Raw genomic sequence first — 55,568 nt, 5'->3', positions numbered from 1 at the left:
GGAAGTTCAGATCCGGCTGCTCTTTCAGGAAGTTGTGCAGGTAGTACTGCTGGCGGCGCGAGTCCCACTGCCAGCCCGAACCGCCGAAGATCGACAGCCAGTTGTTGGGCGGGGTGCCATCGGGCTTGGCATCGGCCCAGACGTACCAGTCGGACTTGGGGTTGTCGCGCGAGGCGCGGCTTTCGGCGAACCAGGGGTGCTGGTCCGAGGTATGGCTGAGCACCAGGTCGATCATCACCTTCAGCCCCAACTCGCGCGCCCGTGCGGTCAGGGCGTCGAAATCGGCCAGGGTGCCGAACATCGCATCGACGTCGCAGTAGTCGCTGACGTCGTAGCCGAAGTCCTTCATCGGCGAGGTGAAGAAGGGAGAGATCCAGATCGCATCCGCCCCCAGCGAGGCGATATGGCCGAGCCGGGCGGTGATGCCCGCGAGGTCACCGATACCGTCGCCGTTGCTGTCCTGGAAGGAGCGCGGGTAGATCTGGTAGATGATCCCGCCGCGCCACCAGTCTGCCTGTGGTTCCATCGAGGCGGCTGCGACCGGGGAAGTCATTGCACTCATGGGGAAGTCCTATTTGACGGACCCGGCCAGCAGACCGCGGACCAGGTATTTCTGCATGAAGAAGAAGACGAAGAGCGGCACCGCGATCGACACGAAGGCCGCTGTTGCCAGGATCTCCCAGTCGCCACCTCGGGTGCCCATGAGCTCGACGATCTGGGCGGTCATCACGGTGGTCTGCCCCGAGGCGTCGATCAGGAAGACCTTGGCCACGAGCAGGTCGTTCCAGGTCCAGAGGAACTGGAAGATCGCGAAGGAGGCCAGCGCCGGGAAGGACAGCGGCAGGATGATCCGGGTGAAGATCTGGAACTCTGTGGCGCCATCGACGCGGGCGTTCTCGATGATGTCGCGCGGCAGCCCGGCGATGTAGTTGCGCAAGAGATAGACGGCCATTGGCAGGCCAAAGCCCGTGTGGGCCAGCCAGACCCCCATGTAGCCCTTGCCGATACCGATGTTGAGGTGGAGCTTCAGCAGCGGGATCAGCGCCAGCTGCAGGGGCACCACCAGCAGCGCCACGATCATGGCGATCAGCAGGGCGCGGCCCTTGAAGTCCATCCAGGCCAGCGCATAGGCGGCGAAGGCGGCCACCAGGATCGGGATCACCGTGGCCGGGATGGTCACGGTCAGCGTGTTGAAGAAGGCCTTCTGCATGCCATCGGTGGTGGAGCCCGAGAAGAGCACCCGCTGGTAGTTCTCGAAGGTCAGCCGGGGCGGCACCAGGCCGGTGATGAAGACACGCTGACCGCGCGAGCCCTCCATCTCGACGGGGCTTTCCACGCGGTAGCTGCCATCGGCCTCGATGGTCAGGCGTTCGCCGTCGCGCAGCTCGGCGGTCTCGCCGGGCTCGTAGGCCGAGACATCGCGCGAAGAGGTGCCCCAGGCGGTAAGCTCGGTCGGGGCCTCTTCGCCGGTGTCGGCGAAGATATTGCCCTCGATCACGTAGAGGTCACCCTCCAGCGCCTGGGTCTCGGGCGCGGCGGTGCGCAGGGTCAGGGTCTGTTCCGTGGCGAAGAGCGCGCGCCACCAGCCGCTCGAGGCGATCTGGTCGGCGGTCCGGAAGGACGAGACGAAAAGGCCCAGGGTCGGCAGCAGCCACAGCAGCACCAGGAAGGCGACCGAGATATGGGTGGCCCAGACCAGGGCGGGTTTGTTACCGGCGATATTGTTCATGCCCGCGTTCCTCAGCTCATTTCCCGGCGCGCATTGCGCACGTTCCAGACAAGGATCGGCAGCACCAGCACCATGATCACGATGGCCGAGGCCGAGCCCACACCCCAGTCACGGGCGATGAAGAGCTTGTCGTACATGTAGTTTGCCAGCACCTGCGTGCCCCATTGGCCATTCGTCATGGCAAAGACGATGTCGAAGATCTTCAGCACGATCACCGTGATCGTCGTCCAGACCACCATGATGGTCGAACGGATCTGCGGCACCTTGATCTTGAAGAAGATCTGCATCGGGTTGGCGCCGTCGATGATGGCGGCCTCGACGGTCTCTTCCGGGATGCCGCGCAGCGCGGCCGAGAGGATCACCATGGCGAAACCGCTCTGGATCCAGATCAGCACGACCATCAGGAAGAAGTTGTTCCAGAAAGGCAGGGTCAGCCAGGTCTCGGGCGTGCCGCCGAACCAGACCACCAGCGCGTTCAGGATGCCGATCTGGTCCTGCCCCTCGGGGCGGGCGTCATAGACCAGCTTCCAGATCACCGCCGCGCCGACGAAGGAGATCGCCATGGGCATGAAGATGATCGACTTGGCGATGCTGCCCCAGGCGATGCGGTCGGTCAGCTGTGCCGCCAGCAGGCCGAAGATCGTGGCCATGCCGGGCACGACGAGCAGCCAGAGCAGGTTGTTGCCCATGGCCTCCCAGAACTTCGGCTCCTGGAACATCTGGGTGTAGTTGCTGAGGCCGGTCCACTGGTAGCCGCCACCGGGAATACGGTCGGTCAGCGACAGGCGCAGGGTCTCGACCACCGGGTACATCAGGTAGAGACCAAGTGCGAAGAGCGCGGGGAAGAGGAAGAGCCACGGGCGGATCAGGTTGGCGATATTGGTATTACGCCCCGCCTTCGGTCCACGCGGCGGAAACAACATGTCCAGCAGCAGGTTCGATCCGAAAAAGTAGCCAACACATACGCTGATGCCGATCACGATGGTCAGCAAGCCCTGCAATGCCGGTGCCATGTGGCCCCCCGTCCTTGAAATTCAATTTCAAAGCGCGGCCCGGAAAAGCCGGGCCGCGCACTTCCTTACAGGCAGTGTGCCGAGGAGCTTACTTCAGAGCGTCCCAGGAGTCCTGAATTTCGGAAGCGACCTCTTCAGCCGACGCACCGCCGGTGAAATCGACCATGCCGGTCCAGAACGAACCCGCGCCCACGCCGCCGGGCATCACGTCGGAGCCGTCGAAGCGGAAGGTGGTGGCGTTCAGAAGGATGTCGTTCATCTTCTTCAGGGTCGGATCACCGAAGACCGAGGTATCCACGCCCTTGTGCGGGGTGAGGAAGCCGGACATGGCCATCCAGGTCTCGTGTGCCTCGGCGGATTCGAGGTACTCGATCAGGTCATGTGCGCCCTGGCTCTCGTTGGTGATGGCCCAGAGGGTGCCTGCACCCAGAACCGGTGCGCCCAGGTCCTTCTCGGCATAGGCCGGGAAGTAGAAGAAGTCGACGTCTTCACCGACGACCGCATCTTCAGGGAAGAAGGTCGGGATGAAGGAGGCCTGGCGGTGCATGTAGCACTGCGGCGGCGCATCGAAGAGACCCTTCGGGCTGTCGCGGAAATCGGTCGCTGCCACGGCGGAGGCACCACCGGCGACATAGGCGTCGTTCTTGGCGAACCAGCCGAATTCGTTGATCGCGTTGATCACCTTGGGATCGTCGAAAGCGAGTTCGTTGGTGGTCCAGGCATCGTAGTCCTCGGGGGACACGGTGCGCAGCATCAGGTCCTCGACCCAGTCGGTTGCCGGCCAGCCGGTGGCGCCGCCGGAACCCAGGCCGATGCACCAGGGGGTCTCGCCGTCCGCGGCGATCTGCTCGGTCAGGGCCTTCAGCTCTTCCATGGTCTCGGGCACTTCATAGCCCGCGTCCTCGAAGTTCTCGGGCAGGTACCAGACCAGCGACTTCACATCGACCTTGTAGAAGAAGCCGTAGAGGTCGCTTTCGCCGTCCGGACCCGCGAAGGTGCCCAGGTCGACCCAGCTCTGACCGGCCGCGTAATTCTCGGCCACCCATTCCTCGGTGCCCTCAGCCAGCGGGGACAGGAAGCCGTTCTTGGCCATGTCCTGGGCCAGGCCCGGCTGCGGGAAGATCGCCACGTTGGGGGCAGAGCCCGCCTCGGCGTCGATCACGATCTGCTGCTCGAAGCTGTCGGAGCCCACGTAGGACACTTCGTGTCCGGTGGCCTTCGCGAAGCCGTCAAGCACGACCTCGACCTGTTCCTGGTCCGGGCCAAGCCACGGACCGAAGACGGTAACCTTTTCTGCGTGGGCTGCACCAGCCGTCAGGGCCAGAGCCGCCACACCAGTATAAAGTGAAATTTTCATAGCTAATTCCCTCCCGAATGCGCCATGCGCCGTACTCCTCGCGCCGAATCCGTTTCAAAGCGCTTTGAGGCATGCCTTTTAAAAGCCATCCACAGGACCGATGTCAACAAGCGGTGACAAAAAGCTTAAAATATTGGGAAAAGGTCAGCACTTGCGCCCAATATTCTTGGGCATTGACCTGACGGGTCTTTGATTGCACACAGAATACCGGGAGAAAATTTAAAGCGCTTTGGGAGGCCCATGAACCTGAAGTCCCTGGCAGAGGCCCTCGGGCTGTCGCAGACAACGGTCAGCCGTGCCCTGAACGGCTACCCGGAAGTCAGCGAGGCCACGCGCAAGCGCGTGGAAGAGGCGGCGGTGCGTTTCGGCTACCGCCCCAACAGTCGTGCCAAGGGCCTGGCCACCGGCCGGGCCATGCTGATCGGCCAGGTGATCCCCACCTCCACCCAGCACGAGATGGTCAACCCGGTCTTCGGGGATTTCGTCGCCGGCGCCAGCCAGAACCTGGCCCAGCACGGCTACGACATGCTGCTGACCCGCGTGCCCGGCGACGACGAGGGCAAGGTCTACCGAGAGTTCCGCGCCCGTGGCGCCGTCGACGGGGTGATCATCCAGGCCCCCGACGTGAAGGACGACCGCATCGCCCTGCTGAACCGGATCGGCCTGCCCTTCATCGTCCACGGCCGCTCGACCGGGGTGACCGAGCCCTATTCCTGGGTCGATGTGAACAACACCCAGGCCTTCCGCCGTGCCACCGAATTCCTGCTGCAACTGGGCCATCGCCGCATCGCCCTGATCAACGGTCTGGAGCGCATGGACTTCGCCTTCCGCCGTCGCAAGGGCTATATCCAGGCGCTTGAAAACGCGGGACTTTCCGCTGATCCGCAGCTCATGTGCACCGATGAGATGACAGAGCAGTTCGGTTACATGAAAACCCGCCGGATGCTGGCCTTCGAGGACCCGCCTACGGCCTTCCTCTGCGCCTCGATGATCTCGGCCGTGGGCATCCGCCGCGCTCTGCAGGAGGCGCAGCTGGTCATGGGCCGCGATGTCTCGGTGATCATCCACGACGACGACCTGTCCTACCTGCGCAACGGCGAGGAGATCCCGATCTTCACCGCCACGCGCTCTTCCGTCCGCCACGCCGGAGAAGTTCTGGCCGATGCGCTGATGCAGCTCATCTCGGACCCCGACCACCCGCCGATCAACCAGCTTCTGGAAGCGCAGCTCGTGGTCGGTTCCTCCACCGGCCCGGCGCCCCTCAAGGCAGCCCGCCTGCCCTCCTGAAACACTCTGCAGACGCTGCAACTCAGACCACGGGCCGGCAGGCCCAGAGCAAGAAGAGAGATGATATGACCTTCTCCCGCAAGGATTTTCCCGAGGGCTTCCAGTTCGGAACCGCCACTTCCTCCTACCAGATCGAAGGCCATGCATTTGGCGGCGCCGGCTCGACCCACTGGGACACCTTTGCCGCCACGCCCGGCAATGTGGTGCGCGCCGAGAACGGTGACCGGGGCTGCGACCACTACCACCGCTACGAGGAAGACCTGGACCTTGTGAAGGCCGCCGGTTTCGACTGCTACCGCTTTTCGACCTCCTGGGCGCGCGTGCTGCCCGAGGGCCGCGGCCAGGTGAACCAGGAGGGCCTCGACTTCTACGACCGGCTCACCGACGCCATGCTGGAACGCGGGATCAAGCCCTGCGCGACGCTCTATCACTGGGAGCTGCCCAGCCCGCTGGCCGACCTCGGCGGCTGGCGCAACCGTGACATCGCCAAGTGGTTTGCCGATTTCGCCGAGGTGATCATGGGCAAGATCGGTGACCGCATGTATTCGGTCGCGCCGATCAACGAGCCCTGGTGCGTCGGCTGGCTGAGCCACTTCCTGGGCCACCACGCCCCCGGCATGAAGGACATCCGCGCCGCCGTGCGCGCCATGCACCACGTCAACCTGGCCCATGGCTCTGCCATCCAGGCGATGCGCGGGCTCGGCATGAGCAACCTCGGGGCCGTGGTGAACATGGAATGGGCAGATCCGGCCACCGATACCGAGGAGGCGCGCGCCGCCGCCGATCTCTACGACGGCTACTACAACCGCTTCTTCCTGTCCGGCATGTTCAAGAAGGAATACCCCGCCAACGTGATGGAGGGCTTCGCCCCCCATATGCCCGAGGGCTGGCAGGACGACTTCGACGTCATCGGCTCGAAGCTCGACTGGGTGGGCGTCAACTACTACACCCGCAAGCTGATCGGCCCCAACAACGGCCCCTGGCCGCATCATGAAGAGGTCGAAGGCCCCCTGCCCAAGACCTTCATGGACTGGGAGATCTACCCCGAGGGCCTCTACAAGTTCCTCAAGCGCACCGCCGAGGAATACACCGGCGACCTGCCGCTCTACGTCACCGAGAACGGCATGGCCAACGCCGACGTGAAGCAGCCCGACGGCACCGTCAGCGACCCCGAGCGCCTGGATTACGTGCAAAAGCACCTGGCCATGGTGCGCAAGGCCATCGCCGAAGGCGTGCCGCTGAAGGGCTATTTCCTGTGGTCTCTGCTGGACAACTACGAATGGGCCCTGGGCTACGAGAAGCGCTTCGGCCTCGTCCATGTCGACTTCGACACCATGGAGCGGACGCCCAAGAGCTCTTACTACGAGCTGCAGAAGGCCCTGGCCTGACGCAAGAAAGCTGGCCGCCCGCCCGAGGGCGGCCAGCCGCCAAGACCGGCCCCGCGCAGCCTCGCTTCGGCACCGGCGCCACGCAGCGTGACCCGGCCAGGCCGCAGACCGGAGCTTGACGGGAGGGTAAGCTGGCCCTACTTGCCACGTCACCGCAGTCAAATCCGGATAGCATCACATCAGATCCCGTTCGCCCATGCCCCGCATGATGCTGACGTTTGCTTCCGTAAGTCAGTCCCCACCCATGCGGTGACGCGAGGCAGTTGAATGTTGAATGAAGACCAAGTCGCATCGGCGACATGGCGGATCACTCCTGATCCGATGTGCATCCTCGACCGGGATGGCCGTTTCGCCTCGCTGAACCCCGCCTGGCAAAAGGTCCTGGGCTGGACGCGCGACCAGATGGTCGGCCATGCCTTCCAGGAATTCCTGCACCCCGACGACCTGGTCCGATCCGAGGAGGCCTTCGCCGAGGTGCTGCAGGGACGCCCCGTGCTGCGCTTCGAGAACCGCTATCGGACCACGGAGGGTGACTATCGCTGGCTGTCCTGGGTGGCCGTGCCCGAGAACGACAGCTTCGTCTGCACCGTCCGCGACGTGACCGAAGAGAAGATCCGCGAAAGACTGCTCGAAGAGCAGCGCAAGGAAGCCCTGCTGCACAAGCAGATCCTGGCGATCCTCGGACATGACCTGCGCAATCCCCTGGCCTCGGTGACCGCGGGGGTGCGGATGCTGTCCCGGCAGGAGCAGACCACTGCCGGCGCCCATCTTCTGCGCAACATGGCGGCCAGCTCCATGCGGATGGCCGAGCTGATCGAGAACCTGATGGACCTGACCCGCATCCAGCTGGGTCAGGGCATCGTCGTCACCCGTGGCGAGGTGAGCGACCTGAAGCAGTCACTCGAACATGTCATCCACGAGATCGAAGCCGCCCGCGACAACGTCACCGTGGAGCTGAACTGCCAGCTGTCGGCCCCGGTCAACATCGACGGTCCGCGCATGATGCAGGTGGTCTCGAACCTGCTTGGCAATGCCGTGACCCATGGCTCTGCGGGCACGCCGATCCAGCTGATTGTCGATCAGACCGAGACTCTGCTGACCATTGCGGTCTGCAACAGCGGGCACCCCATTCCGCAGGAATCCTGGGAGACCCTCTTCCAGCCGTTCTTCCGCAAGCCCGCGATCGAGGGGCGCACAAGTCCCCAGGGCCTGGGGCTGGGGCTCTATATCTGCCAGCAGATCGTCTCGGCCCATGGCGGCGAGATCAAGGTGACCTCCGACGAGGAAGAGACCTGCTTCACCGTCGAGATCCCCGGCATCTGAATCGGCATCCGGGCTCTGACCGCGCGGGTCAGCCCCCCTCCATCGCCAGCACCAGCTTGCCGCGACAATCCTCCAGCAGCTGCGCATGGGGGGCCTCGGGGGCACGGTCCAGCACCAGCATGTCGGCCTCACGCATATGCCCGCCGACCGCCGCCGCGCGGCGCCCGAACTTGCTGCGGTCCGCGACGAGGATCGAGCGGCGGGAGTTGATCCGCATCTGCTCTCGCATCTGCACCTCGGAGGCGTGGAAATCCAGCAGGGAGCCATCGCTGTCGATACCCCCCACCCCGTAGATCCCGTAGTCGGCGCGATAGGTCGAGAAGAGCTCGACCGCCTCGGGGCCCAGCAGGTCCCGGTCGGGCAGACGCAGCTCTCCGCCCGGCAGGATGATGCGGTTCGACGGGTTTTCGGACAGGGCGAAGGCGGCGTTGAGGTTGTTGGTGATCACCGTCAGCGCCTGCTTGCCCGCCAGCGCGCCGGCGACGATGGCGGGCGTCGTGCCGATCGAGATGAAGATCGTCGCCTCGTCGGGGATCTCGGCTGCGACGGCACGGGCGATGGCGCTCTTGGCGTCGAAGTTCAGCACCGCGCGGGCCTGGTAGGGCAGGTTCGCATGGCCCTCGATATACTCGGCCCCGCCGTGCAGGCGGCGCAGCTTGGCCTCTTCGCAGAGCGTGTTGATATCGCGGCGGATCGTATGGGCCGAGACCCCGAAGGCCAGGGCCAGTTCCTCTACCATCACCCGGCCATCGCGCCGCGCCTGCTGCAGTATCTGTTCCCGGCGGTCCATCTTGCTCACGTCGTCATGGGATTTTGCTCTTCTGAGCAGACGAAGATCACGGTTTCACTACGGTTTGCCAAAAGTCCTGCGAAGCTTGCCCCCTCCTTGCCTCGCCGCACAGCGGGGCGGGTGCGGACACGAAAGCGCCGCCGGGGCGAGGACCTCGGCGGCGCTATTTCTCAGGACCGGGGGAGGTACCCGGTCTAGAGAGAGGGTAGCCAGAGCACCAATGCGGGGATGCTGATCAGCAGGGCCACGTGGATGACGTCGGCCACCACGAAGGGCGCGGTGCCCAGGAAGATCTTCGACAGCGGCACGTCCCGCGCCACCCCCGAGAGCACATAGACATTCATCCCCACGGGTGGCGTGATCAGCGCGATCTCGGTCATCCGCACCACCAGCACCCCGAAGAGCACGGCGTCGTAGCCCAGCCCGGTGATCAGCGGGAAGAACAGCGGCACGGTCAGCGTCATCATCGCCGAGGCATCCAGGATCATGCCCAGGAAGAAGTAGATCAGCAGCACCACCAGCAACACCGCGATCGGCGCCAGCTGGCTGCTGGTCACCCAGCCCGCGATCTGCAGCGGAATCGTGGTGACGGTGATGAAGGAATTGAAGACCAGGGCCCCGAAGAGGATGCCGAAGATCATGCCGGTGGTCTTGAAGGTCTCGTAGATCGCATCGACCAGCGTGGCATAGCTGAGGCGGCCACGGGCCCCGGCGATGAGCAGTGCTCCGAAGGCGCCCATGGCGCCGGCCTCGGTCGGGGTGAAGAGGCCCCAGATGATGCCCCCCATGACGAAGCCGAAGAGTACGATCACGTCGGCGGTCTTCTTCAGCCCCTCCCAGCGTTCCGCCAGGCTGTAGCGCGGACCGGCGGGCCCGGCCTCGGGGTTGATGCGGCAGCGAATCCAGATCACCGCCATGTAGAACAGCGCCAGCATGACGCCGGGGATGATACCGGCGGCGAACATGTCGCCGATCGAGGTCTCGGTCAGGATGCCGTAGATGATGAACATCCCCGAGGGCGGGATCAGGCTGCCGATGGTGCCGCCCGCGGCCACGGCGCCGGTGGCCAGCGGCAGCGAGTAGCCGTGCTTGCGCATCTCGGGCAGCGCAACGAGACCCATGGTCGCCGTGGTGGCCAGCGAGCTGGCGTTGACGGCGGCAAAGCCCGCCGAGGCGCCGACGGTGGCCATGGCCAGCCCGCCGCGCTTGTGCCCGATGGCGCGGGCGGCGAAATCGTAGAGATCCTTGCCGATCCCCGAGGCAAAGAGCACATGCGCCATGAAGAGGAACAGCGGCACCGTCCCGATGGCGTAATTGGTGGCGATGTCGAAGCTGATCACGCCGACCTTGATCACCGCCGCGTGGAAGCTCAGCAGGAAGGCAAAGCCGACCGCGCCGGTCACGCCCATGGCGAAACCGATGGGCATCCCCGCAACGAGGAAGACGAAGAGGAATGCGAGGCCGACGAGGCCCGCTACGATCGGGGTCATTCTTGGGTCTCCTCAACCGGCGTCTTGCCGGTGATGGCCTGGGCTGCACGCAGTACCAGGACGGCAATCAGCAGGCCCACGGCGAACACCAGCAGCCAGCGGAAGGGGGCCACCGGGATGTCCAGCATGGGGGTCTTCTCTCCCTGCGCGGCGTGGTGCAGGGCGTTGCGGATACCGGCCCAGATCACGAAGACCCAGAAGACGCTGCCCGCCAGCAGCATCAGCCCGTCGATCACCCCCGCGCCACGCTTGGGCAGCAGCTGGGTGACCAGCTCGACCCGCGTATGGGCGCCGCTCCAGGCCGCATAGGCCAGCGAAAGCGTGATGGTGGGGATCAGCAGCAGCTCGGACAGCACATAGGTGCCGGGGAAGGCGATCCCGATGGCGCGGAAGACCACCGTCACCACGATCAGCCCCATGAGCGCCATCAGCGCGAAGATGCCGAAGAGCGTGGTGCCCCGCACCACCCATCCAAGGCCCGTATCCAGTAATTTCAGCATGTTCGTCCTTCCACAAACCCGGAGGAGCCAAAGCCCCTCCGGGAAGAGCACATCACTCTTCGTAGGCCGCGCGGATCTTGCCCAGCACCTCGGAGCCGGGCTTGCCCATGGCATCGAGTTCTGCCGCGACCTCCTCCATCGCCGGGGCGAAGGCCGTGGCATATTCGGCCACGACCTCGGGGGCGACGGAGTTGAAGACCACGCCTTCCTCTTCACCATAGGCGCGGCCCGCGGCCTCGGCCTCGATGGAGAGCTCGAGGGTCCGGGCGCTCAGCCATTCGGTATTGGCATCGAAGACGGCCTTGATGTCATCCGGCAGGCTTTCCCACTTGGCCATGTTCACGGCGCGCGAGGGATAGGCACCGCGGCTGTGCGGCAGCTCCGAGTAGTAGCTGACCACCTCGGCGAAGGAGAGCGACTTCAGCGCCTCGTAGGGGGCGATCACACCGTCCAGGACACCCTTCTCGAGCGAGGGGTAGGTCTCGGTCATCGGCATGGTCACGCCCTCGGCGCCGTAGGTGGCGAGGGGGCCGATGAAGTCCACGGCCGAGCGGATGCGCAGGCCCTTCAGATCGTCGAGGGTCTCGACCGGGCCGTTGCGCAGCAGCATGTGCATCGGCGTGCCGACGTTGTAGCCGACCACGTGGACACCCAGCTCTTCACCGAAGACGGGGTAGTCATCGACCAGGTCCATGTAGACCGACAGCACCTTCTCGGGGTCGGTGTAGCCATAGAACATGCCCGGCACGAGACGGTTCATGTCGTAGCCCGAACGGGCGTAGATCGGCGCGATGTAAGAGATATCGGCGATCCCGGCGGCCAGTTCATCGACGCCTTCACGGCTGGTGATCAGGGCACGGCCCCAATAGGGGGTGATCGAGACCCGACCATCGGTCTGCTCTTCGATCCGCTCGATCCACTCGGCGTCCGCCTTCCCGTAGGGATGGCTGGTCGTGTAGGGCGAGGCATAGGTCATGTTGAAGTCCGCGGCCATCAGCGAGCCGGCCGGAACGAGGGCCACCAGGGCGGCCAGGGTCTTGGTCATGTGTTTCATCGTATCCTCCCTTGAAACACGAGCCCTTGGTCTTCGGGCTCAGGTGCCGGACCTTTGCGTCCGGTCTTCGCCGTTCTCACCTCCTCCGGTGAGCGCGGCAATCTCTGCGGGGGCAAGCCCCAGGTCGGCCAGGATGGCCTGTGTATCGGTGCCCGGCAGCACGGCCGGGCTGGGGGCGGGTTCGCCGCCAAGGCGCACCGGCGGGCCCAGCTGGGTCAGCCCGCCGCCCGGAGCGTCGACCTCGACCACCATGCCGCGCGCGCGCAGATGCGGCTCGGCCAGGGCTTCGGTGACGTCGTTCACCGGCGCGAACTGGGTGCCCGCCTCCTCGAAGAGGGCAAGCCAGTGGGCGCGGGGCTCCTGGGCAAAGGCCTCGGCCAGGGTGGCGCGAATCTCAGGCCGGCGCGCGGGGTCGAGCTGGGCCGGAATGAACTCCGGATGGCCCATGACCTCGCAGAACTTCACCCAGTAGCGCGGCTCCATGTCCGTGGTGCAGAGCCAGGCGCCATCGGCGCAGCGCCAGAGGCCCAGGTCGGCCCGGCGGGTGCCGCGCGGCGGTGCCTCTGCCGGGGTTTCGTAGCGCGAGACGATATTGGCCACCAGCGTCATGGCGCAATCGGTCATCGCCACGTCCACGTGCCGCCCCTGCCCCGTCGTGCGCGCCGCCATCACGGCGGCCAGCGTGGCGAAGGCGGCATGGGCGCCGGTGGTGACATCGGCGGAGGGCACACCGGGCAGGCCCGGTGCCTCGGGGTCCTCTCCGGTGCGCGACAGCACGCCCGAGAGCGCCAGCGCCACCGGGTCATGGCCCGGCTTGTCGCGCAAGGGGCCGGTCTGGCCGCAAAGCGTCAGACTGGTGTAGACCAAAGCCGGGTTCACCTGCGCCATGTCCTCGTAGCCCAGCCCCAGCCCCGCCAGCACGCCGGGGCGGTAATCCTCGATCACCACGTCGCAGCTGGCCGCCAGCTTCAGCAGCGCGGCACGTCCGGCTTCCGAGCCGATGTCCAGCTGCACCGAGCGTTTGCCCCGCGCCAGCATGTCCCGTGCCCGCTGCCGCGCGCGGCCCGTCTCGTCCAGCTTGTCCCATCCGAAGACCTTGGCCTGCTTGGCCAGCTCACGCGGGTTCTCGACCCGGATGACCTCGGCCCCCTGGTCGGCCAGCAGCCACGAGCAATAGGGCCCCGGCAGCAGCCGCGAGAAATCCAGCACGCGCAGACCTTCGAGGACGGGGGTCATGCCGCCCCTCCTTTCGCCGGATGCACGGCAAAGAGCGGACCCGTCGGCAGGGTGCCGCCATCGGGGAAGATGCCGCGCGCCTTCATCTGCGGGCTTTCGGGCACCTCCGAAAGCTTGGTGATCGCCGAGAGGCCCCAGCCATGTTCCAGCGACCAGCCCGCCAGGGTGGCGCGGTCATGGCGGGCAAAGAACTTGGCCACGATGCCCTGCCAGCGGTCGATCACCTCCTGGTCGGTATCGGCCACCAGGATCGCGCCCCAGTCGACCTCGGCCAGCTCTCCGGCGGCGCCCTGCTCGACCATCACCCGCACCAGGGCACGCATCATGCCGGGGTTGTCGATCATCGACCAGGTGACGAAACCGTCGCTGCAGGGCCAGACCTGCCGCACGCCGGAGCTGCCGCGCACCAGCCGGTTGCCGACCCGTCGCCCGATGCGGCCGGTCCATTCGTACATCACCGCCTCGCGGTAGTTCGACAGCGTTGCCGATTGCAGCGCCGAAAGCGGGGTGCGCTGGCCCTTGCCGGTCAGGCGCCGCGCGCGCAGCCCCATCAGGGCGGCGGTGGCCACCTGGATGCCGGTCAGCGCATAGGCCTGTTCGCCCGGCAGACGCAGGGGCGGAGCCTCCGCGGTGCCGATCACATGCATCAGCCCCGATTGCGCCATCAGCGTCAGATCCGTGGCGGGACGCTGCGGCGTCTCCTCGGGGTAGCCCGTCGCCACCACGTGGACCAGGGTCTCGGGCAGGGTCACGCCCTTCAGATCCGGCCAGTCCTCGCTGCGGCGATCCTCGAGCAGCACATCGGCATCGGCCAGGAGCTCGGCCAGGGGCGCCTTCGAGGGCGTCATGCCATGGTGCCAGGCCGCCTTGCGCGGCGCGGTCATCTCGCAGGCCCCGGCCAGTACGACCTCGGCCCCCATGCGGGCCAGCATCACGCCGCCGAAATCCACCAGCCGGTCGGCCAGAACGACGACTTTCAATCCTTCGAGAAGCTTCATGCCAGCACCCCCTCTTCCTGCAGTGCCGCCAGGTCCTCGGCCGCCATGCCAAGCGTGTCGACGAAGATCTCGCGGTTGTGTTCACCAAGGCAGGGCGCGGGGCCCACGTGCCAGGGGGTCAGGGGCAGCTGGTAGGGCGGCGCGGGCATATGCGCGCGGCCAAGCACCGGGTGATCCACGATGACGAAATGCGAGGCCGCCTCCAGGTCGGCGCTTTCCGACACGCCCTTGCCATCCAGCACCATGGCCGCCGCGACACCGGCGTCACAAAGCGCCTGCGCCAGGTCCTCGCCGTCGCGCAGACGGGTGGCCGCGGCGATGGCCTCATCGCTGATCTCGTCCAGACCCAGTTCGCTGGCCAGTGCCTCGGCAGAGCCGCGGGCCTCGCAGGCGATGGCGATCCAGGCGTCCTCTCCGGCCACCGGGAAGACCCCATGCGGGGCGATCAGCGGGTCGTGATTGGCGGGTTTGTCGGCGGGCATCTCGGCAAAGAGGTCGCCTGCCACATGCACCATCGCCTCGATCTGGCTGACATCGACGTGACAGCCCTTCCCGGTACGGTCGCGGTGCTCCAGCGCCGAGAGGATCGCCACGGTCAGCATCATCGGCGCGACCACGTCGCCATAGGCGAGCGGCGGCATATGCGGCTCGCTGCCCGGCCAGCCGGTCATGTCCGCGTGGCCCGACATGGCGGCGGCGGCATTGCCGTAGCCGCGGAAGCCCGCCATCGGGCCGGTCTTGCCGGCCACCGAGACGGAGGCCAGGATGATATCCGGCTTCACCTCCTGCAGCACCTCCCAGGAGAGACCGATGCGATCCATGAAACCGGGGCCGAAATTCTCGACCACGACATCCGCCCAGGCCACCAGCTTCTTGGCCACCTCGATCCCGCGCGGGTCCGAGAGGTTGATGGTGACGCTCTTCTTCGAGGTATTGGTCTGGGCAAAGAAGGCCGAGGCATCGTGGTTCTTGCGTTCGCCCCGCGCGAAGGGGGGCGACATGCGGCCGAGGTCCAGCCGCTTGGCGCTTTCGATCTTCACCACCAGCGCGCCATTGTCGGCGAGATCCTTGGTGGCGCGGGGGCCTGCGCCCACCCAGCTGAAATCGGCGATCTTCAGACCGTCCAGAGCTCCGCTCATGCCGTTACCTCCATTTCGTCCAGTGCTGCCGTGACCTGCGCCACCGCGGCCTCGCGGTCCCAGGCGCGCGGGTCGACCATGTCCGACCAGATCTCGATCACCTTCACGCCCGCCTGTTCGAGCGCCCGCTTGGCAAAGAGAGAGCCATAGCCCGAGAAGCGGTCGTGCTCGGGGATCAGCATCAGCGCCACGTCGATGCGGTACTTCCTTGCCTGGGCCACCAGCCATTCATTGACCCAGGGCGGCTGGTGCAGCTGTTCGTTCATCGCCGAGACCCGTGCCGCCAGCGCCCGCACCGGGTCGCCGTGATCGGCGCGGATGTAGCCGTCGGAGGCGAAGGGCAGATACATCGACCAGGCGAAGGTCGCGCCATGGGTTTCCTCGAAGGCGCGATAGAAGGACGTATCGAACCACAGCCCCGCCCCGATCCACATCATGCGGATCTTCTCGTTCGGGCATTCGGCATGACCGGCCTCGATGCGCTCGGCCACCTCATCGCGGAAACCCTTCACGTGCGAAAGCGCCCAGTCCGAGCCGCGATGCCACTGCGGGATCATCACGTTGGGCATCTGTTCGGCGATACCCATGGGGACCTTAGGTGCCGAGGCGATCAGGTCCGAGACCTCGCCCAGCATCTTCTCCATCCGGTCGATCTTGTCCATGTAGACGGCAAAACCCTCGCGGTCGAAGCTGCGCCCGGTGAGGTCCTCGACCGCGGTGATCAGCTCTTCGATCTCGGCCTGCAACAGGTCGAGCCGGTCGGTGCCATAAAGCTCTTCCCAGTTCTCGCGGGCCATCTCCCACCAGTTGGGCGCCGGATCGGCGACGCCGGGGGCCGAAAGCAGATGCAGCGGTGCGCCGGTCAGCTCGGACCAGCGGCGGAAGATCCGCCCGTGTTCATCCGAGCTCTGCCGGGCGCAGAGCAGCGCGGGGGCGGGCAGACCGCCCCAGGGCTGGCGCGAGGGATCGCCCTCGAGCTGCGCCACCAGCGGCAGCGAGCTGTACTTCGGCAGGTGGCCGTGGAAGCCCTCGTCCTCCATCCAGTCGAAGAAATAGGGGGCCTGCTGCTTGGCGGCGATGACCGCGGACCACCATTGGTTGGTCACCATGGGCATATCCATGAAATGGAAGATCTCATGGGGGGTATCGGCGTTGACGAAGGCGAAGGAGGCACCGGAGGTGATCTGCTGACGCAGCCCCTTCAGCCAGTCCTTCTGATAGGCGGCGGCTTCGGCGGCGCGGGTCATGAGAGCACCTCGGCGATCTTGTTGCGGGCGGCTTCGAGCCAGGCGGCATCGGGGCGGAAGGGACGGAAGCCAAGCATCACCAGCGGCGTGCCGCGCGCCTTGCAGAGCGCAGAGAGCGCCGGCAGATCCCAGCCGAAACCATCATCATTGCGATCCACAGCGGCCAGCACCAGGTCGCAGCCCTCCAGCCCGTCGGCCAGGGCGGTGTCGAACTTCGAGGCCGGGTTGGCGCGCAGGTGAAGCGGGTGGGTGGCGACGCTGTCGATCAGCGCCCCGACCCCCTCGGGACCGGCGTGATTGCCGGGCCAGATGTCGCCATAGGGGGTCAGGTCGGCAGCGACGTGACCCAGCTCCTGGGCCAGCTGGTGCAGCACCGGCAGATCACAGGCCGTGCCGACGAGACCGATACGGCGGCCGGTTGCGGGCTCCGGCGCGGGCAGGCTGTCCAGCAGGTTGGCGTGGTGTCCGGCCTCCAGCCAGCGGCCCGCGTTGCGCAGGGCGAAGGCCTGCGGATGGGAGGCGAGACGCGCAAGCGCGGCCAGGCGGCGGGCCTCCTGCTGCTGTGCGCGGGCCAGGGCGTCGGTGTCGATCCCCTGCCCCGTCACCTGCTGCAAGGCGCTCTCCAGCCGGTCCAGCTCGGTCCGGTTGAAGCGCTCCGCGGCGGCGCCCTCGCTGTGCAGGAGCGACCACAGGTGCAGGCGCGGCCCGGTGGCGGGCAACATCCCGAGGCGGCGCATCTCGGTGGCATATTGGTAGGCGGTCAGCGCGGCCACGTCATCGCGGGCAAAGACCACCATCGCCATGTGATCGAAGGCGCCATCGGCCAGCCGATGCAGGAACCGGGCGGCAAAATCATCAAGGAAAGGCTCTGCGATCTCGGTCACCTCGGGCCGCTGCGGCCCGGTGGTCGCATCGGCCAGCGGCGGTGCCTTGACCTCGACCGGGGTGGCGCCGGCCGCATGGATCAGCGCTTCGGGCAAGCCGTCGCCAAAGATCCCGACCAGCGGCGCGCCGCTCGCATCGTTCCTCCCGTCTGCACGCCTCTCGAAGGCCTGCAGAAGTTCTTCCAGTGCTCTCACGAGTCTCCTCCCTCGCGTCTTATTAGTTCACTTTGGAAACTGTTTCACCCTTTTGTCAATGCCGGAAATTGACATACCCCCTTCCGACCTTTAGCCATTTGGCATTGCGAAAGGGCGGGCATGAGCAACGATCCCACTGACAAGATTGAAAGAAATGGCGTGACGCTGGGGTATCTGGGGCGCGACATCTCTTTTGTGACCCGCGTTCTGCGCGCCTGGCTCCTGGAAGACACCGCCGCTTTCCTGAAGGCGCACGACCTGGCGGCCGGCCAGGTCGCCCTGCTGAACCTCATCGCGCTGAACCCCGGCATTTCTCAGAAGCAGCTGGCAGATGCGGTGGTGCTGAAGAAATCCGCCCTGACCAAGGCCATCAACGAGATGGTGGCCGCCTCGCTCATCGAGCGGCGCAAGGAAGAGGGCGACCAGCGGTTCAACGCGCTCTATCTCAGCGAGACCGGCACGGCGCGCTTCACCGCCATGCGCAAGGACATGGAGGCCTCGCAAGAGCGTCTCATGGCCGCGCTGACACCCGAGGAACGAGAGCTCTTCTTCTCTTTCCTCTGGCGGCTGATCGACTCCTACCAGTCCTGAACGCGCATCCGTGCCGACCTGAGCGCTTGACTTTCCCCGCCCAACTAGTTTCCAATAGAAACTAATTGAAGAGCCAAGGGGGAGGAGACCTATGGCGCAGCCGCTCGCGGGCGTGAGGATCGCGGATTTCAGCCATGTGATCGCCGGGCCCCTGGCCACCCAGTTCCTGTGCCTCCTGGGCGCAGAGGTCATCAAGATAGAACCACCCGCTGGCGATGCCATGCGCCACTACACCCGCGAGCCGGGACGTCAGGGCATGGCCGAGCCGTTCCTGTCCTCCAACGCGGGCAAGAAATCGGTGGTGCTGGATCTCAAGGACCCCGAGGGGCTGCAGGCCGCGCGGGATATCGTCGGCACCTGTGACATCATGCTGGAAAACTTCCGGCCCGGTGTCGCCGACCGGCTTGGTCTGGGGGCCGATGCGATGACCAAGGCCCATCCCGGCCTGATCTATTGCTCTGTTTCGGGCTTCGGCCAGGAAGGGCCCATGCGCGACTATCCGGCCATCGACCAGGTGATCCAGAGCATGTCCGGCCTGATGTACCTGTCCGGCCACGAGGGCGAGCCTGCGCAGCGCATCGGCTTCCCCATCGTCGACACCTACACTGCCCTGCTCTCGGCCTTCGCCGTGCTTGCGGCCTACGTGCAGCGCCAGGCCGACCCCGAGGGGCGCGGCCAGGTCGTGGACGTCTCGATGATGGACGCGACGATGGTGCTGATGAGCTCGGTCGTGGCGCCGTTGCTGATCGCCGGCAAGGAGCCGGTGCGGGCCGGCAACCGGGGCTTCTCGGGGATGCCGACGGCCGACACCTTTCCCACGGGCGACGGAGAGATCACCCTGGGCGCCGTGCAGCAGGTGCAGGTCGAGCGCCTATTCCGGGCCATGGAGCTGGAAACCCTGCTGGAAGACCCCCGGTTCGCCACCGGCCCCGCACGCCTTGAGCACGATGACGAGCTGACGGCCCTGCTGACGGCGCGCTTTGCCCAGAAGTCGGCCCAGGAGTGGGAAACCCTGCTGGCCGAGGCCGGGGTGCCCGCCGGCAAGGTGCGCCCGCTGTCCGAGGCGCTGGAGCTGCCGCAGGTCACCGCGCGCGACATCTTCCTGGAGGTCGAGGACCCCGCCACCGGCCAGCCTACCCGCATTCCCAACGCCGGCTTCCGCTTCCGCCGCGACGGTCCGGGCGTCAGCACCCCTGCACCGAAACTGGGCGAGCACGGGGACGAGATCCTCGGCGCCCTGCGCCGCACGGTCAGCTCCGAGGGCTGACACCAGCTGTCAGGTCTGCCGGCTTTCGAGCTGGCGGGCCTCGATCCGGCTGAGTTGCGCCCCTGCCGCCACCGGATCTCCGCCGCATTTGCCCAGGGCCCGCACCCAGGCCCGCCGGGCCGAGCGCACGGACCAGGGCAGCGCCGCTTGCCGCAGCCAGGCACGCAGCTCCGGCGGCAGGCGGTCGTAATCCGCCATCGGATTGCCCCGGCAGCGGCGTCGCCGCAGCCCGGTCTGCCCCAGGTTCGTCCCCCTCCTCATGCCGCCTCCGACGCCTCTCGCCAGCGCGGGAAAGGATCTGAGAGGTCGAGCCGCTCAGTCAGGCAGAGCTGCGCCTGCCCCTCCAGCAGCGCTGCATCCAGTCGCGCGGTGATCGCGGCACGGTCCATGTCCGCGCCGATGAAGACGATCTCCTGCCGCCGGTCGCCCCAGGGCTCCTGCCAGTGCTGCGCCAGGTAGGCACGGGCCTGCGGATGATCCGGCCGCCGCGCCTCGGGCACCGTTGCCCACCACTTGCCGAGCGGCCGCACCGAGCTGAGCGCCCCGGCGAGAGAGAACTCGGCCAGCCAGTCGGGGCGCGTGGCCACCCAGAAGTGCCCCTTGGCGCGGATCACTCCCGGCAGCGCGCCGTTCAGCACGTCGTGGATCGCCTGCGGATGGAACGGCCGCCGGGCCCGGTAGACGAAAGAAGAGATCCCGTATTCCTCGGTCTCGGGCACGTGGTCCTCGAAACCATAGAGCTCCTTGGCCCAGAGCGGATGCTCGTGGGCGGTCTCGAAGTCGAAGAGGCCGGTGTCGAAGATCCGATCGCCCGCGACCTTGCCGAAGTCGGTCTCGATCTGACGGGCGTCGGGGTTCAGAGCGGTGACGATCTTGCGGGCCGCCTCGAGGCGCTCGGGCCCGGCTTCGGTGGCCTTGTTCAGCACCACTACGTCGGCGAACTCGATCTGCTCGACCAGCAGGTCGACCAGCCGCCGCTCGTCCGCCTCGCCCAGGCTTTCGCCCCGGTCGGCCAGGAAATCATGGCTGGCGTAATCCTTCAGCAGGTTGGCGGCATCGACCACGGTCACCATGGTATCGAGCCGCGCGACATCGTCGAGCGAGCGGCCCTCGGCATCGCGGAACTCGAAGGTGGCCGCAACCGGCAGCGGTTCCGAGATTCCGGTGGATTCGATCAGCAGGTAGTCGAAGCGCCCCTCGTCGGCGAGGCGGCGCACCTCGGTCAGAAGGTCCTCTCGCAGAGTGCAGCAAATGCAACCGTTGGTCATCTCGACCAGCTTCTCGTCCTGGCGGGACAGCTCGGCCCCGCCGTTGCGCACGAGGTCGGCGTCGATGTTCACCTCGGACATGTCGTTGACGATCACCGCCACGCGGCGACCCTCTCGGTTGTTCAGCACATGGTTCAGCAGCGTCGTCTTCCCGGCCCCGAGGAAGCCCGAAAGGATGGTGACAGGCAGGCGTCTGGATGCGGTCATCTGGTCTCTCCGTGAATCGTTATGTTATACTATTACCATCACGAAGAGAGAACAAGCACCGGCAAGAGACCAGGCGGCCCGGCGCTACGGGGATGCATCACCGGCCAGCCGGGATCCTGCTGCCATGGGAAATTCACCGCGCCCGGCGGGCACCGTCTGCGCGCCGTGACCGGATGACCCGCTAGCGGGTCAGGGTCACGATCTCTCCGGCGGCGACGCGCTGCCAGTCCCAAACCTCTCCATCCGACCAGATGATCCGCAGTTCGGCATCGAGCGCAGTGCCAAGCCCGAAGTGCTGCATGCCGGCGTGGCCGCTGGCATGGCCGCCGCCGATCATGATCTCGCGGGTCTGGGTGCCGCTCTCGGTGCGCAGCTCGATGAAACTGCCGATGGCTCCGGTATTCGGAGCCTGCCCGGCGATGTCGACCAACAGCCAATGCCCGTCCCGAGAGGTGTTCTCGAAGACCTCCAGCGCCGCGCGCCGGTTCACCACCGCCAGGTCGAGCCAGCCGTTGTTGTCAAGGTCCACCAGCGCCGCGCCTCGGGACCGCGCCACGGAGGCGATCCCGGCCTCGACCGAGCGCTCGGCGAACTGGCCCTCGCTGTCCTGCATGAGCAGGGAATTGGGATCTTCCATCGCCGCGACTGGCATCTGCTCCACATTGCCCTTGGCCACGAAGATATCGTCGCGCCCGTCGTTGTTCACATCGCCGAAGGCCGCATGCCAGCCGGTCGAGGGGCGCCCGTCGCTGCCCACATGGGGCCTGTGCGCCGTGGTGCCCCGCGCATAGGTCGCATCACGCCAGGTGGGGCCACCACCGGCGTCGGGGTCGAACTCCTGGAACTTCTGATCGCCCATCGAGGTCAGGTAGACATCCGGCAGGCCATCCCCCGTCACATCGCGCGAGGCAATGCCCATGCCCCAGATGGAATAGGGCTGCCATCCCTCCTGCTGGTCATAGAGACGCGGTGTCTCCTCCATGGCCCAGAGCTGCTCCTGGCCGCCCCGGACATAGTAATGCCGGTCGTTGGAGACCCGCAGATCGGCCCGGCCAGAGCGGTTCCAGTCGGAAAACAGCATCGACAGGGCACAAAATCCCGGCTCGAGCCGGGTGGCGGCAGCATAGGTCCGCCCCTCGGGCCGGTAGAGCAGCGTGTCGTCGCAGGCCTCGAAGGGGCCCTCAGGATCGCTGCGGTCGACATAGGTGCCGAAAGCCAGGGTCGGCAGGCTCTGCCCTTCCTCCCAGGTGGCCGAGAAGGCGGTCGTCCAGTGATCGTCCGAGACAAAACCAAGTGCCTGGCCCATGTCCTGGAACCGGCAATCGCCCAGCCCGCGCAGAAGCTGGTCCTGGCCGACGCGCAACACCGCCAGGTCGAGAAGTCCGTCACCGTCGATGTCCAGCGGATAGGCCCCCGTCACGCCGGTCATCGCCAGGATCTCGGGAGTTTGCGCCTCGAAGGCCAGACCTTCGCCCGAGCGGTTGCGGAACAGGGTCGCCGGATTGCTGCCACCGGCGGCATAGAGCTCCGGCAGGTGGTCGCCGTCGCAGTCGAAGGCCGCGACACCGCCGCCGACGAAATGCTCCCAGCCGCCGTCATAGACATGCGGCGCGATCTCGACCGGGGCGAAATGCGGGGCCAGCGGCTCTGCCGAGGCCAGGCCCGGCACCACCAGGGCGAGCAACAGGTTACGCAGCATCTTGATCTCCTCGCGCGCGAATTTTCAGGATCGAGACCCTTTCGATGCCATGGGCCGCGGCCCCGCGCGCCCACATCTTCTGGTCCAGGTTGCGCACCGTGATCCCCGGCAGCGGCGCATCCACCTGCACCGTATTGCGCTTGAGCGCATCAAGCATGGCCTGGGTGTGGGCCTCGTCAAAGCGGGGACGCAGGCGGGCGATGACGATATGCTCGGGATCGAAGAGGTTCACCAGGCTGGCCAGCGCCACGCCCAGCACCTTTGAGGCGCGCTCCAGCACCTCGCCGGACAGCCGGTCGCCGGCGCGGGCCGCGTCCAGGATGTCGGTGAGGCTCTTGTAGGCATCGCCCTGGCGCCCGACCGAGGCATCACGGATCAGCGCGTAATCCCCGACGTAGGCCTCGAGGCAGCCGCGCTGGCCGCATTGGCAGACCGCGCCTTCAAACTGCACCTTCATATGGCCGAATTCGGCACCGCAGCCGCGCTCGCCGCGGTAAAGCTGGCCATCCTGCACGATGCCCATGCCGACACCATGCTCGATGGTCACCACCAGGAAGTTGCGCAGCCCGCGCCCGGCGCCGAAGAACTGCTCGGCCTTGGCCACGAGGTTTGCGTCGTTCTCCAGGAAGGCCGGGCATGGCAGGTGCCGGGCAAAGAGCGGCATGAAATCGACATTGCGTTCCCGCACCGACGAGGACCAATGCATGAAGCCGGTCTCTCCGTTGATGAACCCCGGCAGGCCAAGCGCCACCCCGGCCACCGCGTCCAGCGACAGCCCCAGTTTCTCGCAGGCGTCATCCAGTGCCTGGCGCACCGCCATGACCAGTGCCTCTGCCGGCATGCAGGATGCGGCCAGAGGCGATAGATGAGAGCCGATTTCTACACCCTTGAAATCCACCACCGTGACATGGATCGCATGGCGCGCGACCTTGATCCCGGCCACGGCAAGCGCCTCTCCGTTCACTTCCAGCATCACCCGCGGGCGGCCCCGCTGGGTGGCATCTGTTCGTTCGGCCTCCACGTCGCGGATCAGCCCGGCCTCCAGCAGGGCGCCACAGGCCGAGGTCACCGTCGCCGGGCTGCTGTTGAGCGCCTTGGCGATATCGGTGCGTGAAATCTGCCCCGCCTCCCGGATGCACTGGAAGGCCCGCAGCCGGGTCATTTCGCGGGCATCGAGATCGTGGTGCAAAGTGCGTTCCTTCATCATCCGGCAACCTTTGATCAAACCATGCTTGGTTTCCAGCTTTTTTTCAGCGGGCAAAAAAATAAATTTTGTCCCCGGAGGAAATGTGCAAGATGGCGATGCCAAGGCGATTCGGGGAGGTACGAATCATGCTTGGACAACGAGCTTACCGATCGAAACAACCGGTCGGATATTTGGGAGGAAACCAATGAAACTGATCGCAACAACTGCGATTGCCATGGTGCTTGGCACCGGTGCATTCGCGCAGACCGTCGGCGTGAGCTGGTCCAATTTCCAGGAAGAGCGCTGGAAGACCGACGAGGCGGCCATCGTCGCCGCCATCGAAGCCGCGGGCGGAGACTACATCTCGGCCGACGCGCAATCGTCGTCGTCCAAGCAGCTGTCGGACGTGGAAAGCCTCGTCGCCCAGGGCGCCGACGTGCTGGTGATCCTGGCGCAGGACACCCAGGCCATCATTCCCGCCGTGACCGCCGCCGCCAACGAAGGCATCCCGGTCATCGCATATGACCGCCTGATCGAGGACCCGCGCGCCTTCTACCTGACCTTCGACAACGTCGAAGTCGGCCGCATGCAGGCCCGTGCCGTCTTCGAGGCGCAGCCGACCGGCAACTACGTGATGATCAAGGGCTCGCCCACCGATCCCAACGCGGACTTCCTGCGCGGTGGTCAGCAAGAAGTGCTGCAGGCCGCCATCGACGCCGGTGACATCACCATCGTCGACGAAGCCTACACCGACGGCTGGCTGCCGGCGAACGCACAGCGCAACATGGAGCAGATCCTGACCGCCAACGACAACAACGTCGACGCGGTCGTGGCCTCCAACGATGGCACCGCCGGTGGCGTCGTGGCCGCGCTGACCGCACAGGGCCTCGAAGGTCTGCCGGTCTCGGGTCAGGATGGTGACCATGCCGCCCTGAACCGCGTGGCACGTGGCACCCAGACCGTCTCGGTCTGGAAAGACGCCCGCGCGCTCGGCAAGGCCGCCGGCGAGATCGCCGTTGCGCTGGCCAGCGGCACCGACGCCTCGGACATCGAAGGCGCGGCCGAGTGGACTTCGCCCGCAGGCACCACGCTGACCGCCAAGTTCCTGGAGCCGGTTCCGGTGACCGCCGACAACCTGACCGTTGTCGTCGAAGCCGGCTGGATCGAGCAGGACGCTCTGTGCCAGGGCGTCACTGACGGCCCCGCTCCCTGTAACTGATACTGTCCTTAACGCATGTGGCCTCCGCCATCACCGGCGGGGGTCACAGCCCCTACATTCAGAACCGAGGTCACAATGGCAGACGCCAGCGCCTCCGGCACGTCGATCGGACGAAAGAACATCTTCAAGACACTCGAATTCGATACCCGCCTGCTGGGCATGGTGGGCGCATTCGTTCTGGTCTGCATCGTGTTCAACGTCCTGACCGAAGGTCGGTTTCTCACTCCGCGTAACATCTTCAACCTGACGATCCAGACCGTCAGCGTGGCCATCATGGCCACCGGCATGGTCTTCATCATCGTGACCCGCCACATCGACCTCAGCGTCGGCGCGCTGCTGGCGACCTGCTCGGCCATCATGGCCATGACGCAGACCCAGTTCCTGCCCAGCCTCGGGATCGACTACGGCAGCCCGCTGATGGCACCCGTGGCGATCGTCATCGGCCTGCTTGCAGGGGGTCTGATCGGGGCGTTCCATGGCTGGCTGGTCGGCTATCTCACCATTCCCGCCTTCATCGTGACGCTCGGAGGCTTCCTCGTCTGGCGCAACGTGGCCTGGTACCTGACCAGCGGTCAGACCATCGGCCCGCTCGACGACACCTTCCAGAAGCTCGGCGGCATCGGCGGCACCCTCGGCACCACCGCGAGCTGGATCATCGGCGCCCTCGCCGTGGCCGCAGCCTGCTACGGCATCCTGCAGGCCCGCCGGGCCCGCATCGCCCACGAGTTCCCGGTCAAGCCCGTCTGGGCGGAAGCCACGCTGATGGCCCTCGCCGCGGCGCTGATCCTCGGCTTCGTGGCCACGCTCAACGCCTATTCCGTGCCGACCCGCGTGCTGGCCCGCGAATTCGAGGCCCGTGGCGAGGTCATGCCCGAAGGCTTCACCCAGGGCTACGGCATCCCCTTCTCGGTGCTGATCCTGATCGCCATCGCCGTGGTGATGACCGTGGTGGCGCGCCGCACCCGCCTGGGGCGCTACATCTTCGCCACCGGCGGCAACCCCGACGCGGCAGAGCTTTCCGGCATCAACACCCGGCTGCTGACGGTCAAGGTCTTCGCCATGATGGGCGTGCTCTGCGCGCTGGCCGGCATGGTCGCCTCCGCGCGCCTGTCGTTCCACTCCAATGACATCGGCACCCTGGACGAGCTGCGCGTGATCGCGGCGGCCGTCATCGGCGGCACCGCGCTGGCGGGTGGCATCGGCACGATCTACGGCGCCATCCTCGGCGCGCTGATCATGCAGTCGCTGCAATCCGGCATGGCCATGGTCGGCGTCGACGCGCCCTTCCAGAACATCGTCGTCGGCGGTGTCCTCGTGCTGGCCGTGCTGATCGACATCATCTACCGCAAACGAACCGGAGACGTGTAATGGTTGACCGCAGTGGAACCCCCCTGGTCGAAATGCGCGATGTCTCGGTCTCGTTCGGCGGGATCAAGGCCGTCGATCACGTCACCATCGACCTCTACCCCGGCGAAGTCGTCGGCCTCCTGGGGCACAACGGCGCCGGCAAGTCGACGCTGATCAAATGTCTGTCCGGCGCCTACAAGATGGATGCCGGAGAAATCTACGTCGACGGCAAGCTGGTCGATATCCAGAACCCCCGCGACGCGCGCGGCCATAACATCGAGACCATCTACCAGACGCTGGCGCTTGCCGATAACCTCGATGCGGCCTCGAACCTCTTCCTAGGCCGAGAGCTGATCACCCCCACGGGGCTGGTCGACGACGCCCGGATGGAGGCCGAGACGCGCAAGATCATGGCCCGGCTCAATCCGAACTTCAAAAAGTTCAACGCCCCGGTGAAAGCGCTCTCGGGCGGCCAGCGCCAGTCGGTCGCCATCGCCCGCGCGGTCTATTTCAATGCCCGCATCCTGGTCATGGACGAGCCGACCGCCGCGCTTGGTCCGCAAGAGACCCAGATGGTCGCCGAGCTGATCGAACAGCTCAAGGCGCAGGGCATCGGGATCTTCCTGATCGAACACGACGTGCATTCGGTGATGAACCTCTGCGACCGTGCCTCGGTCATGAAGAACGGCCAGCTTGTCGGCACGGTGGATGTGGACAAGGTCACCGACGAGGACATCCTGTCGATGATCATCCTGGGCAAGCGCCCCGAAGTCGCCGCATCCTGACCGGGTCAAAAATCAACTCCTCCCCTGCGCCTCGGTCCGTCCGGGGCGCATCTCCCACTCTGCCAAGGACCAAGACAGTGAGCACAGGATTCTTCGACGGTATCTCCAAGGTCGCCTATGAAGGCACGGACAGCACCAATCCGCTGGCCTTCCGCCACTACAACCCGGACGAAGTCGTCATGGGCAAGCGCATGGAAGACCACCTGCGCTTCGCCGTCGCCTACTGGCACAGCTTCGCCTGGGAAGGCGGTGACCCCTTCGGCGGACCGACCTTCGTGCGTCCCTGGCACCCCCAGGACGACATGGGCCGCGCCAAGCTGAAGGCCGATGCCGCCTTCGAGATGTTCGATATCCTGGACGCTCCGTTCTTCTGCTGGCACGACGCCGACATCCGCCCCGACCAGGGCGACTTCGCCGGCAACCTCGCCACGCTTGAAGAGATCACCGATTACATCGGCGAGAAGATGGAAGGCAGCCGCACCAAGCTTCTCTGGGGCACCGCCAACATGTTCAGCCACCGCCGCTGGATGTCGGGCGCCTCGACCAACCCCGACCCCGACGTCTTCGCCGTCGCCGCCGCCACGGTGAAATCCTGCATGGATGCGACCCACAAGCTGGGCGGTGCGAACTACGTGCTCTGGGGCGGCCGCGAAGGCTACGAGACCCTGCTGAACACGGACCTCACCCAGGAGCTGGACCACATGGCCCGCTTCCTGCACATGGTCGTCGACTACAAGCACAAGATCGGCTTTAAAGGTCAGATCCTTGTCGAGCCCAAGCCCCAGGAACCCTCCAAGCACCAGTACGACTTCGACGTGGCCACATGCATCGGCTTCCTGCGCAAGTACGGGCTGGAAAACGAGGTGAAGCTGAACATCGAACAGGGCCACGCGATCCTTGCCGGCCATTCCTTCGAGCACGAGCTGGCACTGGCCACCTCCGAGAACATGCTCGGCTCGATCGACATGAACCGCAACGACTACCAGTCCGGCTGGGATACCGACCAGTTCCCCAACAACACGCCGGAAGTCGCGCTGGCCTATTACTACGTGCTCAAGTCCGGAGGCTTCACCTCGGGCGGCACCAACTTCGACGCCAAGCTGCGCCGGCAGTCGCTGGAGGCCGAGGACCTGATCGCCGCCCATGTCGGTGGCATGGACATCTGCGCCCGTGGCCTGAAGGCCGCGGCGGCGATGATCGAGGACGGTGGTCTCGATGAGGCCCTGAACACCCGCTATGCCGGCTGGCAGACGCCCGAGGCCAGCGCGATGCTGAACAGCGACCTCGCCTCGATCACCGAGCGTGTGCTCTCGGAAGGGATCAACCCCGAGCCCCGTTCGGGCCGCCAGGAGATCCTTGAAAACTACGTCAATCGCTTCGTCTGATTGCTGAAAGAAGGACAAGCCATGTATCTTGGTCTCGACCTCGGAACCTCTGGCCTCCGCGCCATCCTCATCGACGAGGCCGGCGCGGTTCTGGCAGACGCCGAAGCCGCATTTGATGTCGACCACCCGCACGCCGGGTGGTCGGAACAGGACCCCGCCGATTGGGTCGAAGCCTGCAAGACCACCGTCGCCGCGGTGAAGGCCAAGGCGCCCGAGGCCTTCGCACAGCTGAAAGGCATCGGGATCAGCGGCCACATGCATGGCGCGACGCTGATCGACGCGGCCGACAAGGTGCTGCGGCCCTGCATCCTGTGGAACGACACCCGCTCCACCGACGAGGCCGCGGCGCTGGACACCATGGACGGCATCCGCGAGATCACCGGCAATATCGTCTTCCCCGGCTTCACCGCACCGAAACTGGCCTGGGTCGCAAAGCACGAGCCCGAGACCTTCGCCAGGGTCGCCAAGGTGCTGCTGCCCAAGGACTACCTGCGCCTCTGGCTGACCGGAGAGCATATCTCGGACATGTCCGACAGCGCGGGCACCGCCTGGCTGGACGTAGGCGCGCGCAACTGGTCCGACGCCGCACTGGCGGCGGGCGGCATGCGCCGCGACCAGATGCCCGAGCTCGTGGAAGGGGCCGCTCCCGGCGGCAACCTGCGCGAGACGCTCTGCGCGGAATGGGGTCTGTCGGGTCCCGTCATCGTAGCCGGCGGCGCCGGTGACAACGCGGCGGCCGCCTGTGGCATCGGCGCCCTGGGCGAAGGCAGCGGCTTTGTCTCGCTGGGCACCTCGGGCGTGCTGATGGTCGGGCGCGACAGCTATGCGCCGGACGCGGCCTCGGCCGTGCACAGCTTCTGCCACGCGGTGCCGGATCGCTGGTACCAGATGGGCGTGATCCTGGCGGCGACAGACAGCCTCAACTGGCTGTCGCGCAACCTCGGGCAAAGCCCGGCGGATCTGTCCTCGGCACTGCCCGACACGGCCAGCGGGCCCTCCAGCCTGACCTTCCTGCCGTACCTGTCGGGCGAGCGCACCCCGCACAACGATTCCCGCGTGCGCGGCGCCTTCATCGGTCTCGACGTGGCCATGGATCGCACCGACCTGACCCGCGCCGTCATGGAGGGCGTCAGCTTCGCCCTGCGCGACAGCCTTGAGGCGCTGAAGGGCACCGGGGCCAAGTTCGAGACGCTCTTCGCGGTCGGCGGCGGCGCAAGGTCGCGCTTCTGGCTGACCACGCTGGCCAGCACCCTGAACCTGCCCCTGTCGCTGCCCGCGGGCAGCGAGCTCGGCGCCGCCATGGGGGCCGCACGGCTTGCCGTCTGCGCGGTCACCGGGGCCTCTCCGGATGCGGTGATGACCCAGCCCGAAACCGGCGACGTGATCATGCCCGACAAGGCGCTGACCGCCGCCTATGACGACGCCTATGGCCGCTACCGCGCGCTTTATCCCGCGCTTACCAGGAAGGGCTGAACCATGCACCGTGGAACGCGCAGGACCGGCGAAAGCCACCTCTCCCCGAGGGGATACTGCGCGGCCACGGCGCTCGCGCTGACCTGTGTCCTCTCCGGCGCGGTCTGGGCACAGGATGCGCAGGGCGGCGGCCTGCCCGACCTGGGCCCCCGCCCGGTCTTCCCCGAGCCCGACATGGCGCGGGTCCAGCTGGGGCAATTGCTGTTCTACGATCCGATCCTCTCGGGCAACCGCGAGGTCAGCTGCGCCACCTGCCACCACCCCGATCTCGGCACCTCGGACGGGGTCTCGCTTGGTCTGGGCGATGGCGGTCTGGGCCTTGGCACCAAGCGCGAGATCAACGCCGAGAATCTGCCCGAGCAGCGCATCCCGCGCAATGCGCCGGGGCTCTGGAACCTCGGAGCCGAGGAATTCACCCGCTTCTTCCACGACGGCCGCCTCGAGCTGGACGAGAGCCAGCCCAATGGCATCCGAACCCCGCTTGGCGCCGAGATGAGCCTGGGCTTTGCCTCTCCGCTCGCCGCACAGGCCATGTTCCCGGTGCTCTCGGGCGACGAGATGGCCGGGCATTACGCCGAGAACGAGGTCAGCCAATCGGTCCGCCAGGGCCTGCTGGCGCAGCCCGGCGGCGCCTGGGACAAGATCGCGGCGCGGGTCGCGGCCGTCCCTGAATATGCCGAGAGCTTCGAGCGGATCGAACCCGGTGCCCGGATCACCTTCGCCGCCATCGCCAATGTCATCGCCGATTTCATCACCTTCGAGTGGCGCGCGGACGCGGCCCTCTTCGATCGCGCCATGGCGGGTGAGGCCAGCCTCCCCCCCGAGGCGCAGCGCGGGATGGAGCTGTTCTACGGCGAGGCCGATTGCGCCTCCTGCCACGCGGGCTGGTTGCAGACCGACCACGACTTCCACGCCATCGCCATGCCGCAGATCGGACCGGGCAAGGCGGCGCGTTTCGAGAACCACGCCCGCGACGAGGGACGTTTCCGTGTCACGGGCGACCTCTCGGACGCCTATGCCTTCCGCACACCCTCGTTGCGCAACGTGACCCTGACGGCGCCCTATGGCCACGACGGGGCCTTCGCCACGCTTGAGGGCGTGATCCGCCATCACCTTGATCCCGTGGCCTCGCTGCAGAGCTACGATATCTCGCAGGCGGTGCTGCCCAGCCTGCCCTCGGCAAAGGATCTGCGTATCCAGGGGTCGGCAGCGGAGGTCGAGGCGATCGCAAGCGCCAACAGCCTGGCCCCGCGAACGCTTGGGGATGACGAGGTGGCGGCGCTCATCGCCTTCCTGGAAAGCCTGGAAGACCCGGCCCTGCGCCTTGGCATCCCGGCCTCGGTACCCAGCGGCCTGCCGGTGACAGGCCGCTAGGGAATTTTGGGCCGCCAGGGATTATTGGCGACAGGGTTTCCCAGCCGATCAGGCGACTTCGGTGTTCTGCTCCTGCGCGTCGAACCAGTAGAGCCTGCCGGTGTCGAAACCGACAGAGATCTCTGCCCCCTCCTCGGGGCTGTCACCACCGTTGTAGAGCGCCAGGCAGCGCCCCAGCCCATCCAGGTCCAGATGCAGCAGCGAACCCGCGCCGGTGTACTCGTTGTTCACCACGCGCCCGCTGACCGGCCCCTCGCCTGCACCAAGCACCTGCATGTCCTCGGGACGCAGCCCGGCGCGGATCGCCGCAGCGCTCGGGCGGGCGGTCTGCAGGATGTCCGCCGGCAGACCGGAGGCCTCGAAGAGGTTCATCTTCGGGCTGCCGATGAACTGGGCCACGAAGGCATTCGCCGGACGATAGTAGAGATCGCGCGGCGATCCGACCTGCTCGACCTGGCCATCGCGCAGCACGACGATCTTGTCGGCTAGGGTCATCGCCTCGATCTGGTCGTGGGTGACGTAGATCATCGTATTGCCGAGGCGCTTGTGCAGCGCCGCGATCTCGGCGCGCATGTGCACGCGCAGCTCCGCGTCGAGATTCGACAGCGGCTCGTCGAACAGGAAGACCTCGGGGTTGCCGACGATCGCGCGCCCGATGGCGACCCGCTGACGCTGGCCGCCGGACAATTCACGCGGGAAGCGGTCCAGCAGGCTTTCCAGCTTCAGCGTCCGGGCGGCCTCTTCCACCCGGCGGTCGATCTCGGGCTTCGAGAGCTTGCGGACCTTCAGCCCGAAACCCATGTTCTCCCGCACCCTGAGGTGCGGGTAGAGCGCGTAGGACTGGAACACCATGGCCACGCCGCGCTTGGCGGCGGGCACATCGTTCATCCGCTGGCCGCCGATCTCGAGGGTGCCACCGGTGATGTCGACCAGCCCCGAGATGCACCGCAGCAGGGTGGACTTGCCGCAGCCCGAGGGGCCGACGAAGACGACGAATTCGCCGTCCTCGATTTGCAGATCGACATCTCGGATCACCTGCAACGAGCCGAAGGTCTTGCAGACGCCGCTCAGGGTCAGTTCAGCCATGTGTTTTCTCCCTTGAGAAGCCTGTCACTCGGCACGGCCGAAGAGTTCCAGCCGCGCGGTCCGGTAGATGTGCCGCGGCCATTCCAGCGGGATGGCGAACTTCTGGCACAGCAGGTCCTGGTAGGCCGCGAGGTGCCGGGGCGTCTCGCGCACGCCGCGCGGGGTCTCGCCGGTGTCGAGGCAATAGGCGGCCAGCGCGCCCACGGCCTCGCCGATGTTCCATTCCACCGGGTGCAGGCGGTAGCAGCCGTTGGTGATATGGGTCGACCCGATGTTCTTGCAGGCCGGCAGGAGGTTCTCGACACGCTCGGGGATCAGCGCTCCCAGCGGGATCTGGAACGGCCAGTTGGCGATGTCGACATAGTTGCGCGGCGCGGTGGAGGGGTGCAGGTCGATCCGGTAGCTGCCGACCCCGACGCTGTCCTCGAAGACCTCGGCCCCCACCAGCCCTTCGCGGGCATCGACGCCGACGTGGTTCTCGGTCACCGTGAAGAGCGCCTTGATGCGGCGGCTTTCGCGGATGTAGGGCGCGACGGTAAGACCGTCGAGCGTGCCCATCACCTCTCCTGCCGGGCGCAGCCCGCGGTAACCGGTGCCGCCATCGTGGCGCGGCGCTTCGGTCTGCATCCAGTAGAGCATCGAGAGCGAGAGCTGGCGCGCACCTTCCAGATGGCGCTTGGCCTCCTCCGCGGGGACACCGACGATGGGACCTTCGCAATAGTCGATCTGCGGCCAGTTCACGAGGCAGACATCAGAGGGGAAATGGCCCTCTGCGTGGTTCTGGCGGCGCAGGATGCGACGGTAGTGCCAGTTGTCCTCGATCCCCTCGGCGTCGATGTCGCCGGCAAAGAGCGGGCGGGTGTCGGGCTCGAGCGTCACCGGGTCCGGGGCGGTGAACGAGACCTGGCGGTCGGGCCAGAAATCCAGCTTGTAGTCGCGCCACTTGTCGTATTCGGCGGGGCGTTCGATCGTGTGATCCTCGTCGGGATGATAGGACATGGCGAAGCACCAGCTCACCGCCTGCTGGTCCATCGGGTTCGCCTCGGCCGGGGCCGAAGGCTCGCCCGTCTCGGCCTGGCTTTCGGCACCGATCACATGCTCGACCGCGCCCAGCTCCAGCAGGTCCCCCAGCTCGGTCGCGTCGATCACATAGCGGCCGTGCAGCATCAGCGCGCCATATTCCTGGCTCTCGACCTCGACCGCGTCGAAACGGTCGCCGGTCTGCTCGACGCCCACCGGGCGGGTGTTGAGCAGGATGGTCAGCCGCTCGGTCCCGTGCCAGGGCGCAAGCATCTCGTCGATCACCGCGACGCCGGCGCGCGGCTCTGCCGTGAGCGGGCTGACGTTCCCGCTGCCGGGATTGAGGAGCGCCAGCCCGCGCGCCGTTTCCGTGAGTGGGTAGTGGCGCCGGTAGTAGTTGCGGATGCCCTCCCGCAGCTGTCGGTAGCTGGCGGTGGAGCCCTCCTTCTCGATCCAGGGGTTCTCATCCGGCGGCACGGCCTGGGTCGTCAGCTGCCCGCCCAGCCACTTGTATTCCTCGGTCAGGATGACACTGCGGCCCATCTTCAGCGCGGCCAGGGCTGCCGACACGCCGCCGAGGCCACCGCCGATGATGATGATATCTGCGTGGAGGTCTTTCATGGTTCTTATCCTTTGACACCCGAGAGGGCGAAGCTTTCTACGATCTGACGCTGAGCGGCGATGTAGACGATCAGGATCGGCACGACGGCCAGGCTGGTCGCCGCCATCTGCAGGTGCCAGAGCGGCAGTCCATAGGCGTCGGTGAAGTTTGAGAGCGCGAGCGGCAGGGTGAAGAGCTCGATGTCGCTCAGGAAGACGAGGGGCTCGAGGAACAGGTTCCAGGAGAACAGGAAGGTGATGATGCCCACGGCGGCCAGCGCCGGGCGCGACAGCGGCAGCGCCACCTTCCAGAAGATGCCGAAGCGAGAGAGCCCGTCCATCCGCGCGGCCTCTTCAAGCTCGGGCGGAAGCGCGGTGAAGTACTGCCGCATGAGGAAGGTCGCCATGACCCCCTGAGAGCCGAACATCGGCAGCAGGATCAGCGGCATGTGGGTGTTCATCAGGCCCAGCCACTTCATCAGGAAGAAGTTGGGGATGATCGTCACCTCTTCCGGCATCATCAGCGCCGAGATCAGCATCAGCAGCAGCAGGCCACTGCCGGCAAAGCGGATACGGGCCAGGGCATAGCCTGCCAGCGACGAGATGAAGAGCGAGCCCGCCGTCACCACCACCGCGATGTAGAGCGAGTTGAAGTACTGCCGGGCGAAGGGCTGGTAGCGGAACACCTCGGCGTAGTTCTCCCAGTGCCAGGTCTGCGGCAGAAGCGAGAGGCTGGGCGAGAAGATCTCGGTCTGGGATTTCACCGCGCCCGAGAGCATCCACAGGAAGGGGAAGACGAAGGGCACGGCCAGGATCGCCAGCGACAGGTACCAGCAGATGCGCACGAAGGGTGATTGGAAACGGGTCATCTCTCTCCCCCGCGCTGCTTGAGAATGACCTGGGTGATCGTGAGCAGCACGATCAGCAGGAAGAGGATCACCGCCAGGGCCGCCGCATAGCCGACGTTGAAGAACTCGAAGGCTTGCTCGTAGATGTAGAAGGCCAGCACCAGGGTGCCGTTCTCCGGCCCGCCCTCGGTCATCAGGTAGATGTGGTCGAAGACCTTCAACGAGCCGACGACGGTGATCACCATGATCACCAGGGTGGTGGGCGCCAGCAGCGGCCAGGTGATCAGGCGGAACACCTGCCAGCCCGAGGCCCCCTCCAGTCGCGCTGCTTCCTCGTAGTCGCGCGGGATGGATTGCAGGGCGGCGATGTAGAGGATCATGTTCAGGCCGACGGTCTTGAACACGCGAGTGACGATCACCGCGAACATCGCCCAGTCGGGATGGCGCAGCCAGTTCGGGCCATCAATGCCGATCAGCGCCAGCATCTGGTTCACCGCACCGCTCTCGCCCTGCAGCAGGAAGGTCCAGACGATGGCCCAGGCCACCGCTGCGGTCACCACCGGGGCAAAGAAGATCGTGCGGAAGATCACCACCCCCTTGAAGGGGCGCGACAGGGCCACGGCAAGGGTCAGCGCCAGCGCCATGTTGAGCGGCACCAGGCCGGCGGCGAAGACCAGCGAGTTGCGCAGCACGGTCCAGAATTCCGGATTGCGGCCGAGCGCGTCGGCATAATTGTCCATGCCGGCGAAGGTGGATTGCTGCGTGAGCAGGTTCCACTCGGTTAGCGAGTAGCCCAGGACCGCCACCAGCGGCCCGACGAAGAAGATCAGGAAGCCGATGGTAATGGGGCTAACGAACAGCCACCCGACAAGCGCGTCTCGGGTGCGCAGGGTGAGTGGTGGCCGGATGGCTGTGTCTTTCATGGGTCAGGCCTCAGAGCAGCGGTTCGATGGCTGCGCAAACGTCTTCGAGCACCGCTTTGACATCGGCATCCGGCTTCCACAGCGCGTCGAACTTCGGGCGCATGGCGGATTCGATCTGCGGATAGGCGACATGACCCGGCGCGACCGCACCATTGGCGATGCCATTGGCCACGATCTTCATCTGCTCCGGAGAGACGGCGGCGTTGCTGGTCAGGAAGGCTTCGCCCTCAAGGACCGAGTTGCGCGCCGGCGGGAAGAACTCGGCCATGATGGCCACGTTCTCGGCGCTGGTCATATGGGCCATGAAGTCGGCGGCCAGGTCCGTCTGCTTGCCCTGGGCAAAGGCCACGATGGCGGCCTGTCCGATGACCGAGGCCTCGCCTGCGGGGCCGGAGGGCAGCGGCGCGATGCCCCAGTCGAACGCGGCGTCCTTGAGCTTCGACACACGGCTGAGCTGGGTCACGGTCAGCGCGGCATTGCCGGTGAAGAAGTCGCCCTGTTCGCCCGGCGGTACTGCGGAGTGATCCTTGAAGATCATGTCGTGGTAGAGCGAGACCGCCTCGACGGCTTCATCGCTGGCCCAACCGCAGGTGCCATCCGCCCAGGCGTCGCCGCCATGGGACCGCACCATCGGGATCAGCGTATGGACGGCCCGGCCGCCATAGCCCTGGCCATCGACGCTCTGGAAGCCCCAGACACCGGCCTCGGCATCGGCAAGAGCCGCTGCATCCTGCTTCAGACGCTCCCAGGTCCACTCCCCCTTCGCGGCCAGCGCGTCGGGATGCTCCAGCCCCGCCGCATCATAGAGCGAGGCGTTGTAGTAGACGATGAAGGGCGAGGTCGAGAACGGCACACCGTAGACGGCATCCCCGTCCTGCCACAGGCCCATGGCCCCCTGCGAAAGATCGTCGAAGTCATAGCCCTCGGTGCTTTTCAGCGTCTCCGAGACATCCGCCAGCACCGCCGCATCCACGAAGGTGGGCGCCGAGCTCTCCAGCAGCCAGCCCAGGTCCGGGGGATTGCCGCCGGCCAGTTGCAGGGTGATCTTCTGCACGTAATCGGCAAAGGGAATGGTCTCGAACCGGACGGTCACGTCGGGGTTCTTTTCCGTGTAGCTGGCCGCAATGCCGTTCAGCATCGACAGGTGAGCCTCGCTCCCCGTCCACACCGTGAACCGCAGCTCCTCTGCCAGGGCGGGGGTTCCGCACAGGCCTGCGGCCAGGGCACTCGCGCCGATTAAGCGCTTTATCATTTTGTCGTGACGTTTCATGGTTTCTCCTCCTCTGTATTCTGGACTTAGTGGCCGTCGGTGACCGGACGAAGCGTATCGCCCGGTATGAACTTGCAGGGCAGAGTTGTCTGCGCTGGCCCGTTCAGCCGGCCATCGAGCTGGGCCAGCAGAAGGCGCACGGCCTCCCGACCCATCTCCTCGCGCGGGGCCTCGAAGCGGGTCCAGCGCAAGATGCTCTTGGTGTCTTCCAGCGGCGTTCCCAGAACGGCGATGGACATATCCTGCGGGACATACATCCCCTTGTCCCGAAGCAGGTCCTCCAGGCGCTCCGCGTGCTTGAGGGTCTCCGCGAGAATGAGCGTGACACGGCGCGACAGGATGCTCTCCAGGCATGCTGCGTCCAATGTCTCGGGGTCGATGTGCCAACAGCAATCGGGCCCCTGGTCCAGCCCGAGCCGGTGCATCGCAGAGCGAAAGCCTGCTTCCCGGTCCTGCTGCTGCTCACGGATGGTTGCACCGCCAACATAGGCGATCCGGCGATGCCCGAGCTCATGCCCATGGGACACGATCTCCGAGGTCGCTTCGGCATATCCCGCAGCGGCCCAGTTCAATTCGACCCGCCCGGAGTGCCGCCGCCCCACCGTCACGAAGGGGAACCCCTCGTCGGCGAGCCGTTCGAGTTCACTCGAATCCGGCTCCTGCCCCAGCAGGATCGCACCGTCTGCAACGCCCAGGCGGTTGGACCCGCCGGCGAAGATCTGGCGCGGTGCCTCAGCGGTCTGGGCCGAGGTGAACAGCAGCAGGTCATAGCCTGCGCCGGACACCTGCATCTCGATCCCCCGCAGCATCGGGTAGAAGAAGTTCCCCCGCTCTGAGGGGAATACCGATTCATAGGTGAAGACACCCAGGATGTTGCGCTTCCCGCGCGCCAGCGACTGGGCAATCGGGTTCGGGGTATACCCCAGCTCCCGCATCACCGCCCGCACCCGCTTTGCCGTATCCTGGCTGACCCGAACGCCCGTGGCGCTGTTGGGATTCAGCGTCGCCGACACAACCGCCGTCGAAACACCGGCGCGACGCGCGACATCTGCCTGCGTTACCCTGCGCTTCTTGTTGCTTGCATTGGTGGACACGGTTTCTCTCTCCCTGATTAAGCGCATTATCAAACGAGATCGCCTGTGGCAAGCCTGGAAATCTGAGAGCGGAGTGATGGAGCATCCAGACTTGGCGTTTCGTGCCACCGCTTGGCAACGCACGGCCGGGTGGCGACCTGGATCATGTTCGGACGACGATGGGCCTAGAGCCGTGCGGACACCCGACATGATCAGCGCCCGACGGTCTTCCATCCGGCAAGTACCTGATGAGCAAAGAAAAAGGCCGCCCAAGGCGACCCAATCAAAGCTATTCTACATGTTTGATGGCGGAGACGAAGGGATTCGAACCCTCGAGACGGTTTCCCGCCTACTCCCTTAGCAGGGGAGCGCCTTCGACCACTCGGCCACGTCTCCGCCGGTGTGTCTATGCGGCAGGGCGGCGGAAAACAAGTGAAAACTGTTACAAGTGCGGATCAGGGTGCAAACCCTTGGCTCAGCTCGATTATATCGTTCTTTCGCGGGCCGCTTGCGCCCCCTCCCCCGGCAGGGTTCCGCCGGGTGCGGCAGGGGCCGCAGGAACCGGCGAGCGCGGGGCACCGTTGTGTGGCTGTGCAAGGGCGGAGCGATCCGCCTCGGAACAGCCCCCAGCAGGGCCACAGCAACGGAAGGACATATCCCATGTATGCCAAGACCCTCGGCCTCAGCGCCGCCGCCATCCTGACCGCAACCAGCGCCATGGCCTCGACCAGCGCCACGGCGACCACCGATCTGAACCTGCGCGCCGACCCCGGCCCGCGCGGCGAGATCATCGACGTGATCCCCGGTGAAGCCGCCGTCGAGGTCGAGCAATGCGCCACCGCCATCGACTGGTGCAAGGTGACCTTTGAAGGCAACCAGGGTTGGGCCTACAGCCCCTATCTGACCGCCTCGCTGGATTCCGAGCCGGTGATCATCCAGGGCAACATCCAGCGCCTCGAACTGGAGACCGTTGACGTCAATGAAGAGAACCGCGCCGATGCCGCCACCGCCGGCGGCCTGACCGGCGGCGCGCTGGCCATGTCGCTGGTCGGCGGCCCGGCTGCCGTGGCCGCGGGCGTCCTGCTGGGCACCGCCGCCGGTGCCTCTGCCGTGCCGGAAGAGACCGTGACCTACGTCAAGTCCAACCCGGTCGAGCCGGTCTACATGAACGGTGAAGTCGTGGTCGGCGCCGGCATCCCCGAGGGTGCACAGCTGGTGACCATCCCCGAGAGCGACTACCGCTACATCAACGTCAACGGTCAGCCGGTGCTGGTCGATACGGATCGCACCATCGTGCAGGTGCTGCGCTGATCCTTGGCCGGAAGGCCCCTTGAAAAGCGGAACGCCCGCCCCTTTGCGGGGGCGGGCGTTTTCATGTCCGGTCCGGATGGGATCAGGTGTTGAACAGGAAGTGCAGCACGTCGCCGTCCTTGACCTGATAGGCCTTGCCCTCGGCGCGCATCTTGCCCGCCTCCTTGGCCCCGCCTTCGCCGTTGCAGGCGACGTAATCGTCATAGGCGATGGTCTCGGCGCGGATGAAGCCCTTCTCGAAATCTCCGTGGATCACGCCGGCAGCCTGGGGCGCCATGGTGCCCTGCTTGATGGTCCAGGCGCGAGCCTCTTTCGGGCCGACGGTGAAATAGGTTTCGAGGTGGAGCAGCTCGTAGCCGGCGCGGATCAGACGATCCAGGCCCGCCTCTTCCAGGCCCATCTCGCCCAGGAACATCTCGGCCTCTTCGGCGTCGAGTTGGCTGATCTCTTCCTCGATCCGGGCCGAGATCAGCACGGTGCCGGCACCCTGCTCGGCGGCCATCTTCTGGACCGCGGCAGAGAAGTCGTTGCCCTTGGCGGCGTCTTCCTCGTTCACGTTGCAGACATAGAGCACGGGCTTGGTGGTCAGCAGCTGCAGGCCCTTCCAAGCCTTCAGGTCCTCGCCGTCGACCTCGACCGTGCGGGCCGGCTTGCCGTCTTCCAGCGCGGCCTGGGCGGCGGCCAGCAGGCGGTCCTGCTGCTGTGCTTCCTTGTCGTTGCCCTTCAGCTTGCGCACCAGGTTGGCGCGGCGCTTCTCGATGGATTCGAGGTCCGAGAGCATCAGCTCGGTCTCGATCACCTCGGCATCGGCCACCGGATCGACGCGACCGTCGACATGGGTGATGTCGCCATCCTCGAAGCAGCGCAGCACATGGGCGATGGCATCGGTCTCGCGGATGTTGGCGAGGAACTGGTTGCCCAGACCTTCACCCTGGCTGGCGCCCTTCACCAGGCCCGCGATATCGACGAAGGTCATCCGCGCCGGGATGATCTGTTTCGAGCCGGCGATTTCGGCCAGCGTGTCCAGACGCTTGTCCGGCACGTTCACCTCGCCCACGTTCGGTTCGATCGTGCAGAAGGGGAAGTTTGCGGCCTGGGCCGCGGCGGTTTTGGTCAGCGCGTTGAAGAGGGTCGACTTGCCGACATTCGGCAGACCCACGATGCCCATCCTGAAGCCCATGACGCTCATACTCCTTTGTGTCCTGCGCCTCATAGAATCCAAGGGGCTTTGCCGCAAGTCGATCCGTGCTATCGTGTAGGTTGTGTGGAGCGGTCTCCTTCAGGAGAACCGGCAGGTGCAGGATGGCCATTTATCTCTATTTCGACGGCGAGGCGCGTGCCGCGCTCGACTATTATGCCCGGATCTTCCGGACCCCGATTGAACAATTGCTGACACTGGGCGAGATGCCCGAGCCGCCCGAGCAGGTCTCGCTGCACCGGAGGATCATGCATGGCCGGATCTGCGTGATGGGGCAGGACATCATGGTGGCCGACAGCTGGGAGCCGGGCGTGCTGCCCGACATCTCGGGTTTCGCCATCGAATTGGAGTTCGAGGACCTGGACCAGGCCCGGCTGATCCATCTCACCCTCTCCGGCGAGGGAGAGGACACTTCGGGCTTCGGCCCCACCTTCTGGGCGCGGGGCTTCGGCACCTGTCGTGACAAGTTCGGCGTGCCCTGGATGATCAACTGCGACTGAGCGCCCCCGGCGCAGAGGAACCGCGCCCACCGGCCGCGCGTTGACCCCTCGTGTCAGCAGGGGGATCCCATGTCAGAAGTCGAAACCGTCGCAGCGCCCGAACCGGGCGTCTCCCCCGGCCTGCGCAGAATCGAGATCCTGCTCTGGGCCCTTCTGGCGCTCTTCCTTCTCTGGTCGCTCTACATGGCTCGCACCATGGTGCTGCCCGTGGTGCTGGGCTTCCTCATCGCGCTGACCCTGACGCCGGTGGTGCGCTGGCTGGGCCGCAAGGGCGTGCCCGATGGCGTGTCTGCGGTCGGGCTGATCGTGACCATCGGGCTGGTGTCGATCCTGGGCCTCTATGCCCTGCGCATGCCGGCCGAGACCCTGATGCGCGACGCCCCCGAGATCCAGGAGGAGGTGCGGCGCAAGCTCTGGCACGTGCTGCATAACTTCGAGCGCCTGAAACAGGCGTCCGAGGAGATGAGCCAGATGGCATCGGGCAATGCCGATGGCAGCAACGAAGATACCATCGTGGTCTCTCCGGCGACGGGGCTTCTGCAGACCGCGCTCGGGTCGCTGGCGACCTCGGGGACGGTGCTGGCGGTGGCGCTGCTCTTTGCCATGTTCCTGCTTTCGATGGGCGATGCCTTCCGCAGCCGGCTGGTGAAGGCCTTCCCCGATTTCTCGCGCAAGCGTCGGGCGGCGCGGATCTCTCGTGACGTGGAGCGGCAGGTGTCGCGCTACCTGGCCGCGATCACGACGATCAACGCGGTGCTGGGGATCTGCATCGGGCTGGCCATGCACCTGATGGGGATGCCCTATGCGCTGCTCTGGGGCGTGGCCGCCTTCCTGCTGAACTACCTGCCCTATCTCGGCGCGATGATCGGCATGTTCGTGGCGGGTGCCGTGGCGCTCGTGACCTATGACAGCACTGGCGCGGCCCTGCTGGTGCCGCTGGTCTACATGGTGCTGACGTCTATCGAGGGGCAGATGATCACGCCCTGGCTGGTCGGTCGGCACCTGCAGCTGAACGCCGCCTCGGTCTTCCTGGCCGTGGTCTTCTGGGCCTGGCTCTGGGGCGCCGCGGGGGCGGTGCTGGCAGTGCCTCTGCTCGTCATGGCCAAGGTGCTTTGCGACAACATCCCGGCGCTGAGCAACATCGGCCTCTTCCTCGAGGGCCGCTCGCCCCGGCGGAGGGGCAGCCGGGCCCGGCAACGGCGCGGGGTTTGACTTTGCACCCGCTTCCGGCGCAAATCCGCAGGTAACCGACAACGATCCCGCCGACGATCCTGGGCCGCCAGCCCATGCGCGCCGGGTATCAGGCAGGAGAAGCCGGTGCCCCTTCACCGCTGTCCCATTGCGCGTCCCGGCCAGAGGATCGGGCTTCTGGGCGGGTCCTTCGACCCGGCCCACGAGGGCCATGTGCATATCACCCGCGAAGCCCTGAAGCGGTTCCGCCTGGATCGGGTCTGGTGGCTGGTCAGCCCAGGCAACCCGCTGAAGAAGGACGGCCCCGCGCCGCTGGAAGAGCGGATGCAGGCCGCCCGCGCGCTGATGCGCCACCCCAGGGTCGACGTCACCGATATCGAGGCCCGCCTCGGCAGCCGCTACACCGCCCACAGCCTGCGCGCCCTGAAAAGGCTCTATCCCGGTGTCGCCTTCACCTGGCTCATGGGGGCCGACAACCTGGTGCAGTTCGACCGCTGGCAGGAATGGCGCTGGATTCTCGCCAATGTGCCCATCGGCGTCCTTGCCCGCCCCGGAGAGCGCCTGCCCGCGCGCAACTCCCGCACCGCGCGCATCGCCCGCGAGGCCAGGGTGCGCGATGCGGAAAGCCACGGCCTGGGCGGCCTGGCGGCCCCGGCCTGGTGTTTCGTCGACATGCCGATGCGCGACATCTCCTCGTCCGAGATCCGCGCCCGAGGCGAATGGCGCGGCAGCGAAGATCGCCCCACCACCAAGCTTGCCTGAAAGGGGGCGCGGCGTTTAGAGATGTCCTTGGGAAGTCACGACAAACCCGCATTGATGATGATGAAATTGCCCCGACGCCTTTTCCTGGGAACCCTGCTAGCCGGATTTGCCCGGCCGCTCCTTGCGGCGGCGCCGGCCTCGTCTCTCCGTCCCAGGCTGCGCCCCGAGGGGCTGGGCGCCGAAGAGGCGACCCCGGCCGAGACCCTGCTGGCAGAGGCCGGAGTGACCGGCATCTCAAGCTTTGCCCTGGCGCGGGTCGGCGATGCGCCGAACGCGCCGCTGCTGGAAAGCCACGCCCCCGAGGCCTCGCTGCCGCCGGCAAGTGTCGGCAAGTGCCTGACCGCGCTCTATGCGCTCGAGGTCCTGGGGCCGAAGCACCGCTTCGCCACCCGCCTCATGGCCACGGGCCCGCTGCGCAACGGTCGCCTGGACGGAGACCTGATCCTGGTCGGCGGCGGCGATCCGGGGCTCGACACCACCGACCTGGCGGGTATCGCCGCGCGGATGAAGTCCGCCGGCCTGCGCGAGGTGGCGGGCAAGTTCTACTACCACGGCAGCGCCCTGCCCGAAGCCCGGCTGATCGACGCCAGCCAGCCCGACCACCTGGGCTACAACCCCGGCGTCTCGGCGCTGAACCTGAACTACAACCGGGTGCATTTCGAGTGGAAGCCCGAGGGCGGCAAGTGGCGGGTCACCATGGAGGCCCGCACCAAGAAGTACCGCCCCGCCGTGCAGATCGCCTCGATGCAGATCGCCGACAGGTCGAGCCCGGTCTATACCTATGCAGACCGCGGCGGCCGCGATGAATGGACCGTCTCGCGCGAAGCGCTTGGCAAGGGCGGGGCGCGCTGGCTGCCCGTCCGCCGGCCCGCCGCCTATGCCGCCGAAGTCTTCGCCACCCTCGCCCGTTCCGGCGGGCTGGTGCTGAAGACGCCAGAGCCCCTGCGCCAACTGCCGCAGGGCATGACCGAGATCGCCCGTCACGAAAGCCCACAGCTGGGAGAGATCGCCCGGCTGATGCTGCGCTATTCCAACAATCTGACTGCCGAACTTTTGGGCCTGTCTGCCACGACCCGTGCCAGCGGACGCCCGAGCTCGATCCCCGCCTCGGCGCGGGCGATGAGCCAATGGGCGGCGGAAAGATACGGGCTGAGCGGTGTGGCCATGGTCGATCACTCGGGCCTGGGCGATGCCTCGCGCTTCCCCACCGAAGCGCTGGTGCGGATGCTCTCTGCCCCCGGTGTCAGCCAGCGGCTGCAACCGATCCTGAAGGACGTGGTGCTGATGGATGAACAGGGGCGCAAGGTTTCTCGTCCCGGTCTGACCGTGGTGGGCAAGACCGGCACGCTGAACTTCGTCAGCGGGCTAGCGGGCTATGCCGACAGCCGCGCGGGGGGCAGCTATGCCTTCGCCATCCTGTCAGGGGATGTGCCGCGCCGCGATGCCCTCAGCCGGGCAGAGCGCGAAAGACCGCGCGGGGGCCGGACCTGGACCGCCCGCGCCCGCCGCCTGCAGCAGGCGCTTCTACTGCGGTGGAGCCAAGTTTACGGCTCTGCCTGATCGCTTTCCAGCGGGCTGACAAGCTCCGAGGTGTCAGCCGACATGGGTTCGGCGGAAAGGTCAGAGGACTTGGTCATCGCACCGACGATCGGCGCGATGCAGAGAAGGGCCAGTCCGAGGACCAGGAAAAGGCGTCGCATGGCGGGAAACTTATGCTGAAACAATGTCATAAGTAACATGTGGGGCAAATGCCGCCGCGATCAATACGGGTATTCCAGACCCCGTTCCCCCGGCGACAATACGCAGACCGATGGCAAGCTCCCGCTCAGGGCTGTTTCAGCCCTGACACCTTCCGCCCGCCGGGGCGGCGAAGCCCCCGCCTATTCGGTCAGGTGCCGCGCACGGGCGCCGCGTTCGATGGCGGCGGCATGCAGGCGGTCGATGTCCAGCTCGTAGCGGATCTCTTCCAGCAGGCGCAGCTCGCTTTCGCGCAGGGTGCCATCGGCGGCAGCCACGTCGCAGGCCAGCGCATAGGCGGTCTCGAAGAGACGTTCGGGCAGGTTCTCGCGGATCAGACCGAAGAGCGCATCCAGCCCGTCCTCCTCCGAGAAGAGGTCGAAGACGATCGAGGACATCTGCTTGATCCGGCTGTCGTCATAGGTGCCGAAGACCGGCAGGGTGTTCACCTGGCTCTCGATCTTGATCAGCTCGGCGGTGCGGACATTCTCGTCCGAAACCGAGACGGCGATCATCAGCAGGACAAGGCAGTCCTGAGCCGACAGGGAATGCTCGATATCGGTGGGCATCTGCTATCCTTCACGTGAGTATCCAGGGGCCTTACAGGCCTTCAGGCGTCACAATATTGACCCCTCGGCCCATGCACAATAGGAAGCCCGGTGCCCGTATGAGGCCGAATCCTCAAGGAGACCCGACATGTCCGAACTGCGCCAAGCCGCATTGGAATCGAAAGCATGGCCTTTCGAAGAGGCCCGCCGCCTCGCCAAACGGTATGAGAAGAAGGCGCCGGAGAAGGGCTACGTGCTGTTCGAGACGGGCTACGGCCCCTCCGGCCTGCCCCATATCGGAACCTTCGGCGAGGTGCTGCGCACCACGATGATCCGCCGCGCCTTCGAGGTGATCAGCGATATTCCCACCCGGCTCATCTGCTTCAGCGATGACATGGACGGCATGCGCAAGATCCCCGGCAACGTGCCCAACCAGGAGCGCCTGAAGGAAGACATCCAGAAGCCGCTGACCTCGGTCTACGACCCGTTCGAGACCCACGACAGTTTCGGCGACCACAACAACGCCATGCTGCGCCGTTTCCTCGATACCTTCGGGTTCGAGTACGAGTTCTACTCGGCCACCGAATTCTACAAGTCGGGCCAATTCGACGAGGTGCTGAAGCGCGCTGTCGACAAGTACGATGACGTGATGAAGGTGATGCTGAAGTCCCTGCGTGAAGAGCGCGCGGCGACCTATTCGATCTTCCTGCCGATCCACCCCGAGACCGGCCGCGTCCTCTATGTGCCGATGAAGTCGGTCAACAAGGATGATTACACCATCACCTTCGACGACGAGGACGGCAAGGAGTGGACCCTGCCCGTCACCGGCGGCAACGTGAAGCTGCAGTGGAAGCCCGACTTCGGCGCCCGCTGGGCCGCGCTTGGCGTCGACTTCGAGATGTACGGCAAGGACCACAGCACCAACACGCCGATCTACGACCGCATCTGCGAGATCCTCGGCGGCAAGAAGCCCGAGCATTTCACCTACGAGCTCTTCCTGGATGACCAGGGTCAGAAGATCTCGAAGTCCTCGGGCAACGGCATCTCGATCGACGAATGGCTGACCTATGCCTCGACCGAGAGCCTCAGCTACTTCATGTTCCTGAAGCCGAAGACCGCCAAGCGGCTGTATTTCGATGTCATCCCCAAGGCGATGGACGAATACCACCAGCAGCTGCGCGCCTATGCGGAACAGGACGCCAAGGCCCGCCTGGCCAACCCGGTGTTCCACATCCACGGCCACAACGTGCCCGCCTCGGACATGGTGGTGCCCTTCTCGATGCTGCTGAACCTGGCCTCCGTCTCGGGCGCAGAGGACAAGGAAACCCTCTGGGGCTTCATCCGCCGCTACGCGCCGGAGGCCAGCCCCGAGACCAACCCGCAGCTCGATCAGGCCGCCGGTTTCGCGGTGCGCTACTACAATGACTTCGTGAAGCCGGGCAAAGTCTTCCGCGCCGCCGAAGGCATCGAGATCGAGGCACTGGAAGCGCTGCGCGACGCGCTGAAGGCCTATGATGGCGAAGAGAGCGACGAGGCGCTGCAATCCGTAGTCTACACCATCGGCCGCGAACGCTTCGATCCGATGAAGGCCTGGTTCTCGTGCCTCTACGAGGTGCTTCTGGGTGCCAAGCAGGGGCCGCGTTTCGGCGGCTTCATCGCGCTCTACGGCGTGCAGGAAACCGTGGCGCTGATCGACCGCGCCCTGGCCGGCGAGTTCGTCGAGGGCTGAGCCCCGCACGCGATTGTTACCACGGCAGGGCCGGTCCTTCGGGGCCGGCCCGTTGCACTTCCCCGGGCAGGCTCCGATGCTGCGCGGCAGGGAGGGCCCGCCATGCGCCGCACCACGGGATATGAACCGCTGAACGTGCCGAAGCCATTCGGAACGGATCTCTGGATCGTGGACGGGCCGCATATCCGTTTCTACGGCCTGCCCTTTTCCACCCGGATGACGATCGTGCGCCTGCCCTCTGGCGGGCTCTGGGTGCATTCGCCGATCCGCGCCGATGAGGCCCTGTTCGCGGCTGTCGAGGCGCTCGGGCCCATCACCCATATCGTCGCCCCCAATGCCATCCACTACGCCGCCCTTCCCGACTGGCAGGCCCGCTATCCGCAGGCGAAGGCCTGGGTCGCTCCGGGTGTCCGCGCCCGCGCCGCCTCGCGCCGGGTCGAGATCGGTCCGGCGGAAGAGCTGGGGCTCGAGGCCTGCTGGGAGGGCGTGCTGCAGGGCCACCTGGTGACCGGCAGCAAGGTCCTGCAGGAGATGGTCTTCTTCCACGCCCCCTCGCGCTGCCTGGTGCTGACGGACTTCATCGAGAACTTCGATCCGGCGAAACTGCCCTGGCTGATGGGAAAACTGGTCGCGCTGGCGGGTATCGTGCGCCCCGACGGGCGGATGCCGCCCGACATGCGCGCCACCTTCGACAAGGTGGCCCTCAGGGGCCACGTCGAGACGATGCTCTCATGGCAGCCCGAGCGCGCGGTCATGTCCCACGGAGAGCCCTGGCAGTCCGGCGCCACCGCCCGCCTGCGCCGGGCCTTTGCCCGCCTGCTTGACCAAGCGTAAACAAGATCTAACTCTAGGGGAGTGTGTTTGTACGAGTTCCCGGAGGTAAGACATGTTGCGGTTCATGATCGGCCTGCTGACAGCCCTGCTGCTCACAGGCCCCGCCACGGCACAACAGGACGACGCGGTGAGAAGCGTCATCAGCACCCAAATGGAGGCCCTCAGGCAGGGCGATTTCCCAGGCGCCTACGAGATGGCCTCCCCCGGCATCCGGGGCTACTTCGGCCCGGTCGACAATTTCGAGCGCATGCTGCGGCTCGGCTACCCCGAGGTGCTGGCCCCGCGTCTCTTCCGCTTCATGGGCATGGAGCCTCGCGGCAACGGACAGGCCCAGGTGCTGATGATCGAGGACCAGAAGGGCCGCGTCCACATGCTGGAATACCTGCTGATCGAAACCGAGGACGGCTGGAAGATCGACTCCGTGCGCCGCCTGCCGGCCTCTCAGCCCGCGGTCTAAGCCGCACGGTCCTCCCAGCCTCCGTTAAGAGAGTGTTGTTAGCCCTTTCGCCCATTCGGCGCCGCGCGGCGTCGCGGCAGAGGAAAGGGCTTCGGCATGAACAAGGCGATCACGGACGGCATTCTCTTCATGCCCCCGGCATTCGAGAACGGGTTGGACCAATGGTCGAGCGGTGACGGCACGCCAGGCTCGGACAGCTACCAGGGCGACCCCAATGCAGCGATCATCGCCGCCGACCAGGACTTCGGCGGCTGCCTCGAACTGCTCAAGGGCGCGACCACCCAGAAACTGCGCTACATGGGCGAGACCCCGATCCTGCCCGGCTGCTACCTGCGCATCAGCGCCAGGGTGAAGGCGGTCAGCGGCAACTTCCCCTCGGTACGCATCGCGGGTTGGGCCGGCGACAGCTCTGACGGCCATGTCGCCGGGCTGACCGAGACCGGCCCGGCCACCGCCCTGTCGAGCTACGGCGAGGTGGTCGAGATCAGCGCCATCGTCGGCAGCGGCGACCGCGACGGGGTGGACATGGCCTGGGGGACCACGCCGGTCTACGGCCATTTCGGGCTGGACCTGACCGGCGCCAATGGCGGGATCATCCGCATCGACGATCTGCGCATCGAAGATGTGACCGAGGTCTTCCTGCGCGACATGCTGGCCTGGGTCGACGTGCGCGACTTCGGCGCCAGGGGCGATGGCGTGACCGATGACCTGGCCGCCTTCCAGGCCGCCGATGCCGCCGCCGACGGTCGGCTGGTGAAGATCCCCGAAGGCACCTTCTACCTTTCGGACAGCATGACCTTCGACAACCGCACCCAGTTCGACGGCACGCTCTCCATGCCCGCGGACGCCGTGCTGTCGCTGACCAAGGACTTCCACCTGCCCGCCTATATCGACGCCTTCGACGACGAGGAGCTGGCCTTCAAGAAGGCCTTCCAGTCGCTGCTGAACAACTCGGACCACGAAAGCCTGGACCTGGGCGGCCGCCGCATCAAGGTGACCCAGCCCATCGACATGCAGGCGGCCCTGGCCAACAAGACCTGCTACGCGCAGCGCCGCCACATCTGCAACGGCCAGTTCGATTGCCAGGGCGGCAGCGCCTGGGACACCGACATCACCACCAGCCAGGGCACCTACGACCCGGCCAATTCCCGCGAGCTGACAGGCGTCACCAATATCGCCAACATCCAGCCCGGCTCCCTGGTGCAGGGCAATGGCGTGGGGCGCGAGGTCTATGTCACCTCGGTCAACGTGGCGCAGCAGAAGCTGACGCTCTCGCTGCCGCTCCATGATGCGGCGGGCACCCAGACCTTCACCTTCCAGCGCTTCAAGTACATGCTCGACTTCTCGGGCTTCGATTACCTCGACAAGTTCTCGATGTCGGATATCGAGTTCCAGTGCGGCGGCGATTGCAGCGCCATCCTGTTGGCGCCCGCCGGCCTGATCTTCCATCTGCGCGACTGCTACATCACGCGGCCCAAGGATCGCGGCATCACCAGCCATGGCACCGGCTGCCAGGGCATGCTGGTGGACCGCTGCCAGTTCATCTCGGACGAAAGCGGCGCGCTCAGCCAGGACCGGGTGTCGATCGCGCTGAATACCAATGCCAACGACATAAAGCTGCGCAACAACCGGGTGCAGCAGCTGCGCACCTTCGCGGTGATCGCGGGCACGGGCTCGATCATCACCGGCAACCACTTCTTCGGCGGCGACAATGCCGATGCGGGCATCCGCACGCCGGGCATCGTGCTGAGCCGGACCAACGCGCGGGCGACGATCAACGGCAATTACATCGACAATTGCTTCATCGAATGGGGCAACGAACACGACGACGCGCCGGGGTTTTCCAGCGAGTTCAGCTTTTCGGGGCTCAACGTCTCGGACAACATCTGCCTGTGCAGCGACGTGGCGCCCTGGTTCACCTTCCTGGTGATCAAACCCTATGGCGCGGGGCACTACCTGAACGGGGTCAACATCAACGGCAATATTTTCCGCTGCATCCACGGTTCCATCGACCGGGTAGAGAGCGTCGACACCAGCTTCGCGGACCTCGACTACGACAAGATCACCAACGTCACCTTCTCGGGCAACATGTTCAACCTGGTGGACACCGGCGCGGTGAACCCGCTGGTGATCAAGCATACCGAGCCCTCGACCAGCACCGTCTGGACCCTCGACTGTGCGCCCAAGCTGCCCTTCGGAGGCTGGGCCCAGACCGTCTCCTCCGTGGTCGCCAACGGCAAGATCGCCAATGGCGCCAACGTGGCCCATCACGGGATGCCCTACGTGAAGACCAAGGAAGGGGCGAACCGCGACCAGGTGACCCTGAACTGGGGCGAGGCCGTCGAAGGCACTGTCACCGTGACGGTGCGGATGGACGATCCCCTCTGACCTGACGCAGCGCTGTCGCCAAGGACGTCTCCCCTCGGGGAGGCGTTGTCCTATCAGCCCTCAGGCAACAGGTCCTCGGCGGTCAGGCGGAAGGCGGCGCCGAAGCCGCCGTTCAGCAACGCGCCTTCGGGCGGGAAACGCACCAGCAGGAAGTCGGCGAAACCGATGTAGAGCTTGGACTTCGGCCGCGCCGCCACATAGGCCCCGGCCAGTGCCTCGAAACGGGCATCGTTGCGGGTCACCGGGTCGGCCAGCGCCTGCATCGAGAGGCGCGGGTGGGTCAGCGGATCTCCCTTCGCGCCGGGCTCCCCCAGAAGTAGAGAGACCCTCGCCCCCTCCAGCAGCGCGCCCGTGTGGGCCGATAGCCGCGAGACCAGCGTCACCGGCACGCCGTCCTCGGGGCAGAAGAGCGCGATCCGGGTGACCAGGGGCGCCCCGTCCCGCAGGGTGCCCAGGGCACCGAAGGCGGCGTCACGCATCAGGCCCTGCGCCAGGGCGCGGGCGTCGTCATCGGTCGGGCGGATCGGATCTGTGGTTCTCTCGGCCATGGGCCCCGTCTTGCCCCGCCGCGGCCGGGCTGTCATCAGAATTCCCGCCAGATCCCCAGCTTCAGCCGATAGGGATCGCTGTTGGCCAACCCGACAGAGCCGCCGATATCCAGCCAGGTGCCGTCGCGGATCTTCCAGGCCAGAGACCCCGCCAGCCGCGCGAAGGCGGGGTCTCCGGCGCGCTGGCCGCTCTGCAGCTGCATGTAGTACTTCGCCCGCCTGCCGGGGCTGAGACCGAGGGTCAGGTCGAACTTCCAGTCCACCGCGCCGGTGCCGGCAAAGACCTCTGCCGCCAGCTCTCCGGCGATCCAGCCCGAGGGGCGCTCGAGCCCGCGCCCGAAGGACAGCCCCGGCCGCAGCACCCACTCCCCGGCCACCTTGCCCGCGCCCATGTCCAGCGCCAGGCGAAAGCCAAGGCGCTCTCCCATCGGGACCGAGACATAGCTGACCAGCTTCTCCAGCCCCGAGATCGCGCCGCCGAAATCCGTCGAAAGGGTCAGCCGGTCCGTCAGCCCATATTCATGGAAGAGCGTGTAGCTTTGCGTCCAGCTGCCATCCTCTGCGCCCACGACCCGCCCCGTGACAGAGAGGAAATGCGCCCCCTTGCCGCGTGGCCAGGCCCCCGCCGAAAGCGTAGCTGGCCAGAGGGCCAGACAGAGCAGGACTGCAATGGTGAAACGCAAGATCCGCCTCCCTGGGGTTTTCTCCAGACTGGGACGGCTTGGTTAATAGTCGAATAACGAAGATGAAGGGTTTCGCCCCAACGAGGCGGGGACAGGCCCAGGGCCCGCCCCCGCCCCTGCGCGGCTGGACGCGTCTCTTAGAGGTCGGGCCGGCCCTGTCAGGCCGCCTTGTGCTTCCGCATGGGCGTGAGCGCCGGGATACGCACCCCCTGGCCGAAGGCCGTGACCATGACATCCTCGGGCGCTCCGATGGCGGCAAGCTTGGCCCGGATGCGGCAGATGTAGACGTCGATGATCTTGGGGTCGGGCTCATCCTGCCAGGCGTATAGCTGCAGCATGATCTGCTCGCGCGAGACCATGCCACCGGCGCGCAGGACCAGCATCTCGACCAGCTCGTACTCCAGGCGGGTCAGGTGGATCGGCATGTCGCCCCAATGGACCGAACGCGCATCCACGTCGACACTCAGCGCGCCGGTCTCGAGCACGGGATGCGCGAAGCCGCAGGCCCGGCGGATATAGGCGCGCAGCCGGGCGGCGATCTCGATGGGCTTGCAGGGCCATTCGATCACCTCGTCCGCGCCACGGGCCATGAAGCTTTTGCGCAGCGCATCGTCGACCCGGCGCGAGGCCACCACGATCACCATGCGCGGATGATTGGCCCGCAGCTGCGCCACAAGGTCAGAGGCCTTCATGTCGGGCAGGTCGGGATCGAGCAGGATCGCGTTCTGCTCGGCAGAGGAGGCATATTCCAGCACCTCGCCCCCCGAGGCGGCCTCGGTGATATAGAAGCCTTCCTTGCCCATGGCATGGGCAAGGCCCGCGATATTCCAGGTGGTGTCCGTAACCAGAAGGCGCATGCCGATCTCCATTTCTTCCCTTGGGCCGAGCCCGACGGGGATGTGGAGAGAGAGCGGCCGCCGACGGGAGGGACATGCCTGCGGCCCACACCGTCGAACTCGGATGTAATGCGCGGGCGCCATGCCCTCTGCGCGATGAACGCGCCGGCCAGCCGGCGCCCCGATTGTCCTGCGGCCGTTGCCCTTGCGGCGACGCCTGCCTGACAGGGATGTAATACCCCGGTAACCCCCGCCCGGTCATCTATACAAAAGGATAAGTCTCAAATTTTCCAAGAGCTTGGTTAACATCGGCAGGCGCCCGGTTGCACCCCGCCCCGCGCGGCCCCATCTGGAAACGAAGCGAAAAGAAGGAGAGCTGCCGATGCGATGCCCAGTGGACGGGACCGAGCTTTTGATGACGGACAGGCAGGGAGTCGAGATCGACTATTGCCCCACGTGCCGTGGTGTCTGGCTGGATCGCGGCGAGCTGGACAAGATCATCGAGCGCAGCGCCGAACCCGCAGCCCCCGCCCGCAGCGCACCGCCGCGCGACAGCTACGGCGAGGACCGCCGCTACGACCCGCGTGCCCAGCATCACGGGCAGTACAAGGGCGGCTACGACAAGAAGTACTACAAGAAGAAGAAGCGCAAATCGCTGCTGAGCGAGATCTTCGACTTCGACTGATCCAGGCCGCAAGGCCATCCGCGCGGCCCGCAGCAGCAAGGGGTTTGCCCGCCGCCTGCCGGGCCGCCGATTCACTTCCGCGAATCCCCAAGGCAGGCGGGACACCGCCCGCCACCGGTGCCGACCCCTCTGTCCCTTGCCACCCGTTGACCCGGGGGTAACGGCATTGTTTTCATTGCGAAAACCAGCCTCTACGGGGTAGAAAATTGCGCCGCCCCAAGAACCCGAAAAGGTTTTACGATTTTGTCAAAAAAAGCGCCCCGAGGCCCTTGCGCCTCCTCCGAGTTGGGGCTACATCGGGGCTCCATTCGATGAGGACGACGCGCCTCACGAAAATTGGCGCGGGGTGGAGCAGCCCGGTAGCTCGTCAGGCTCATAACCTGAAGGTCGTAGGTTCAAATCCTACCCCCGCAACCAATACAAAACGCCCCGTAGCTTAGGCTCGGGGCGTTTGTGTTTTCAGCGACATGTCACCGCCGCCAGCCGGGGCGCGGCACAGAGCCCGCCCCGCCTGACCCGCGTCCTAGCCGCTCAGCTCTGCCTGATGCGCCTTCACCAGGTCTGCCATCGAGTTGAAGCGGAAGTCGTATTGCGGCATGTCACCGGGGTTCATCGTGGCGCCAAAGCCCTCCTGGTCGTAGCGACGGTAGATCCAGCAATTGCGCAGCCCATGGCGGTTGGCCGGGCCGTGATCGTGGAACATGCTTTCTGCCGTATGAAGGATCTGGCTCTTCTCGATGCCGATATCGCCGATCTTCTCGAGCATGTAGTCGAAGTTCCGATCCGCGGGCTTGTAGCTTCCCACATCCTCGGCCGTGTAGCGGGCGTCGAACTCCACCCCCAGCTTGTCGTTCGAGAAGCGGAAGCTTTCGTTGTCGACATTGGTCAGCACCACCAGCTTGTAGTGCGTCTTCAGATAGGCCAGGGCTTCGGCGGAGTCCGGGAAGGCCGGCCAATTCTTCACCGACTGGCCGTAGGCCACACAATCCTCGCGGCTGTAGGGGACGCCCCATTCCTCCGCCAAGCGCTTGTAGACCACCGAGAGCAGCTCGCTGTACTTCATCGCCGGCGTGTACTTCTGCTGCGTGGATTCATGCCGGGCATGGGCCTCGAGAATCTCGTTGCGGCTGAGCGGCCGCTCCGCCTTGGCGACGAGCTCGGCCAGGCCCTCCACCATGCCGGTCTCCCAGTCGATCAATGTGCCATAGACATCGAAGGTAAGCGCTTTGAAATCGGTGAGTTTCATCTGGTCCTCTATTCTGATCGACGGGGTCGCGCGCCAGAGCCTATGCCAGCTCGGACCCGGGCGACACCCCGTAGCCGCATCCATTGGCGCACCTCGGCCGCAGGAGGCATTCCAGGGCGTTTCTCGCGCCGCCTGGCGCCCCTCATGCCCTTGTCAGAAGCGGATCGTCACTTGGCAGCCGAAGGCCGTCGCCGCCAGGTCCTCGAACTCCACGTTGCCATGGCCACGGCTATCCCAGGCCTCTTTCGCCAGGCCGGCACCAAAGCTCAGCAGGCAGGCTTCGAGCGGGGTCAGCTCCAACTCCTGCGCCGCCACATGGATCGCCATGCCGGCCATCAGGTGCAGCTGCTTGTCGAAATCGGCAGCAATGATCATGCCCACTGAAAGCAGGGAAAAGGGCTCCATGGCCTCACTCCAGACAATTTGCGTCGAATGAGTCAGGTGTAAATGCCGCGTTAAGCCCGGACTACAGATGTCTGACAAACTCGTTAACGGCGGTCTGGAAGCAGGGGGGCAGAACACAAAACAGCCCGCTGAGTTTTATGTCAGCGGGCTGTTTTGTTTTTGGTATCGTTTTATTGGATCTTTACTAGGTCTGGCGGCGACTTACTCTCCCACGACTTAAGCCGCAGTACCATCAGCGCGACGGCACTTAACTTCCGGG

General features: G+C 66.0%; 52 protein-coding genes, 2 tRNA genes and 1 rRNA gene (1 of these 55 running past the window's edge). 22 read left to right on the top strand and 33 right to left on the bottom strand.

Annotated features, from left to right (window positions below):
- From CRO50_RS08190 to CRO50_RS08175, 4 genes are all read right to left on the bottom strand, one after another.
- A protein-coding gene (locus tag CRO50_RS08190; protein WP_232617676.1) for an alpha-glucosidase crosses the window boundary here: on the bottom strand, positions 1–562 show its beginning. 1,106 nt of this gene lie to the left of the window's left edge; only the first 562 of its 1,668 coding nucleotides appear in the window; it begins with the start codon at positions 560–562; the stop codon falls past the left edge of the window.
- Between the two features lie 9 nt (positions 563–571).
- Complete coding sequence (locus tag CRO50_RS08185; protein ID WP_097145423.1) at positions 572–1,729, bottom strand: carbohydrate ABC transporter permease; 1,158 nt, start codon at positions 1,727–1,729, stop codon at positions 572–574.
- Between the two features lie 11 nt (positions 1,730–1,740).
- On the bottom strand, positions 1,741–2,742 hold the full coding sequence (locus CRO50_RS08180) for a carbohydrate ABC transporter permease (protein WP_097145422.1): 1,002 nt from the start codon (positions 2,740–2,742) through the stop codon (positions 1,741–1,743).
- Between the two features lie 88 nt (positions 2,743–2,830).
- Positions 2,831–4,099: an ABC transporter substrate-binding protein gene (locus tag CRO50_RS08175; protein WP_097145421.1), complete on the bottom strand. Its 1,269-nt coding sequence runs from the start codon at positions 4,097–4,099 to the stop codon at positions 2,831–2,833.
- 240 nt (positions 4,100–4,339) lie between these two features.
- Between CRO50_RS08175 and CRO50_RS08170 the strand changes: the two genes are divergently transcribed.
- From CRO50_RS08170 to CRO50_RS08160, 3 genes are all read left to right on the top strand, one after another.
- A complete protein-coding gene (locus tag CRO50_RS08170) occupies positions 4,340–5,386 on the top strand; it encodes a LacI family DNA-binding transcriptional regulator (protein WP_097145420.1) in 1,047 nt (348 codons plus the stop codon).
- Positions 5,387–5,451: 65 nt separating this feature from the next.
- The gene (locus CRO50_RS08165; RefSeq protein WP_097145419.1) at positions 5,452–6,774 is read left to right on the top strand and encodes a GH1 family beta-glucosidase; all 1,323 of its coding nucleotides are present in this window, start codon (positions 5,452–5,454) and stop codon (positions 6,772–6,774) included.
- Positions 6,775–7,041: 267 nt separating this feature from the next.
- Positions 7,042–8,097 carry a PAS domain-containing sensor histidine kinase gene (locus tag CRO50_RS08160; RefSeq protein WP_097145418.1) on the top strand — a complete coding sequence of 352 codons (1,056 nt, stop codon included), beginning with the start codon at positions 7,042–7,044 and terminating at the stop codon, positions 8,095–8,097.
- Between the two features lie 28 nt (positions 8,098–8,125).
- On the opposite strand, the gene CRO50_RS08155 is transcribed toward CRO50_RS08160, so the two are convergent.
- The 9 genes from CRO50_RS08155 to CRO50_RS08115 form a co-directional block, all read right to left on the bottom strand.
- On the bottom strand, positions 8,126–8,887 hold the full coding sequence (locus CRO50_RS08155) for a DeoR/GlpR family DNA-binding transcription regulator (RefSeq protein ID WP_097145417.1): 762 nt from the start codon (positions 8,885–8,887) through the stop codon (positions 8,126–8,128).
- A gap of 194 nt (positions 8,888–9,081) precedes the next feature.
- Positions 9,082–10,377 carry a TRAP transporter large permease gene (locus CRO50_RS08150; protein WP_097145416.1) on the bottom strand — a complete coding sequence of 432 codons (1,296 nt, stop codon included), beginning with the start codon at positions 10,375–10,377 and terminating at the stop codon, positions 9,082–9,084.
- On the bottom strand, positions 10,374–10,877 hold the full coding sequence (locus CRO50_RS08145; protein ID WP_157791689.1) for a TRAP transporter small permease: 504 nt from the start codon (positions 10,875–10,877) through the stop codon (positions 10,374–10,376). The genes CRO50_RS08150 and CRO50_RS08145 overlap by 4 nt, the downstream gene beginning before the upstream one ends.
- 52 nt (positions 10,878–10,929) lie before the next feature.
- Positions 10,930–11,931, bottom strand: a complete 1,002-nt coding sequence (locus CRO50_RS08140) for a TRAP transporter substrate-binding protein (protein WP_097145414.1) — start codon at positions 11,929–11,931, stop codon at positions 10,930–10,932.
- 39 nt (positions 11,932–11,970) lie between these two features.
- Positions 11,971–13,167, bottom strand: coding sequence for a CaiB/BaiF CoA transferase family protein (locus CRO50_RS08135; protein ID WP_097145413.1), 1,197 nt, complete (start codon positions 13,165–13,167; stop codon positions 11,971–11,973).
- Entirely contained in the window at positions 13,164–14,165 is a 1,002-nt protein-coding gene (locus CRO50_RS08130; RefSeq protein ID WP_097145412.1) for a CoA transferase, read from the bottom strand. The genes CRO50_RS08135 and CRO50_RS08130 overlap by 4 nt, the downstream gene beginning before the upstream one ends.
- Positions 14,162–15,304, bottom strand: coding sequence for a CaiB/BaiF CoA transferase family protein (locus CRO50_RS08125; RefSeq protein ID WP_097145411.1), 1,143 nt, complete (start codon positions 15,302–15,304; stop codon positions 14,162–14,164). Before CRO50_RS08125 ends, CRO50_RS08130 begins: the two co-directional genes overlap by 4 nt.
- Positions 15,301–16,551: a 2-hydroxyacyl-CoA dehydratase family protein gene (locus tag CRO50_RS08120; RefSeq protein ID WP_097145410.1), complete on the bottom strand. Its 1,251-nt coding sequence runs from the start codon at positions 16,549–16,551 to the stop codon at positions 15,301–15,303. Before CRO50_RS08120 ends, CRO50_RS08125 begins: the two co-directional genes overlap by 4 nt.
- The gene (locus CRO50_RS08115) at positions 16,548–17,630 is read right to left on the bottom strand and encodes a 2-hydroxyacyl-CoA dehydratase family protein (protein ID WP_097145409.1); all 1,083 of its coding nucleotides are present in this window, start codon (positions 17,628–17,630) and stop codon (positions 16,548–16,550) included. Before CRO50_RS08115 ends, CRO50_RS08120 begins: the two co-directional genes overlap by 4 nt.
- A 120-nt stretch (positions 17,631–17,750) precedes the next feature.
- Here CRO50_RS08115 and CRO50_RS08110 point away from each other — a divergent pair, with 120 nt between their 5' ends.
- Entirely contained in the window at positions 17,751–18,221 is a 471-nt protein-coding gene (locus CRO50_RS08110) for a MarR family winged helix-turn-helix transcriptional regulator (protein WP_097145408.1), read from the top strand.
- A gap of 91 nt (positions 18,222–18,312) precedes the next feature.
- On the top strand, positions 18,313–19,488 hold the full coding sequence (locus CRO50_RS08105; protein ID WP_097145407.1) for a CaiB/BaiF CoA transferase family protein: 1,176 nt from the start codon (positions 18,313–18,315) through the stop codon (positions 19,486–19,488).
- Between the two features lie 9 nt (positions 19,489–19,497).
- On the opposite strand, the gene CRO50_RS08100 is transcribed toward CRO50_RS08105, so the two are convergent.
- From CRO50_RS08100 to CRO50_RS08085, 4 genes are all read right to left on the bottom strand, one after another.
- Entirely contained in the window at positions 19,498–19,749 is a 252-nt protein-coding gene (locus CRO50_RS08100) for a DUF6525 family protein (protein WP_097145406.1), read from the bottom strand.
- A complete protein-coding gene (locus tag CRO50_RS08095; RefSeq protein WP_097145405.1) occupies positions 19,746–20,963 on the bottom strand; it encodes a GTP-binding protein in 1,218 nt (405 codons plus the stop codon). The genes CRO50_RS08100 and CRO50_RS08095 overlap by 4 nt, the downstream gene beginning before the upstream one ends.
- A gap of 181 nt (positions 20,964–21,144) precedes the next feature.
- Positions 21,145–22,662 (bottom strand): CRTAC1 family protein, encoded by a 1,518-nt coding sequence (locus CRO50_RS08090; protein WP_097145404.1) that lies wholly within the window; start codon positions 22,660–22,662, stop codon positions 21,145–21,147.
- Positions 22,652–23,866: an ROK family transcriptional regulator gene (locus tag CRO50_RS08085; RefSeq protein WP_232617677.1), complete on the bottom strand. Its 1,215-nt coding sequence runs from the start codon at positions 23,864–23,866 to the stop codon at positions 22,652–22,654. The genes CRO50_RS08090 and CRO50_RS08085 overlap by 11 nt, the downstream gene beginning before the upstream one ends.
- Before the next feature lie 187 nt (positions 23,867–24,053).
- On the opposite strand from CRO50_RS08085, the gene xylF reads away from it, so the two are divergent.
- The 6 genes from xylF to CRO50_RS08055 all read left to right on the top strand — a co-directional run bounded on the left by xylF (position 24,054) and on the right by CRO50_RS08055 (position 31,431).
- Entirely contained in the window at positions 24,054–25,067 is a 1,014-nt protein-coding gene (xylF, locus tag CRO50_RS08080; RefSeq protein ID WP_179747233.1) for a D-xylose ABC transporter substrate-binding protein, read from the top strand.
- A 75-nt stretch (positions 25,068–25,142) separates the two neighbouring features.
- Positions 25,143–26,435, top strand: coding sequence for a sugar ABC transporter permease (locus CRO50_RS08075; protein WP_097145402.1), 1,293 nt, complete (start codon positions 25,143–25,145; stop codon positions 26,433–26,435).
- Positions 26,435–27,199 (top strand): ATP-binding cassette domain-containing protein, encoded by a 765-nt coding sequence (locus tag CRO50_RS08070; protein ID WP_097145401.1) that lies wholly within the window; start codon positions 26,435–26,437, stop codon positions 27,197–27,199. The genes CRO50_RS08075 and CRO50_RS08070 overlap by 1 nt, the downstream gene beginning before the upstream one ends.
- A gap of 77 nt (positions 27,200–27,276) precedes the next feature.
- Positions 27,277–28,584, top strand: a complete 1,308-nt coding sequence (gene xylA / locus CRO50_RS08065; RefSeq protein ID WP_097145400.1) for a xylose isomerase — start codon at positions 27,277–27,279, stop codon at positions 28,582–28,584.
- Positions 28,585–28,605: 21 nt separating this feature from the next.
- Entirely contained in the window at positions 28,606–30,057 is a 1,452-nt protein-coding gene (gene xylB / locus CRO50_RS08060; protein WP_097145399.1) for a xylulokinase, read from the top strand.
- A gap of 3 nt (positions 30,058–30,060) precedes the next feature.
- Positions 30,061–31,431 (top strand): cytochrome-c peroxidase, encoded by a 1,371-nt coding sequence (locus CRO50_RS08055; RefSeq protein ID WP_097145398.1) that lies wholly within the window; start codon positions 30,061–30,063, stop codon positions 31,429–31,431.
- A gap of 48 nt (positions 31,432–31,479) precedes the next feature.
- On the opposite strand, the gene CRO50_RS08050 is transcribed toward CRO50_RS08055, so the two are convergent.
- The 7 genes from CRO50_RS08050 to CRO50_RS08020 all read right to left on the bottom strand — a co-directional run bounded on the left by CRO50_RS08050 (position 31,480) and on the right by CRO50_RS08020 (position 38,647).
- Complete coding sequence (locus CRO50_RS08050) at positions 31,480–32,517, bottom strand: ABC transporter ATP-binding protein (RefSeq protein ID WP_097145397.1); 1,038 nt, start codon at positions 32,515–32,517, stop codon at positions 31,480–31,482.
- A gap of 24 nt (positions 32,518–32,541) precedes the next feature.
- Positions 32,542–34,158: an FAD-dependent oxidoreductase gene (locus tag CRO50_RS08045; RefSeq protein WP_097145396.1), complete on the bottom strand. Its 1,617-nt coding sequence runs from the start codon at positions 34,156–34,158 to the stop codon at positions 32,542–32,544.
- A gap of 5 nt (positions 34,159–34,163) precedes the next feature.
- On the bottom strand, positions 34,164–35,006 hold the full coding sequence (locus CRO50_RS08040) for a carbohydrate ABC transporter permease (RefSeq protein WP_097145395.1): 843 nt from the start codon (positions 35,004–35,006) through the stop codon (positions 34,164–34,166).
- Positions 35,003–35,908: a carbohydrate ABC transporter permease gene (locus CRO50_RS08035; RefSeq protein ID WP_097145394.1), complete on the bottom strand. Its 906-nt coding sequence runs from the start codon at positions 35,906–35,908 to the stop codon at positions 35,003–35,005. Before CRO50_RS08035 ends, CRO50_RS08040 begins: the two co-directional genes overlap by 4 nt.
- A 10-nt stretch (positions 35,909–35,918) precedes the next feature.
- Complete coding sequence (locus CRO50_RS08030; RefSeq protein WP_218844981.1) at positions 35,919–37,178, bottom strand: ABC transporter substrate-binding protein; 1,260 nt, start codon at positions 37,176–37,178, stop codon at positions 35,919–35,921.
- Between the two features lie 26 nt (positions 37,179–37,204).
- Positions 37,205–38,272, bottom strand: coding sequence for a LacI family DNA-binding transcriptional regulator (locus CRO50_RS08025; RefSeq protein ID WP_179747232.1), 1,068 nt, complete (start codon positions 38,270–38,272; stop codon positions 37,205–37,207).
- A gap of 285 nt (positions 38,273–38,557) precedes the next feature.
- Positions 38,558–38,647 (bottom strand) — tRNA-Ser (locus CRO50_RS08020).
- A gap of 264 nt (positions 38,648–38,911) precedes the next feature.
- On the opposite strand from CRO50_RS08020, the gene CRO50_RS08015 reads away from it, so the two are divergent.
- The gene (locus tag CRO50_RS08015) at positions 38,912–39,562 is read left to right on the top strand and encodes a DUF1236 domain-containing protein (protein ID WP_097145392.1); all 651 of its coding nucleotides are present in this window, start codon (positions 38,912–38,914) and stop codon (positions 39,560–39,562) included.
- An 82-nt stretch (positions 39,563–39,644) separates the two neighbouring features.
- Here the strand turns inward: CRO50_RS08015 and ychF are convergent, their stop codons facing one another.
- The gene (ychF, locus tag CRO50_RS08010) at positions 39,645–40,742 is read right to left on the bottom strand and encodes a redox-regulated ATPase YchF (protein WP_097145391.1); all 1,098 of its coding nucleotides are present in this window, start codon (positions 40,740–40,742) and stop codon (positions 39,645–39,647) included.
- Between the two features lie 122 nt (positions 40,743–40,864).
- Here ychF and CRO50_RS08005 point away from each other — a divergent pair, with 122 nt between their 5' ends.
- The 4 genes from CRO50_RS08005 to dacB all read left to right on the top strand — a co-directional run bounded on the left by CRO50_RS08005 (position 40,865) and on the right by dacB (position 44,773).
- Positions 40,865–41,260, top strand: coding sequence for a VOC family protein (locus CRO50_RS08005; protein ID WP_097145390.1), 396 nt, complete (start codon positions 40,865–40,867; stop codon positions 41,258–41,260).
- Between the two features lie 69 nt (positions 41,261–41,329).
- Positions 41,330–42,472, top strand: coding sequence for an AI-2E family transporter (locus CRO50_RS08000; protein ID WP_097145389.1), 1,143 nt, complete (start codon positions 41,330–41,332; stop codon positions 42,470–42,472).
- A gap of 105 nt (positions 42,473–42,577) precedes the next feature.
- A complete protein-coding gene (locus tag CRO50_RS07995; RefSeq protein WP_097145388.1) occupies positions 42,578–43,213 on the top strand; it encodes a nicotinate-nucleotide adenylyltransferase in 636 nt (211 codons plus the stop codon).
- A 60-nt stretch (positions 43,214–43,273) separates the two neighbouring features.
- Positions 43,274–44,773 (top strand): D-alanyl-D-alanine carboxypeptidase/D-alanyl-D-alanine endopeptidase, encoded by a 1,500-nt coding sequence (gene dacB, locus CRO50_RS07990; RefSeq protein WP_232617678.1) that lies wholly within the window; start codon positions 43,274–43,276, stop codon positions 44,771–44,773.
- Here the strand turns inward: dacB and CRO50_RS20100 are convergent.
- Both CRO50_RS20100 and CRO50_RS07985 read right to left on the bottom strand, forming a co-directional pair.
- Complete coding sequence (locus CRO50_RS20100) at positions 44,758–44,913, bottom strand: hypothetical protein (protein WP_157791690.1); 156 nt, start codon at positions 44,911–44,913, stop codon at positions 44,758–44,760. The two genes, dacB and CRO50_RS20100, sit on opposite strands and share 16 nt — an antisense overlap.
- Before the next feature lie 180 nt (positions 44,914–45,093).
- Positions 45,094–45,519, bottom strand: coding sequence for a tellurite resistance TerB family protein (locus CRO50_RS07985; RefSeq protein WP_097145387.1), 426 nt, complete (start codon positions 45,517–45,519; stop codon positions 45,094–45,096).
- A gap of 127 nt (positions 45,520–45,646) precedes the next feature.
- Between CRO50_RS07985 and CRO50_RS07980 the strand changes: the two genes are divergently transcribed.
- From CRO50_RS07980 to CRO50_RS07965, 4 genes are all read left to right on the top strand, one after another.
- Positions 45,647–47,227 carry a lysine--tRNA ligase gene (locus tag CRO50_RS07980; protein ID WP_097145386.1) on the top strand — a complete coding sequence of 527 codons (1,581 nt, stop codon included), beginning with the start codon at positions 45,647–45,649 and terminating at the stop codon, positions 47,225–47,227.
- Positions 47,228–47,329: 102 nt separating this feature from the next.
- The gene (locus CRO50_RS07975; protein WP_097145385.1) at positions 47,330–48,061 is read left to right on the top strand and encodes a DUF4336 domain-containing protein; all 732 of its coding nucleotides are present in this window, start codon (positions 47,330–47,332) and stop codon (positions 48,059–48,061) included.
- A 52-nt stretch (positions 48,062–48,113) separates the two neighbouring features.
- A complete protein-coding gene (locus CRO50_RS07970) occupies positions 48,114–48,518 on the top strand; it encodes a DUF4864 domain-containing protein (protein WP_097145384.1) in 405 nt (134 codons plus the stop codon).
- A gap of 96 nt (positions 48,519–48,614) precedes the next feature.
- Positions 48,615–50,906 (top strand): glycosyl hydrolase family 28-related protein, encoded by a 2,292-nt coding sequence (locus CRO50_RS07965; RefSeq protein WP_097145383.1) that lies wholly within the window; start codon positions 48,615–48,617, stop codon positions 50,904–50,906.
- Between the two features lie 53 nt (positions 50,907–50,959).
- Here CRO50_RS07965 and CRO50_RS07960 read toward each other — a convergent pair whose 3' ends face one another.
- From CRO50_RS07960 to CRO50_RS07950, 3 genes are all read right to left on the bottom strand, one after another.
- On the bottom strand, positions 50,960–51,454 hold the full coding sequence (locus CRO50_RS07960; protein WP_097145382.1) for a HugZ family pyridoxamine 5'-phosphate oxidase: 495 nt from the start codon (positions 51,452–51,454) through the stop codon (positions 50,960–50,962).
- Positions 51,455–51,489: 35 nt separating this feature from the next.
- Positions 51,490–52,137 (bottom strand): hypothetical protein, encoded by a 648-nt coding sequence (locus CRO50_RS07955; protein ID WP_143516879.1) that lies wholly within the window; start codon positions 52,135–52,137, stop codon positions 51,490–51,492.
- A 158-nt stretch (positions 52,138–52,295) separates the two neighbouring features.
- The gene (locus CRO50_RS07950; protein WP_179747230.1) at positions 52,296–52,994 is read right to left on the bottom strand and encodes a response regulator transcription factor; all 699 of its coding nucleotides are present in this window, start codon (positions 52,992–52,994) and stop codon (positions 52,296–52,298) included.
- A gap of 361 nt (positions 52,995–53,355) precedes the next feature.
- Here CRO50_RS07950 and CRO50_RS07945 point away from each other — a divergent pair, with 361 nt between their 5' ends.
- Together CRO50_RS07945 and CRO50_RS07940 are read left to right on the top strand one after the other, a co-directional pair.
- Positions 53,356–53,658 (top strand): TFIIB-type zinc ribbon-containing protein, encoded by a 303-nt coding sequence (locus tag CRO50_RS07945; RefSeq protein WP_097145379.1) that lies wholly within the window; start codon positions 53,356–53,358, stop codon positions 53,656–53,658.
- 340 nt (positions 53,659–53,998) lie between these two features.
- A tRNA-Met gene (locus CRO50_RS07940) sits at positions 53,999–54,075 on the top strand.
- A 106-nt stretch (positions 54,076–54,181) separates the two neighbouring features.
- Here CRO50_RS07940 and CRO50_RS07935 read toward each other — a convergent pair.
- From CRO50_RS07935 to rrf, 3 genes are all read right to left on the bottom strand, one after another.
- Positions 54,182–54,904: a haloacid dehalogenase type II gene (locus tag CRO50_RS07935; RefSeq protein ID WP_097145378.1), complete on the bottom strand. Its 723-nt coding sequence runs from the start codon at positions 54,902–54,904 to the stop codon at positions 54,182–54,184.
- Positions 54,905–55,057: 153 nt separating this feature from the next.
- A complete protein-coding gene (locus CRO50_RS07930) occupies positions 55,058–55,309 on the bottom strand; it encodes a hypothetical protein (RefSeq protein ID WP_097145377.1) in 252 nt (83 codons plus the stop codon).
- Positions 55,310–55,497: 188 nt separating this feature from the next.
- Positions 55,498–55,568: ribosomal RNA gene (gene rrf / locus CRO50_RS20530) — 5S ribosomal RNA — on the bottom strand; the annotation flags it as partial.

This window comes from Pseudooceanicola antarcticus (assembly GCF_900215355.1).
Classification (GTDB): domain Bacteria; phylum Pseudomonadota; class Alphaproteobacteria; order Rhodobacterales; family Rhodobacteraceae; genus Pseudooceanicola; species Pseudooceanicola antarcticus.
Note: the sequence above shows the minus strand (reverse complement) of the source record. Positions and strands in the feature narration are given on the sequence as shown.

Excerpts from the sequence above, each read along its gene's own strand:
- CRO50_RS08185 (WP_097145423.1), bottom strand. The coding sequence starts at position 1,729 with ATGAACAATATCGCCGGTAACAAACCCGCCCTGGTCTGGGCCACCCAT.
- CRO50_RS08180 (WP_097145422.1), bottom strand. The coding sequence starts at position 2,742 with ATGGCACCGGCATTGCAGGGCTTGCTGACCATCGTGATCGGCATCAGC.
- CRO50_RS08175 (WP_097145421.1), bottom strand. The coding sequence starts at position 4,099 with ATGAAAATTTCACTTTATACTGGTGTGGCGGCTCTGGCCCTGACGGCT.
- CRO50_RS08170 (WP_097145420.1), top strand. The coding sequence starts at position 4,340 with ATGAACCTGAAGTCCCTGGCAGAGGCCCTCGGGCTGTCGCAGACAACG.
- CRO50_RS08165 (WP_097145419.1), top strand. The coding sequence starts at position 5,452 with ATGACCTTCTCCCGCAAGGATTTTCCCGAGGGCTTCCAGTTCGGAACC.
- CRO50_RS08160 (WP_097145418.1), top strand. The coding sequence starts at position 7,042 with ATGTTGAATGAAGACCAAGTCGCATCGGCGACATGGCGGATCACTCCT.
- CRO50_RS08155 (WP_097145417.1), bottom strand. The coding sequence starts at position 8,887 with ATGGACCGCCGGGAACAGATACTGCAGCAGGCGCGGCGCGATGGCCGG.
- CRO50_RS08150 (WP_097145416.1), bottom strand. The coding sequence starts at position 10,377 with ATGACCCCGATCGTAGCGGGCCTCGTCGGCCTCGCATTCCTCTTCGTC.
- CRO50_RS08145 (WP_157791689.1), bottom strand. The coding sequence starts at position 10,877 with ATGCTGAAATTACTGGATACGGGCCTTGGATGGGTGGTGCGGGGCACC.
- CRO50_RS08140 (WP_097145414.1), bottom strand. The coding sequence starts at position 11,931 with ATGAAACACATGACCAAGACCCTGGCCGCCCTGGTGGCCCTCGTTCCG.
- CRO50_RS08135 (WP_097145413.1), bottom strand. The coding sequence starts at position 13,167 with ATGACCCCCGTCCTCGAAGGTCTGCGCGTGCTGGATTTCTCGCGGCTG.
- CRO50_RS08130 (WP_097145412.1), bottom strand. The coding sequence starts at position 14,165 with ATGAAGCTTCTCGAAGGATTGAAAGTCGTCGTTCTGGCCGACCGGCTG.
- CRO50_RS08125 (WP_097145411.1), bottom strand. The coding sequence starts at position 15,304 with ATGAGCGGAGCTCTGGACGGTCTGAAGATCGCCGATTTCAGCTGGGTG.
- CRO50_RS08120 (WP_097145410.1), bottom strand. The coding sequence starts at position 16,551 with ATGACCCGCGCCGCCGAAGCCGCCGCCTATCAGAAGGACTGGCTGAAG.
- CRO50_RS08110 (WP_097145408.1), top strand. The coding sequence starts at position 17,751 with ATGAGCAACGATCCCACTGACAAGATTGAAAGAAATGGCGTGACGCTG.
- CRO50_RS08105 (WP_097145407.1), top strand. The coding sequence starts at position 18,313 with ATGGCGCAGCCGCTCGCGGGCGTGAGGATCGCGGATTTCAGCCATGTG.
- CRO50_RS08100 (WP_097145406.1), bottom strand. The coding sequence starts at position 19,749 with ATGAGGAGGGGGACGAACCTGGGGCAGACCGGGCTGCGGCGACGCCGC.
- CRO50_RS08095 (WP_097145405.1), bottom strand. The coding sequence starts at position 20,963 with ATGACCGCATCCAGACGCCTGCCTGTCACCATCCTTTCGGGCTTCCTC.
- CRO50_RS08090 (WP_097145404.1), bottom strand. The coding sequence starts at position 22,662 with ATGCTGCGTAACCTGTTGCTCGCCCTGGTGGTGCCGGGCCTGGCCTCG.
- CRO50_RS08085 (WP_232617677.1), bottom strand. The coding sequence starts at position 23,866 with ATGAAGGAACGCACTTTGCACCACGATCTCGATGCCCGCGAAATGACC.
- xylF (WP_179747233.1), top strand. The coding sequence starts at position 24,054 with ATGAAACTGATCGCAACAACTGCGATTGCCATGGTGCTTGGCACCGGT.
- CRO50_RS08075 (WP_097145402.1), top strand. The coding sequence starts at position 25,143 with ATGGCAGACGCCAGCGCCTCCGGCACGTCGATCGGACGAAAGAACATC.
- CRO50_RS08070 (WP_097145401.1), top strand. The coding sequence starts at position 26,435 with ATGGTTGACCGCAGTGGAACCCCCCTGGTCGAAATGCGCGATGTCTCG.
- xylB (WP_097145399.1), top strand. The coding sequence starts at position 28,606 with ATGTATCTTGGTCTCGACCTCGGAACCTCTGGCCTCCGCGCCATCCTC.
- CRO50_RS08055 (WP_097145398.1), top strand. The coding sequence starts at position 30,061 with ATGCACCGTGGAACGCGCAGGACCGGCGAAAGCCACCTCTCCCCGAGG.
- CRO50_RS08050 (WP_097145397.1), bottom strand. The coding sequence starts at position 32,517 with ATGGCTGAACTGACCCTGAGCGGCGTCTGCAAGACCTTCGGCTCGTTG.
- CRO50_RS08045 (WP_097145396.1), bottom strand. The coding sequence starts at position 34,158 with ATGAAAGACCTCCACGCAGATATCATCATCATCGGCGGTGGCCTCGGC.
- CRO50_RS08040 (WP_097145395.1), bottom strand. The coding sequence starts at position 35,006 with ATGACCCGTTTCCAATCACCCTTCGTGCGCATCTGCTGGTACCTGTCG.
- CRO50_RS08035 (WP_097145394.1), bottom strand. The coding sequence starts at position 35,908 with ATGAAAGACACAGCCATCCGGCCACCACTCACCCTGCGCACCCGAGAC.
- CRO50_RS08030 (WP_218844981.1), bottom strand. The coding sequence starts at position 37,178 with ATGAAACGTCACGACAAAATGATAAAGCGCTTAATCGGCGCGAGTGCC.
- CRO50_RS08015 (WP_097145392.1), top strand. The coding sequence starts at position 38,912 with ATGTATGCCAAGACCCTCGGCCTCAGCGCCGCCGCCATCCTGACCGCA.
- ychF (WP_097145391.1), bottom strand. The coding sequence starts at position 40,742 with ATGGGCTTCAGGATGGGCATCGTGGGTCTGCCGAATGTCGGCAAGTCG.
- CRO50_RS08005 (WP_097145390.1), top strand. The coding sequence starts at position 40,865 with ATGGCCATTTATCTCTATTTCGACGGCGAGGCGCGTGCCGCGCTCGAC.
- CRO50_RS08000 (WP_097145389.1), top strand. The coding sequence starts at position 41,330 with ATGTCAGAAGTCGAAACCGTCGCAGCGCCCGAACCGGGCGTCTCCCCC.
- dacB (WP_232617678.1), top strand. The coding sequence starts at position 43,274 with ATGAAATTGCCCCGACGCCTTTTCCTGGGAACCCTGCTAGCCGGATTT.
- CRO50_RS20100 (WP_157791690.1), bottom strand. The coding sequence starts at position 44,913 with ATGCGACGCCTTTTCCTGGTCCTCGGACTGGCCCTTCTCTGCATCGCG.
- CRO50_RS07985 (WP_097145387.1), bottom strand. The coding sequence starts at position 45,519 with ATGCCCACCGATATCGAGCATTCCCTGTCGGCTCAGGACTGCCTTGTC.
- CRO50_RS07980 (WP_097145386.1), top strand. The coding sequence starts at position 45,647 with ATGTCCGAACTGCGCCAAGCCGCATTGGAATCGAAAGCATGGCCTTTC.
- CRO50_RS07975 (WP_097145385.1), top strand. The coding sequence starts at position 47,330 with ATGCGCCGCACCACGGGATATGAACCGCTGAACGTGCCGAAGCCATTC.
- CRO50_RS07970 (WP_097145384.1), top strand. The coding sequence starts at position 48,114 with ATGTTGCGGTTCATGATCGGCCTGCTGACAGCCCTGCTGCTCACAGGC.
- CRO50_RS07965 (WP_097145383.1), top strand. The coding sequence starts at position 48,615 with ATGAACAAGGCGATCACGGACGGCATTCTCTTCATGCCCCCGGCATTC.
- CRO50_RS07960 (WP_097145382.1), bottom strand. The coding sequence starts at position 51,454 with ATGGCCGAGAGAACCACAGATCCGATCCGCCCGACCGATGACGACGCC.
- CRO50_RS07950 (WP_179747230.1), bottom strand. The coding sequence starts at position 52,994 with ATGCGCCTTCTGGTTACGGACACCACCTGGAATATCGCGGGCCTTGCC.
- CRO50_RS07945 (WP_097145379.1), top strand. The coding sequence starts at position 53,356 with ATGCGATGCCCAGTGGACGGGACCGAGCTTTTGATGACGGACAGGCAG.
- CRO50_RS07935 (WP_097145378.1), bottom strand. The coding sequence starts at position 54,904 with ATGAAACTCACCGATTTCAAAGCGCTTACCTTCGATGTCTATGGCACA.
- CRO50_RS07930 (WP_097145377.1), bottom strand. The coding sequence starts at position 55,309 with ATGGAGCCCTTTTCCCTGCTTTCAGTGGGCATGATCATTGCTGCCGAT.